This is a genomic window from Sphingobium sp. MI1205 (assembly GCF_001563285.1).
Classification (GTDB): Bacteria; Pseudomonadota; Alphaproteobacteria; order Sphingomonadales; family Sphingomonadaceae; genus Sphingobium.
In genome coordinates this window covers 3251396-3307029 of the sequence record NZ_CP005188.1, presented here as the reverse complement: position 1 = coordinate 3307029, position 55634 = coordinate 3251396, and the positions used below count along the sequence as shown (strand labels likewise).

57 protein-coding genes and 3 pseudogenes (1 of these 60 cut by a window edge) are annotated in these 55634 nt (G+C 62.4%); 22 read left to right on the top strand and 38 right to left on the bottom strand.

The window, feature by feature from the left end:
• The 3 genes in view from K663_RS16370 to K663_RS16360 are tightly spaced (at most 38 nt apart) and all read left to right on the top strand, a layout consistent with a single transcriptional unit that may run on beyond the window.
• A protein-coding gene (locus tag K663_RS16370; RefSeq protein WP_083535942.1) for a TonB-dependent receptor crosses the window boundary here: on the top strand, nt 1-299 show its final stretch. It extends 2119 nt beyond the left edge of the window; 299 of the gene's 2418 nt are visible here — the last part of the coding sequence; its start codon lies beyond the left edge, outside the window; its stop codon occupies nt 297-299.
• Nucleotides 300-317: 18 nt separating this feature from the next.
• Complete coding sequence (locus tag K663_RS16365) at nt 318-872, top strand: VOC family protein (protein ID WP_062119913.1); 555 nt, start codon at nt 318-320, stop codon at nt 870-872.
• A gap of 38 nt (nt 873-910) precedes the next feature.
• A complete protein-coding gene (locus K663_RS16360; RefSeq protein WP_062119910.1) occupies nt 911-1465 on the top strand; it encodes a VOC family protein in 555 nt (184 codons plus the stop codon).
• 10 nt (nt 1466-1475) lie between these two features.
• Here the strand turns inward: K663_RS16360 and K663_RS16355 are convergent, their stop codons facing one another.
• Nucleotides 1476-2381, bottom strand: a complete 906-nt coding sequence (locus K663_RS16355; RefSeq protein WP_158511202.1) for a LysR family transcriptional regulator — start codon at nt 2379-2381, stop codon at nt 1476-1478.
• 200 nt (nt 2382-2581) lie between these two features.
• Between K663_RS16355 and K663_RS16350 the strand changes: the two genes are divergently transcribed.
• The 5 genes and pseudogenes from K663_RS16350 to K663_RS23395 all read left to right on the top strand — a co-directional run bounded on the left by K663_RS16350 (nt 2582) and on the right by K663_RS23395 (nt 4463).
• Nucleotides 2582-2899, top strand: coding sequence for a LysR family transcriptional regulator (locus tag K663_RS16350; protein ID WP_062119905.1), 318 nt, complete (start codon nt 2582-2584; stop codon nt 2897-2899).
• Nucleotides 2896-3438 (top strand): VOC family protein, encoded by a 543-nt coding sequence (locus K663_RS16345; RefSeq protein ID WP_062119902.1) that lies wholly within the window; start codon nt 2896-2898, stop codon nt 3436-3438. Before K663_RS16350 ends, K663_RS16345 begins: the two co-directional genes overlap by 4 nt.
• Before the next feature lie 53 nt (nt 3439-3491).
• Nucleotides 3492-3902 carry a nuclear transport factor 2 family protein gene (locus K663_RS16340; RefSeq protein WP_062119899.1) on the top strand — a complete coding sequence of 137 codons (411 nt, stop codon included), beginning with the start codon at nt 3492-3494 and terminating at the stop codon, nt 3900-3902.
• A gap of 204 nt (nt 3903-4106) precedes the next feature.
• Nucleotides 4107-4232: pseudogene (locus K663_RS24925) on the top strand (TrbI/VirB10 family protein); the annotation flags it as partial.
• Between the two features lie 15 nt (nt 4233-4247).
• The gene (locus K663_RS23395) at nt 4248-4463 is read left to right on the top strand and encodes a DUF2274 domain-containing protein (RefSeq protein ID WP_083535940.1); all 216 of its coding nucleotides are present in this window, start codon (nt 4248-4250) and stop codon (nt 4461-4463) included.
• A gap of 274 nt (nt 4464-4737) precedes the next feature.
• Here K663_RS23395 and K663_RS16330 read toward each other — a convergent pair whose 3' ends face one another.
• On the bottom strand, nt 4738-5202 hold the full coding sequence (locus K663_RS16330; protein ID WP_083535939.1) for a tyrosine-type recombinase/integrase: 465 nt from the start codon (nt 5200-5202) through the stop codon (nt 4738-4740).
• 313 nt (nt 5203-5515) lie between these two features.
• Nucleotides 5516-8059 carry an HD domain-containing protein gene (locus tag K663_RS16325; RefSeq protein ID WP_062119893.1) on the bottom strand — a complete coding sequence of 848 codons (2544 nt, stop codon included), beginning with the start codon at nt 8057-8059 and terminating at the stop codon, nt 5516-5518.
• Nucleotides 8060-8305: 246 nt separating this feature from the next.
• Here K663_RS16325 and K663_RS16320 point away from each other — a divergent pair, with 246 nt between their 5' ends.
• A complete protein-coding gene (locus tag K663_RS16320) occupies nt 8306-9415 on the top strand; it encodes a Fic family protein (protein ID WP_062121112.1) in 1110 nt (369 codons plus the stop codon).
• A gap of 85 nt (nt 9416-9500) precedes the next feature.
• Nucleotides 9501-12158: an AAA family ATPase gene (locus K663_RS16315; protein WP_062119890.1), complete on the top strand. Its 2658-nt coding sequence runs from the start codon at nt 9501-9503 to the stop codon at nt 12156-12158.
• An 88-nt stretch (nt 12159-12246) separates the two neighbouring features.
• On the opposite strand, the gene K663_RS16310 is transcribed toward K663_RS16315, so the two are convergent.
• The 8 genes from K663_RS16310 to K663_RS16275 all read right to left on the bottom strand — a co-directional run bounded on the left by K663_RS16310 (nt 12247) and on the right by K663_RS16275 (nt 19301).
• Nucleotides 12247-13437 (bottom strand): Wadjet anti-phage system protein JetD domain-containing protein, encoded by a 1191-nt coding sequence (locus K663_RS16310; RefSeq protein WP_062119887.1) that lies wholly within the window; start codon nt 13435-13437, stop codon nt 12247-12249.
• Nucleotides 13434-14360: an SbcC/MukB-like Walker B domain-containing protein gene (locus tag K663_RS16305; protein ID WP_062119884.1), complete on the bottom strand. Its 927-nt coding sequence runs from the start codon at nt 14358-14360 to the stop codon at nt 13434-13436. The genes K663_RS16310 and K663_RS16305 overlap by 4 nt, the downstream gene beginning before the upstream one ends.
• A gap of 277 nt (nt 14361-14637) precedes the next feature.
• Nucleotides 14638-16656 carry a relaxase/mobilization nuclease RlxS gene (gene rlxS / locus K663_RS16300; protein WP_201026649.1) on the bottom strand — a complete coding sequence of 673 codons (2019 nt, stop codon included), beginning with the start codon at nt 16654-16656 and terminating at the stop codon, nt 14638-14640.
• 197 nt (nt 16657-16853) lie between these two features.
• Nucleotides 16854-17213, bottom strand: a complete 360-nt coding sequence (locus tag K663_RS16295; RefSeq protein ID WP_235589467.1) for a hypothetical protein — start codon at nt 17211-17213, stop codon at nt 16854-16856.
• A 232-nt stretch (nt 17214-17445) separates the two neighbouring features.
• Nucleotides 17446-18051 carry a lytic transglycosylase domain-containing protein gene (locus K663_RS16290; RefSeq protein ID WP_062119879.1) on the bottom strand — a complete coding sequence of 202 codons (606 nt, stop codon included), beginning with the start codon at nt 18049-18051 and terminating at the stop codon, nt 17446-17448.
• A complete protein-coding gene (locus K663_RS16285; protein ID WP_062119876.1) occupies nt 18039-18620 on the bottom strand; it encodes a S26 family signal peptidase in 582 nt (193 codons plus the stop codon). The genes K663_RS16290 and K663_RS16285 overlap by 13 nt, the downstream gene beginning before the upstream one ends.
• Nucleotides 18617-18847 (bottom strand): helix-turn-helix domain-containing protein, encoded by a 231-nt coding sequence (locus K663_RS16280; RefSeq protein ID WP_062119873.1) that lies wholly within the window; start codon nt 18845-18847, stop codon nt 18617-18619. The genes K663_RS16285 and K663_RS16280 overlap by 4 nt, the downstream gene beginning before the upstream one ends.
• A gap of 154 nt (nt 18848-19001) precedes the next feature.
• Nucleotides 19002-19301, bottom strand: a complete 300-nt coding sequence (locus K663_RS16275; RefSeq protein ID WP_062121105.1) for a DUF736 domain-containing protein — start codon at nt 19299-19301, stop codon at nt 19002-19004.
• Nucleotides 19302-19683: 382 nt separating this feature from the next.
• On the opposite strand from K663_RS16275, the gene K663_RS16265 reads away from it, so the two are divergent.
• Nucleotides 19684-19899: a hypothetical protein gene (locus tag K663_RS16265; protein ID WP_062119866.1), complete on the top strand. Its 216-nt coding sequence runs from the start codon at nt 19684-19686 to the stop codon at nt 19897-19899.
• Between the two features lie 40 nt (nt 19900-19939).
• Here K663_RS16265 and K663_RS24685 read toward each other — a convergent pair whose 3' ends face one another.
• The 4 genes from K663_RS24685 to K663_RS16245 form a co-directional block, all read right to left on the bottom strand.
• On the bottom strand, nt 19940-20542 hold the full coding sequence (locus K663_RS24685) for a hypothetical protein (RefSeq protein WP_201026648.1): 603 nt from the start codon (nt 20540-20542) through the stop codon (nt 19940-19942).
• Nucleotides 20460-22232 (bottom strand): ParB/RepB/Spo0J family partition protein, encoded by a 1773-nt coding sequence (locus K663_RS16255; RefSeq protein WP_062121100.1) that lies wholly within the window; start codon nt 22230-22232, stop codon nt 20460-20462. The genes K663_RS24685 and K663_RS16255 overlap by 83 nt, the downstream gene beginning before the upstream one ends.
• 100 nt (nt 22233-22332) lie before the next feature.
• Entirely contained in the window at nt 22333-22746 is a 414-nt protein-coding gene (locus tag K663_RS16250; protein ID WP_062119863.1) for a DUF2958 domain-containing protein, read from the bottom strand.
• On the bottom strand, nt 22743-23006 hold the full coding sequence (locus K663_RS16245; protein WP_062119860.1) for a zincin-like metallopeptidase domain-containing protein: 264 nt from the start codon (nt 23004-23006) through the stop codon (nt 22743-22745). Before K663_RS16245 ends, K663_RS16250 begins: the two co-directional genes overlap by 4 nt.
• A 111-nt stretch (nt 23007-23117) precedes the next feature.
• On the opposite strand from K663_RS16245, the gene K663_RS23930 reads away from it, so the two are divergent.
• Nucleotides 23118-23342 carry a hypothetical protein gene (locus K663_RS23930; protein WP_062118092.1) on the top strand — a complete coding sequence of 75 codons (225 nt, stop codon included), beginning with the start codon at nt 23118-23120 and terminating at the stop codon, nt 23340-23342.
• Here the strand turns inward: K663_RS23930 and K663_RS16235 are convergent.
• The 7 genes and pseudogenes from K663_RS16235 to K663_RS16210 form a co-directional block, all read right to left on the bottom strand.
• The gene (locus K663_RS16235; protein WP_020818728.1) at nt 23333-24196 is read right to left on the bottom strand and encodes an ArdC family protein; all 864 of its coding nucleotides are present in this window, start codon (nt 24194-24196) and stop codon (nt 23333-23335) included. The genes K663_RS23930 and K663_RS16235 overlap by 10 nt on opposite strands.
• 169 nt (nt 24197-24365) lie before the next feature.
• Entirely contained in the window at nt 24366-26528 is a 2163-nt protein-coding gene (locus K663_RS16230; protein ID WP_020818727.1) for an integrase, read from the bottom strand.
• Entirely contained in the window at nt 26525-28312 is a 1788-nt protein-coding gene (locus K663_RS16225; RefSeq protein ID WP_020818726.1) for a hypothetical protein, read from the bottom strand. Before K663_RS16225 ends, K663_RS16230 begins: the two co-directional genes overlap by 4 nt.
• Entirely contained in the window at nt 28309-29658 is a 1350-nt protein-coding gene (locus K663_RS16220) for a tyrosine-type recombinase/integrase (RefSeq protein ID WP_020818725.1), read from the bottom strand. The genes K663_RS16225 and K663_RS16220 overlap by 4 nt, the downstream gene beginning before the upstream one ends.
• Before the next feature lie 155 nt (nt 29659-29813).
• Nucleotides 29814-29939: pseudogene (locus tag K663_RS23385) on the bottom strand (zincin-like metallopeptidase domain-containing protein); the annotation flags it as partial.
• Between the two features lie 153 nt (nt 29940-30092).
• Nucleotides 30093-30527 (bottom strand): hypothetical protein, encoded by a 435-nt coding sequence (locus K663_RS16215; protein ID WP_020818720.1) that lies wholly within the window; start codon nt 30525-30527, stop codon nt 30093-30095.
• A 4-nt stretch (nt 30528-30531) separates the two neighbouring features.
• On the bottom strand, nt 30532-31176 hold the full coding sequence (locus tag K663_RS16210; protein WP_021222981.1) for a hypothetical protein: 645 nt from the start codon (nt 31174-31176) through the stop codon (nt 30532-30534).
• Nucleotides 31177-31275: 99 nt separating this feature from the next.
• On the opposite strand from K663_RS16210, the gene K663_RS16205 reads away from it, so the two are divergent.
• From K663_RS16205 to K663_RS16195, 3 genes are read left to right on the top strand one after another with little or no spacing between them, the layout of a single operon-like run.
• Nucleotides 31276-32493, top strand: a complete 1218-nt coding sequence (locus K663_RS16205) for a tyrosine-type recombinase/integrase (RefSeq protein ID WP_020818722.1) — start codon at nt 31276-31278, stop codon at nt 32491-32493.
• On the top strand, nt 32490-33431 hold the full coding sequence (locus tag K663_RS16200) for a tyrosine-type recombinase/integrase (protein WP_020818723.1): 942 nt from the start codon (nt 32490-32492) through the stop codon (nt 33429-33431). The genes K663_RS16205 and K663_RS16200 overlap by 4 nt, the downstream gene beginning before the upstream one ends.
• Nucleotides 33428-34420: a tyrosine-type recombinase/integrase gene (locus K663_RS16195; protein ID WP_020818724.1), complete on the top strand. Its 993-nt coding sequence runs from the start codon at nt 33428-33430 to the stop codon at nt 34418-34420. Before K663_RS16200 ends, K663_RS16195 begins: the two co-directional genes overlap by 4 nt.
• 81 nt (nt 34421-34501) lie before the next feature.
• Here K663_RS16195 and K663_RS16190 read toward each other — a convergent pair.
• Nucleotides 34502-35176 (bottom strand): annotated as a pseudogene (locus K663_RS16190) (ArdC family protein); the annotation flags it as partial.
• A 623-nt stretch (nt 35177-35799) separates the two neighbouring features.
• On the opposite strand from K663_RS16190, the gene K663_RS16180 reads away from it, so the two are divergent.
• Entirely contained in the window at nt 35800-36105 is a 306-nt protein-coding gene (locus tag K663_RS16180; protein ID WP_235589466.1) for a helix-turn-helix domain-containing protein, read from the top strand.
• 39 nt (nt 36106-36144) lie between these two features.
• On the opposite strand, the gene K663_RS25280 is transcribed toward K663_RS16180, so the two are convergent.
• The 5 genes from K663_RS25280 to K663_RS16160 all read right to left on the bottom strand — a co-directional run bounded on the left by K663_RS25280 (nt 36145) and on the right by K663_RS16160 (nt 39089).
• A complete protein-coding gene (locus K663_RS25280) occupies nt 36145-36417 on the bottom strand; it encodes a DNA -binding domain-containing protein (protein WP_443019010.1) in 273 nt (90 codons plus the stop codon).
• Between the two features lie 274 nt (nt 36418-36691).
• A complete protein-coding gene (locus K663_RS24390) occupies nt 36692-36877 on the bottom strand; it encodes a transcriptional regulator domain-containing protein (protein WP_062119851.1) in 186 nt (61 codons plus the stop codon).
• Between the two features lies 1 nt (nt 36878).
• A complete protein-coding gene (locus tag K663_RS16170; protein WP_062119848.1) occupies nt 36879-37742 on the bottom strand; it encodes a phytanoyl-CoA dioxygenase family protein in 864 nt (287 codons plus the stop codon).
• Nucleotides 37739-38344: an acyl-homoserine-lactone synthase gene (locus tag K663_RS16165; protein WP_062119845.1), complete on the bottom strand. Its 606-nt coding sequence runs from the start codon at nt 38342-38344 to the stop codon at nt 37739-37741. The genes K663_RS16170 and K663_RS16165 overlap by 4 nt, the downstream gene beginning before the upstream one ends.
• A 67-nt stretch (nt 38345-38411) precedes the next feature.
• Nucleotides 38412-39089, bottom strand: coding sequence for a LuxR family transcriptional regulator (locus K663_RS16160; protein WP_235589465.1), 678 nt, complete (start codon nt 39087-39089; stop codon nt 38412-38414).
• Here K663_RS16160 and K663_RS25095 point away from each other — a divergent pair.
• Entirely contained in the window at nt 39088-39222 is a 135-nt protein-coding gene (locus tag K663_RS25095; RefSeq protein ID WP_256382160.1) for a hypothetical protein, read from the top strand. The genes K663_RS16160 and K663_RS25095 overlap by 2 nt on opposite strands.
• Before the next feature lie 92 nt (nt 39223-39314).
• On the opposite strand, the gene K663_RS16155 is transcribed toward K663_RS25095, so the two are convergent.
• The 3 genes from K663_RS16155 to K663_RS16145 all read right to left on the bottom strand — a co-directional run bounded on the left by K663_RS16155 (nt 39315) and on the right by K663_RS16145 (nt 42105).
• A complete protein-coding gene (locus K663_RS16155; protein WP_062119842.1) occupies nt 39315-39917 on the bottom strand; it encodes a VOC family protein in 603 nt (200 codons plus the stop codon).
• Between the two features lie 128 nt (nt 39918-40045).
• The gene (locus K663_RS16150) at nt 40046-41263 is read right to left on the bottom strand and encodes an amidohydrolase family protein (protein WP_062119840.1); all 1218 of its coding nucleotides are present in this window, start codon (nt 41261-41263) and stop codon (nt 40046-40048) included.
• A gap of 101 nt (nt 41264-41364) precedes the next feature.
• Entirely contained in the window at nt 41365-42105 is a 741-nt protein-coding gene (locus tag K663_RS16145; protein ID WP_062119837.1) for an SDR family NAD(P)-dependent oxidoreductase, read from the bottom strand.
• Nucleotides 42106-42366: 261 nt separating this feature from the next.
• Here K663_RS16145 and K663_RS16140 point away from each other — a divergent pair, with 261 nt between their 5' ends.
• Nucleotides 42367-43047 (top strand): TetR/AcrR family transcriptional regulator, encoded by a 681-nt coding sequence (locus K663_RS16140; protein ID WP_062119833.1) that lies wholly within the window; start codon nt 42367-42369, stop codon nt 43045-43047.
• Between the two features lie 148 nt (nt 43048-43195).
• Here K663_RS16140 and K663_RS16135 read toward each other — a convergent pair whose 3' ends face one another.
• Nucleotides 43196-44479: a pyruvate dehydrogenase complex dihydrolipoamide acetyltransferase gene (locus K663_RS16135; RefSeq protein WP_062121094.1), complete on the bottom strand. Its 1284-nt coding sequence runs from the start codon at nt 44477-44479 to the stop codon at nt 43196-43198.
• A gap of 2 nt (nt 44480-44481) precedes the next feature.
• Nucleotides 44482-46824 carry a transketolase gene (locus tag K663_RS16130; RefSeq protein WP_062121090.1) on the bottom strand — a complete coding sequence of 781 codons (2343 nt, stop codon included), beginning with the start codon at nt 46822-46824 and terminating at the stop codon, nt 44482-44484.
• 143 nt (nt 46825-46967) lie between these two features.
• On the opposite strand from K663_RS16130, the gene K663_RS16125 reads away from it, so the two are divergent.
• The 4 genes from K663_RS16125 (at nt 46968) to K663_RS16110 (ending at nt 52760) form a co-directional block, all read left to right on the top strand.
• A complete protein-coding gene (locus K663_RS16125) occupies nt 46968-48173 on the top strand; it encodes an acetyl-CoA C-acetyltransferase (protein ID WP_062119831.1) in 1206 nt (401 codons plus the stop codon).
• Between the two features lies 1 nt (nt 48174).
• The gene (locus tag K663_RS16120) at nt 48175-50313 is read left to right on the top strand and encodes a 3-hydroxyacyl-CoA dehydrogenase NAD-binding domain-containing protein (protein WP_062119828.1); all 2139 of its coding nucleotides are present in this window, start codon (nt 48175-48177) and stop codon (nt 50311-50313) included.
• Nucleotides 50310-51467 carry an acyl-CoA dehydrogenase family protein gene (locus K663_RS16115; protein WP_062119825.1) on the top strand — a complete coding sequence of 386 codons (1158 nt, stop codon included), beginning with the start codon at nt 50310-50312 and terminating at the stop codon, nt 51465-51467. The genes K663_RS16120 and K663_RS16115 overlap by 4 nt, the downstream gene beginning before the upstream one ends.
• Before the next feature lie 141 nt (nt 51468-51608).
• Nucleotides 51609-52760 carry a CaiB/BaiF CoA transferase family protein gene (locus K663_RS16110; RefSeq protein ID WP_062119816.1) on the top strand — a complete coding sequence of 384 codons (1152 nt, stop codon included), beginning with the start codon at nt 51609-51611 and terminating at the stop codon, nt 52758-52760.
• 7 nt (nt 52761-52767) lie between these two features.
• Here K663_RS16110 and K663_RS16105 read toward each other — a convergent pair whose 3' ends face one another.
• The 5 genes from K663_RS16105 to K663_RS16085 all read right to left on the bottom strand — a co-directional run bounded on the left by K663_RS16105 (nt 52768) and on the right by K663_RS16085 (nt 55618).
• Nucleotides 52768-53508 carry an SDR family NAD(P)-dependent oxidoreductase gene (locus tag K663_RS16105; RefSeq protein WP_062119814.1) on the bottom strand — a complete coding sequence of 247 codons (741 nt, stop codon included), beginning with the start codon at nt 53506-53508 and terminating at the stop codon, nt 52768-52770.
• A gap of 151 nt (nt 53509-53659) precedes the next feature.
• The gene (locus K663_RS16100; protein ID WP_083535932.1) at nt 53660-54241 is read right to left on the bottom strand and encodes an SDR family NAD(P)-dependent oxidoreductase; all 582 of its coding nucleotides are present in this window, start codon (nt 54239-54241) and stop codon (nt 53660-53662) included.
• The gene (locus K663_RS25045) at nt 54216-54416 is read right to left on the bottom strand and encodes an SDR family NAD(P)-dependent oxidoreductase (protein WP_062119807.1); all 201 of its coding nucleotides are present in this window, start codon (nt 54414-54416) and stop codon (nt 54216-54218) included. The genes K663_RS16100 and K663_RS25045 overlap by 26 nt, the downstream gene beginning before the upstream one ends.
• A 63-nt stretch (nt 54417-54479) precedes the next feature.
• Entirely contained in the window at nt 54480-55223 is a 744-nt protein-coding gene (locus tag K663_RS16090; RefSeq protein ID WP_062119804.1) for an SDR family NAD(P)-dependent oxidoreductase, read from the bottom strand.
• Nucleotides 55220-55618 (bottom strand): nuclear transport factor 2 family protein, encoded by a 399-nt coding sequence (locus K663_RS16085; RefSeq protein WP_062119801.1) that lies wholly within the window; start codon nt 55616-55618, stop codon nt 55220-55222. The genes K663_RS16090 and K663_RS16085 overlap by 4 nt, the downstream gene beginning before the upstream one ends.
• Nucleotides 55619-55634: the final 16 nt, after the last annotated feature.

Here is a 55634-nt window from a genome sequence, read left to right as displayed (position 1 = left end):
CGCGTGCGCAATATAGTGTGCCGCTGGGCGAAGCCGGCGACATGCAGTTCAGCGCCATCGGCAACTACCGCAGCAAGGCTTATTTCGACGCGGCCAATCTTTTCGTGGATCGTTCCCGGTTCCTGCTAAGCGCGAAGGTCACCTGGACATCCATGGATGATCATTATTATGTTAGCGTCTACGGCGAGAATCTTACTGACAAGAAATATGATCTCCAGGTGACGACCGTGCCGAACGGCGGCTGGCGCACTCCCGCCGCGCCGCGAAAGATATTCGTGCAGGCGGGCGTGAAGTTCTAGATTCCAGGAGGCCCTGATATGTCGCTGGTTCGATACCCGATTATTCAATATGCCTACGTGGTGAATGATGTGGAGGCGGCGTGCCTCCGATGGGCTGACATGTTTGGGGCGGGTCCGTTCCTGATCGTGCCGAACTTCCGTGGTTTGAACGGCAGATATCGCGGTCAGCCGGCGGGCGATATCGTCACTCATGCGCTCGGGCAGTGCGGCGCGGTGAACATTCAGTTCACTCAGCAGCATAACGACGCCCCCTCCGTCTGGCGGGATATGTATCCCAAGGGTAGTCAGGGGCTTCATCACGTGATGTTGATGCCTGATGACATCGAGAGCGAGAGGCAACGTTTCGAGGAGGCGGGCTGCGTCATCGGCGCCGAGTTCGACGACCCGCTTAAGGTCGGAGAGGACGGTCAGCCTATCACCGCGCGGGTCTACTATATCGACGCGCGTCCGCTGATTGGATGCTTCGTTGAACTGTTCGAGGGGAGCGATCTCATCCGCGGAACATTGGAGACGCTGGCTCGACTCAATCACGACCCGGTAGAACGCAGTCGCCTCTTCCGCGATGCGCTCTAGAGGGCTGGGAGCCGCGTGGAAAAGAAAGAGGAGCGACCATGAACCTGATCCGCCATCCCATCCTGCAATACGGCTACGTCGTGAATGACATCGAGACCGCCTGTCGCCACTGGATCGCAATGTTCGGTGCTGGACCGTTCTTCCACATACCCTATTATACTGGCCTCAACACCCGCTATCGCGGCAAGCCGGCGCACGACGTGGTCAGCCATGCGCTCGGGCAGGCTGGGCCGGCGCAGGTCCAATTCACTCAACAACACAATGACGCTCCCTCTATCTGGCGCGACATGTATCCCAACGGAGGTCAGGGGCTGCACCATATCATGATCATGGTGGAAGATTTTGAAGGCGAGCAGCAGCGCTTTATTAATGCCGGTTGCTCGATAGGTGAGGAATTCGATACGCCGATGCCCGAAGGCCATCCGTTTCCCTTTGCCCGCACCGTCTACCTGGATGCACGCGCGCTGATCGGCTGCTTCGTTGAAATCTATGAAGAGAATCCGGTCGTTCGCAAGGAAGTGGAAGATCTCAAGGCCTTGCACGAAAGCTGGGATGGTGTGACCGATCCCATACGGACGATCCATGTCGGCTGACCGACGGGCGTCAGCCGATGATGTCGGCGGTGCGCTGCTTGAGGAGATCAAGCAGGCGACGCAGCACAGGATCGATCTGGCCGGGCGGTACGGGGCACAGCGCGCGCACATACCAGGGCGTCGGCGCATAGTCTTCGAGCAGCCGGGTGAGTTGCCCCGATGCGATATGCTCGCGGATGACATATTCCGGATATATCAGGATGCCGAGGCCGGCCGCCGCCGCCCCCCGCAGGGCATGTGGAAAGTTGGCGCGTACCATACCCTTCACCCAAACCGACTCGCGGCCGTTCGGCCCGTCGAAGCGCCAGCGGTCGCCCCGCGTGTCAAGCGGGCTGATCAGGCAGTTATGGCTCTTGAGGTCCTGCGGCGATCGAGGAATGCCGTGGCGCGCGAGATAAGCCGGCGCCGCCACGATCACTCGCGGTACTTTGCCCAGCACGAAGGTAATCTCCTGCGTGTCCGCGAGCGTTTCGGCGATGCGGATGGAGGCGTGCAGCCCCTCCTTGACGAGATTCGACGCGCCGTCATCATGGACGATCGAGATCTCGAAATCTTCATTCCCGCACGCCAGCTCGGCGATGACCGGCGCCAACACCTGCTCGGCGAAGATCGGCGGCACGCCGATCGACAAGCGGGACTTTCGGCACGACCGAAGTTCGTTCCGGCACTCGAACAGCGCGTTGATTCGCTCGATAACCACCGGCGCCAGTTCGGCGAGCAGGTCGCCTGCCCGGGTCGGTTTCACCGATCGGCTGCGACGGTCGATAAGCGCCACGCCCAGTCCCCGCTCGACGCGCGAGAACTGCATCGTTACGCTGGACGGTGCCTTCGCGAGCTTGCGCGCGGCGATCGAGAAGCTGCCTGCCTTGATGACCTCACAAGTTACCTCGATGTCGGTGAGGGAAATCGGACCCATGTCCGCAGGGATGCACCCGCCCGACATCTTTGTCCATCTTTTCAAACACCGAAGTTGACGTTCCCAATTTCCTTTTTCGGCGCCGATATTGTGGGAGCAGGGTGCAACATCAGGCAAACAATCGGCCGGGAGCGGCAGGATGACGGTGCGCTTCATGTCTCGCTTCAAAAGCAAGGGCGATCTCTCTGCGGAAACGCTGTATGATCGATCGCCTCGCCATGTTGCGAACCTTCGTAGTGATCGCGCGCAGCCCGACGATGACGCATGCGGCGTCCGTTCTCGGCCTGTCCAAGGCCAGCGTCACGCGGCATCTCGCGGCACTGGAAGCGGAACTCGGGCTGCTCCTGCTGATCCGGAACAACCGCTACATCAAGCTGTCGGAACCTGGACAGGCCCTGCTGCGCAAGGCGGAGGCAGTGTTGGAGGAATTTGATACAGTGCAGGACAGGGTCAGGGCGCAATCCGTCTCCGCATACGTTCCCCCGGCCCGTACCCGGGCGGACGAGCCGCTATCATGATTGTGCCTCCTGCCTTGCTGCCCGTCCGCCAAATCGCCTACTTCTGTCAGGATGCGGCCGCCGCAGCGCAGCGCCACGCGGCGCTGTTCGGATCCGGACCTTATTTCCTAGCCGAGCATATTCCGCTCAGCTTATGTCTTTACCGGGGAGAGCCGGGCCGTCTCGATCACACATCGGCCTACGGACAGTGGGGCGATGTGATGCTCGAGTTCGTGGAGCAGACTGGCGACGATCCCTCCGTCTTTCTTGACATGTACCCGGATCGTTCCGGCGGCATCCATCATGTTGCGCTGATCGTCGACAATCTTCGCCACGAAATGGCGCGCTACGAACAGGCCGGTTTCCCCGTCGGCCTGTACGCGGAGGTCGGGGGCGTCGGTTTCGCGATGATGGACGCCGTCGGGGACTATGGTCATTTCCTCGAATTATACGAACCCTCGCCGAGCCTGAACGGGATTTACGATATGGTGCGGCAAGCCTCGATCGGATTCGACGGCACGGACCCGATCCGCCCCATGCCGCCCTATCGGACAGACTGAACCGAACCCCGTCCAGCCGCGGGCCCCTTTCCCAGCCCAGAGGAGTATCTGACATGCCGTTCACAGGTCCGATTGAGGATCGCATCGCCATCCGCGAATTGCTCGAAAGCTATGCCTCCGCCGTGTGCGAGGCGGATTCCGCAGCATGGGGCGCCACGTGGGCCGAGGAGGGCGTCTGGACGCTGCCCGACTACACCGGCATCGGCCGGGTAGAGGGACGCGATGCGATCGTCACCAAATGGATCGAGGTGATGAAGGATGTTCCCGGCACGGTGTTCGTCGCTACACCGGGTAGCATTGAGATCGACGGTGATCGCGCGCAGGTGCGTTCCTACACATCCGAGGTGTTCGACTATGAAGGCGCCACGCTACGGCATCGCGGCCGCTACGAGGATGTGGTCGTGAAGCGCGACGGCGGGTGGCTATTCCAGAGCCGCACCTTCAGCCACCTTCATCGACAATAGGCGAAGCGCCCTCCGGTACTGACGGCATTTGCTGCGTCGGCCGAATTAAATGATATTCCTCGCCTGCGGTCATTTCGGTCGACGCTGGCAGTTAAAGCTGAAAAGCGTATCGCTAGGCGGTTCAAAATGTCCGGATCTCGTCGGAGCAGGACACCCGCCAACACTCTGGACGCTGCCCGCCCCAGTTGGACGTCACAGGACGATGGGCAGAAGATCACCCAACGCAATCTCGACATCCAACCGACGATTACGATCCGTCCCGGTGCGCCGGTCCGGGTTCTCGTGACAAGGGATTTGATCCTTGCGCCGTGGCGTGGAAAGGCAAGTTGACATGGCCGATCTCAGATTGGGAAACGTCCCGACCGGACACCAGTCAGGCTGGCAATCACGATCACGCCTGATCTCCAGGCCGCGCTTCAGGCCTATGCGGCGATCTACGCCCAGAATTATGGCGTAGAAGAGCCGATCGCCGGGCTCGTGCCGGCCATGTTGGCGGCGTTCCTTGAGGCGGATCGCGGCTTCGCTCGCGCCCGCGACGCCAGAAGCCGAGATGCGCGATGATCGATCACATCGTCGAACGAGAGCTCGAATCCGCTGACGGTCCGCGTGGCAACCGCAGTGCGGATCACCGACCTCAGCCGTTCGCGCATCTACGAACTGATCTAGTCGGGCGATCTCGAAACCATCAAGGTCGGACGTGCGACACTGATCCAGTATCGAAGCCTGAAAGGGGCTGAGGCGAAATTGACGCTCTCTCGGTTTGCACCGTCCGTTCATGGGTCGTTGGCAGGACGGCTTCGGCATAATCGATCTTGGTATGGCATGGACGGACCTATTACCCGATTCGTAAGCGAACGCTTGTAGTGGTGATCTTTGCGATCGGCCGGTTGTCGATCTTCGGATAGGCCTTGTCGAGGAGCCAGCGGATCTTGCTCAGCGTGATCTCGGCCATGTCTTCGCGCTCGTTCTTGGCGATCCATTCCTGTGCGACCGTCTTGAACGTGTCGTTCTCCTCCACGCGCGCCTTCGCCAAGGCGACTTTCTGTTCATGCGAGGGATCGAGGCCAGCGGCGATCAGCCGGCGCGCCTCGTCTCGTCGGACACGCGCGTCGGCCGGGCTGACGTCCGGCCATGCGCCGAAGGCGAGCGTGCGATGTTTCTCGAGATAGCGATAATTGAGGCGCCAGAGCTTTGCCCCGTTGGTCCGGAGAAGAAGATAGAGACCACCGCCATCGGACAGCTTATAGTCGCGGTCCTGTGGTTTGGCGTTGGCTACGGTCGTGGCGAAGAGGGTGCTCATGGAGGTATCGTCCTTGCAAAAGGACGGAGAACGATACCCTTGGATATACCCCCATTGTTCCCGATTGGTGCCGTATCCGCCCGGATTTGACCGGACGGTGATAGCACAGAAAGCGCCGGATTTCAGCCATTTTCGGGACGTCCTCGGACGTCCCCGGAAGAACAAATGGTGCCCAGAAGAGAACCGGTAGGTCCGACCTAAGCACTTCGAATGAAACAGCAAACTTCAACGGTCCGTTCGCCGACACCAACAATAACACCAACATCGCTGCTGACAAGGGCTGCATCGTGATCGAGCATGCGCAGCGGGAGCGCTAGTCTGCTTCCTCGTCATCGTCAGGGCGGGAATAGACTGTCACCGATCGGTAGATATCCGTCCCGTTGGATTCGCCGACCGAGACCGTGTCATCATCACTCTCGGCTTCGCCCCAGACTTGCTCGACAAGAGCCTCGATTACCCGGAGAGGGGTCTCGCCGCGCCCTTGTGTCACCGCCACGATCCAGTCCGTGCTCTGCACCCGCGTGTAGCGGCCGTTGACCGTCTGCGCGATCTTACTGTGGGCCTTGAACGAAGATTCAAATTCCCGTTTCGTCACTTCGTCATCGTCGTCATGGCTGATCGCGCCTTCGTGAAGGACAAGCCGATCGGCCGACTCGAGCGCCTCCGCGAACCGAGACGAACTCATCCATTCGTCTTGGTAGTAGATGATCGGCAGATCGGCGACGTCACCACCACAGGCTAGGACGATCGCGGCGGCCTTGGCCTTTTCCTCATCAGGCACCTCCGCATCGCAGAGGGCAATCGCCTGATCCGATGCCCAAGCGGCTAGCACCGGCGCCGGCACGATAGGCGTTGCCGCATTGCGCGAAGCAGTCGTTTCGACGCCAACCAATATCCCGGCGATCAAGCCGATCTTACCCGCCGCAAGCCCATCGACAGTGAGGAGCCCGGACGAATACCATTCGCTCGCGGCATCGATACGCGCCCGGCCATAGAGTTTGCCGTCCGCGTCGCGAAGCGCGGCGAGCTCTGCCCAAGACTGCACGTTGGACGAAATGTCCTCGTCACCGTTGATGCGGCCGAGCAGGGTCGCCGTATCGATGTCGATCCAGTCCCCGGCCTTGATCGCGCCAACCGGTTGGTCGTCCTCGAACACCGAGATCGTCACATCACACGCCGGCGCGATCGCGGCGATCACATCCTTGATTTTGAGAATCGTGCCTTCGTCAAACCCCTTCTCGTGAAGGAGTCCGTCAGGCTCGGTCGGATCAGGGCGCAGCAGAACTTCGACACGTGTTCCGCCGTCGAGCGGTACGTCCTTTGGATCGGCGTCGCGAAGGTTAGGCCTTGAGCCCAGGCCATTGCGAAATTCGAGCAACTTCGCCGATTGTATTTCCCGATCGAAACGGCGTGTGGTGACCCGCACCTGATCGCCGAGCATGAACACCGAGAAGAAGCCAATGCCGTACTTTCCGCGGGCGCTCATGCCGGCAGACGCGAGGCCGGGAAATTCCTGGATCGCGAGCGACGATCGCCAAAAGGAATTGCCGAAATCGATCAAGGGACCAGTCAGCACGAGCGGCGACATGCCGACGCCATTGTCCTCGAAGCAGAGCCAATAGTCGTCACCGCGCTTTTGGAGGATGACGCGCAGCTCGCCCCAATCAGGCCGATTTTGCAGCCGTCGGCGCGCGGTGATCGCGTCGAGTCCATTTTGGATCAATTCGCGAACGGGCGCGGCAAGCCCCGTGCCATAGAGCTTGCTGCCGCCGAGCGTCGATACGATCTTCTGGACGTCGGTGACACGGATGGTGGTATCGACCGGCATCCAGCCGACAGTCTCAATGGTCCGTGCTAGATCGCTCGGCGTGTGTGCGCCATCGACCCGTCGGACGGCTAGCGGCTGGCGCTGACGGTCCCGCAAAACCCTATCGACGTCGCGAAGTTCGCGATCGACCATTTGTAACGCATCGAATGCGGTCCACCAGGCCTCCGTAAGGCTGACGTCGAAAGGCGGTTGGGCTGTGTAAACCAGGGCATCGCCGTGAACATAGGGCGTCGCCATGCGCTCCTGGAATTTCCAGTGATCGGCCGAGATGCCTTCCGGTTGCGTAAGTGCGAACTCGAAGGCCGGCGCGCGTCGCTGGTCGAGGTGCATTGCGTCGGCAACCCGCAAAAGACACGCGACCTTCAAGAGATCGACCGTACAATTGGTGACATTGGGTAGGCCTCCCAGCGTGCCGGATAGATCCTGATCGACCTTTGCGATCGACCACCAGTGGCTGAAGGCGATTTTGCCGATCTTGGGTCCGTAGAAGTTGCGGATCTGTTGGTCTTCGATGAGGAACATCGGCTGTTGATGCGGTCCAAGCCAGGATATCATCGGCAGATGCTCAGCCTGCTTGGCATGGAGCAGTCGAAGGGCATCGGCGGTTGCCCGCTTTTCGGCCTCGGCCGCGCCGCTGGCGTCGTCGGGCGCGACCGATGTCATGTAGCGGGCGTGAAGATCGCGCCACTCGGTCTGCTGCTTCAGCTCCTCAAGTCCGCCTGGAAAAGCAGCCAGCGTCATTGCAGCGTCGTGGAGCAGGACAGCGCCGCCAAAGACAAAAGCTTCTGCCGGATTGAGGTCGACGCTCTTGCCGCACGCGATCGATCCCATCTCCCATAGCGCGTCGAGATGGCTGACATTGTGGACCGTCATATGCGGCAGGTCGGTCGCGATTTTCGCCACAAGCGCAGCAGCACGTTCCCGCATGGCTTCGTAGCATTTGGCGAGGCGCAACTGCTCGTCCGCTGTCGCGTCGTCGCGGGCTTCCTCGAACGCCGCTTTCCACAAGGGTGTTTGTTTGAAGGCCATGAGAATGTTTGAACATCAGCTTCGGTTTTCGGCAATGCAAATACGGTAAGAGCGGCTCGACTTGCGAATATTTCGGTTTGGCCTTGGGCATATGCCCCGCTGGCGCAGCCGCGCGACGCCGCGCGCCGTCTGGCAGCCGCGAAGCAGTGCGGCGAATAGGGCCGCCATTCTCCGCATGGCGTGCGGCGATTATCCGTTGCGATGCGGCAAATAATGTCTATATTCGCCGCAAAGGATGCGGCGAATATGGTTTATATCTACGAACGACCTGAATGGCCGACATTTCGTTGGAACACCGACGCGCTCGCCACCAAGCTGGCTTCGGTCCGTCATCGCCAAGGTCTGCTACTCGGGCGCATGAGCGCTCTCGGCTTCGAATCGCGCAGCGAAGCCGTGCTCGCGACTCTGACCGAAACGGTCCTCAAGTCCAGTGAGATCGAAGGGGAACATCTCGACAAGAACCAGGTCCGCTCTTCGATCGCCCGGAGACTGGGAATGGATATCGCCGGGCTGGTGTCGGCTGACCGGCATGTCGAAGGCGTCGTTGAGATGATGCTCGACGCCACGCAAAATTACGCAACACCGCTGACCGCCGATCGCCTGTTCGCTTGGCACGCCGCGATGTTCCCGACCGGTCGAAGCGGCATGTCCGCCATCACCGTCGGCGCATGGCGCACCGACGAGAACGGCCCGATGCAGGTTGTTTCAGGACCAGTGGGACGCGAGAAGGTCCATTTCCAGGCGACGCCGGCACCGCAGGTCGATGCAGAGATGACAGCGTTCCTCGACTGGTTCGAGACGCCGCACGACATCGACCCGGTCATCATGGCCGGAATCGCTCACTTATGGTTCGTGACGATCCATCCCTTCGAGGACGGTAACGGCCGCATCGCGCGCGCGATCGCCGATCTGGCCCTGGCGCGCTCGGAGGCGAGCGCGCAGCGCTTCTACAGTATGTCGAGCCAGATACGCGCCGAGCGAAACGCCTATTATGACCAGCTGGAGCGTGCCCAGAAGGCCGATCTCGACATTACAAGCTGGTTGGACTGGTTTCTCGCCTGCCTCGGCCGCGCCTTCGAGGGGGCGGAGCGCGAACTCGCGTCGGTCCTCGCCAAAGCGCAATATTGGGATCGCCATCGTGCGACGCCCATCAACGATCGTCAGCGCGAAATGGTCAACCGGCTGCTCAATGGCTTTGTCGGCAAGCTCAACACGTCGAAATGGGCAAAGATCACAGACACCTCGCCTGACACGGCACTTCGCGATATTCAGGACCTGATTGAAAAAGGCATGTTGGTGCGCGACGAGGGCGGCGGGCGAAGCACCAGCTATTCGCTGAACAATATCCGCCAGTAAGGGGCTCGCGCTCGCGGCGTCGGCCGACATCTATGATATTTGGCATTGCACCGGGGGCACCGGATTGTCCTAGTGGAGGATCAGCGTGGGGAAGCTGCAAGACTGGGTCGCGGAGCAAGAGCGCTGGATAGGCGACGCGCTGCATCGCGCCGCCATCTCCGGCGTCGCAACGGCGGAAGACGCCGAGGCCGTCGCGATTCGCGTCCAGGCCGCCAAGGGCATCGTCACGGCAGGTAAACCCGAATGCCTCGCCTTCGATGAAGGCTGTCTTGTGATCGCCGGCGACGCCGTCGAGACGTCCTTGCTGTGCTCGATCGGTCCGCTCGACCATGTCGATCGGCTCGCTTCGGGTCAGGAGCTCAAATTTGCGCTCGACGGCCTGACCATCATCTTCGGGGAAAACGGATCGGGAAAAAGCGGCTATGCCCGTGCTGCGCGTCGGCTCTGCACGTCCCGAGTTCCGATCATGCTTCAAGGCAATGTCTTCGCGCCGGCCAGCGAAGGGCCGCCGGAGGTCAGTTTTTCCGTCAAGACGGGTGACGCCGACCCGGTATCGCATCACTGGGTCGAAGGGTCGGATTTGCCCGGCGCGTGTACGCAGATGACCTTCCTCGATACGGCCAATGCCAGGCTTTATGTCGAGGACAAGACCGAGATCCTCTTTCTGCCGCCCGAGGTGCGGTGTCTCACGATCCTGGGCCAGCTCTACGGTCTTGCAGCCGAACGCTGCCAAAGCGTTTCTGACCAACTGACCGCCACGCATGGCGGCGCGATTGCCGTCCAGTTCGGGCAGACGACAACCGCGGGCGCGCTGGTCGGGATGTTGACCACGGCGACGCCGCTCGCTCGGCTCCCCACGGCTGAGCAATTGCGCGAGGCTGCTCGGTGGGATGAGGATGCTGCTGCCCGGCTCGCGGAGGTACGCCGCCAGATCGCATCCGGACCTGCCGCACAGGCGCGAACCTTGCGACGGCTCGGCGACGCAGCGACGACGATCGTCAACAAGGAAATCGCGACCATTGTCCCGCTCGGCCGGCCCCAGTTCGACCGCGACGCGGAATTGCTTCAGGCACTCGGTCGCGCCCGCGCCGCGGCGGAGGCCTTTGCGGCCGAGCAAGTCGGCCGCTTTCCGATTGCAGCGACGGGCAGCGAGACCTGGCACACGCTCTTTCAGCTTGCCCGGCAATTCGCCGTTGAGGCCGATATCGTGCCCGAAGACGGTGCGTTCGAAGTCGGCGATCCCTGTATGCTGTGCCAGCGTCCGCTGGACGAAGTTGCTCGCGACCGCATGAATGCATTCGATGCCTATGTCGCCGGCGAGGCGGCCGCCGCGCTCGACTTGGCCAGGGGCGAGGTCGAGGGCCGTGTGGCCTTGCTGCGCGGCCTGGACATCGACACCGATGATCAGGTGCGCCAGGCGCTTGCCGAACATCGCGACCACGACGACGCACTCCGAGCGATCGCCGACAATGCGGCAGCGGCCAGCCAAGCGCTGCGCCAGCACCGTGACGCCCTGATTGCGCACCTTGAGGGCGGTCCTGCCGTGACTGATCTGCCGGTGATCGCGCCGATCTTCACGCTGCAGCAGGCGGCCGAAAACTTGGCGGCGCGCGCCGACGCGCTCGAACAGGGTGCTGGCGTGGATCAGGCGGCGATCGCGCTGGAGCTAGAATTGCGGGATCGCGAGGCGCTCGCTGGTTGCCTTGATCTCATGGTTGCTCGGCGCGACGGTCTTGCCGACCGGCATCGCTATCTGGCCTGCGTTGCGGCACTCAATACGCGCCCGATCTCGCTGCTCGCATCGTCGTTGCGCGGCGAGCTTGTCACGCCGGAGCTCAGCGGACGCATTCAGCGGGAAATCTTGTCGCTGGGGATCGAGCATGTGCCACTACGCTTCACGGAGCAAAGCGCATCGGGCAAAAGCTTCTTTGAAATGGCGCTCGACAGTGCGAGCAAGGTCAAGAAATCGACCGTGCTCAGCGAAGGCGAGCAGCGCGCGCTCGCGATCGCCTGTTTTCTCGCCGATGCCCATGTCAGCGAAAGCAAAGGCGCGATCATCGTCGATGATCCGGTGACCAGCCTCGACCATCAGCGCATTCGCCGCGTCGCCAACCGCTTCGTCGCCGAGGCTGCGCGTGGCCGGCAGGTGATCATCTTCACCCACAATCTGCTCTTTTACCAAGAGGTGCTTCGCGCCTGCGCCGATCGCGAACCGCAGGTGCCCGCTCTTCCGTGCCTGATCCAGCAATCGAACAACGGGTTCGGACTGGTGTCGGTCGACGACCAACCGTGGATCGCGAAGAAAGTGAAGGAGCGCGAACGCGCGCTCGATGCGCAGCTCAAGGCTATTCCCGATAGTCTGGCGCCCGACAGCGACGAGCTTAGAAAGCTCGCCAAGCAATTCTATTCGGACCTGCGTGAGACTTGGGAGCGGGCCGTCGAAGAGGTAGTTCTCGGCGGCGTGGTTGAGCGGTTCGGCACCGACGTCAAAACGCAAAGCCTCAAGCTGGTGGAGATCGACGATCAAGACTATCGGATCATTTATTTCGCCATGAAACGCGCCTCCGAGCGATCCGGTCATGATCAGCCCGCTGCCAAGCAGATCGACGCGCCGGATAAAAAACAGATGGAGTCGGATCTGATGGAATTGCGAGGTTTCATTGCAACTCATCGGAAGAAGGCTCAGGTGGTCAGCGAACGACGCAAAGACTTGGAGCAAGCTCCGAAGGCCATCGTAGCCTAAACAGGCTCAACCCTGAACGGTGCGCGTGGACGGTCGAAGCGGGCTTCAAAGAGCGAAAGCTCACGCAGCGTGTCAAGGCTATCGCCGATCAGACGGGGCGCCGCGGAGACAAGCTCTCCTGTTCAAGCGCCAAATCCGAGGTCATGAGGGCGTCCCAAAGGTCCCGAACCGCACTTTCGGGCGGCGGCGCATCGGCAGCGCGAAGCTGCCTGTCCCTTGCCACGCCCTGGTCATATAGTATCGCCAGATCCATGAGGTGCGGGAGCAGCGTCAATCCGTGCTTCGCGATCGCCCGTTCAAGATGCCGAAAGATACGAACGCCGCCGCCGTCCAGATCACCCCAATGGAATAATGGCGCCCTTGCCTCGTCGGCGAGTCTGACGATCTGTCGCAGGTGACCGCGAGACGGAAAGCCGCCCGTATAGATGACGAGCCCTGAGCAATCGCAATTGATCTCACGGACATGCCGAACGAAGGATGTGTAATTCTCGATGGTCAGCACATAGTCGACCTGAGTAGTCAGGCCGAGTTGATCCCCCTGTTCGGGCGGCACTCCGTAGAAGCGCAGCGGCGGCAGCGGACAGCCTGCGATGGCGATCGGGCCACTGACGACCAGTGGCTGCGGGGTCCGCAGCACGCCAAATGTCGCAAGCCAGTCTTCCGGAGCCAGAGCATCCGGGGAGACTTGGTCGGGATAAAGCCGCTCGAACAGCCTGGGCACGGCCGAGACCCAGCGCTCGAGCGCCTTGCTGTCAGCCCCGGCCAGCCTGGAGAAGGTGCGATAGTCTACAGGCGTAACGCCGCCGTCCCCGGCGCGAGCCGCGAGCGCACGCGCGAGGTCGAGCGATGCCGCAAGACCCGCGACGTCCTCGGGCGCGAGCCCGAACCGTCCAACACCCCGCGACCAGGCTTGCGCGACGTCATCAAGGATCGCGTGTGCGGTGTCGGGAAGATCCGACCGCGCCCGCGCTTCGCGGAGTGCTATGCCTGCACGCTCGCTCGCCGGCGCGCGCGCGACATGCGCATAAAGAACCGCCGGCTCGGCGAGCCGGACGTGCCCCAGAACGAGGGCGCCCTCAATCCGCTTGCGCTGGACGAAGATGCCGCCCGCTGCCTCGACGGCGAGCAGAGACCGGGTGAAGCGGTCGCGTGCCTCGACGCTCGTAAAGGCATCCTCATCGATATAGGCCAGCAGGCGCTCGGCGTTCGGATTGGCTTCGTGCCGATTGAGCAGATCGTGGATCAGCCTATCAATATCACCGAACTTTCGGCGGCTCATTCAGCGGCGTCCGATGTCGGCGCATCGAGCAGCGCGGCCAGCGATGCGTCACTCAGATGTTGCGGATTGGCTTCTCGCATCCTGGTGCGGGCATGGGCTTTGATCCGCACAACCTCGGCGCTGGCGGAATCACCGTGGCGGAACACATCGATGACCGTGTCGAGGTTCTCATAAACGACCGAACGCTTCTCGGTCGGCGCGGCGATCAGCACCTGCAGCCCGATATCATCATAGAATTGAAGCAGGGTGCGTTGGTTGGGACCGTCCATCTTGCTGAACGCTTCATCGAATACGGCAAGACCGAGCCCGAGGTCATTCGGCTCATATTGACGGCGCGCACCATGGTATATGCTCGACAGCGCCGCTCCGATTACGACATAGAAGGGGACTTGCCGCTCGGCCCCGCTCGCCGTTCCCTTGCGTTTGTCGAAGCTCATTTGGCGACCTTTGGCGACATCTTCCATGCGCAGGTCGAAGGTGTAGTAGTTGCGGTAATCCTGATAGGCGGTGAAATCGAGCGCCTCATCGCCGAGCAACCGTTCGATCTGTGCCAGCGCGCGGGCATGCTCATCGTCGCGCGGCTCAGCTCTGCCGAACAGCGCGTCGAACAGCTGCTCGTCATTCTCGCTATCGCGAGCCAGCCGATGGAGCGCCGCAAACTCCTCCTTGGGCCGGGCATGAAGCGTATAGATTTCGCCGTGCAATGGGCGTGCCTTGAGCGCGCGGGTCAGTGTCTCCAGTTCTGTTTTCAGGTCATTGAACCGGGCATTGAGCTCATGAATAAACGACGTCCGGAACAGGACACCGATCCGATCCGCGGCTTCGTCGGCTTGACGGCGATACTGAATCAGCTCGTTTTCTTCGAGCGCCTGGACATTAGCTTCAAGCCAGGGCTTCACTTCGGAAACGATCGATCCCTGCACCGCGACCGGCGCGGTGCTGTCAAAACTTGCCCGATAATGCCCGAGCGCTTCCCGAATCTCGCCCTCACGCGCACGGTAGGCGTGTGTGCTCCATGACCGATCGCATTGCCGACGCTCACTCCCTCATGGCCTCGCGGATCAGCTGGACCAAGGCGCGGCACTGCACCAAACTATCGAGTAAAGTCCAAAGAGGAGCAAGACTGCTGTTCGATGATTTCGGAGGCGTTGACAGGCCGCGCGGTGACTGAAGACAAGGCACTGATTTGCGGTGTCGCTCTCAACTGACCATCGGGCCTGAACGACCCCGCCCGAACTGCCAGTTGATACCGTCGGAACGCATGATACCCGACGCCGTCTTGCCGATGTTGCGATCGAGCACGTCGCGCCATGGGACCAACGTGAAATCCCGCGACCGTTCGACCAGGGCATAGCTGCCGCTCTCGATGTCGACGCGCCGGGCAATGACACCCTCGATGCGTTCGCCGACCAGGGCCGGCTCGAACCGCTTGTCGAGCTGTCCGGAAAGCCGGTCTCCAATACCCTCAAGCTCGCGCTGCCGGAGGTTCTCGAGCGCGCCAGCACGCAGCCGGAAATCCTGCCGCTCGCCGTCGGCCAATTGCTGCTCGATGAGCCACTGGCGCCGGGCTGCCAGGGCAGTCCGCACTTCGCGCCCGAAACCGACATCGCGTATCGCGCCGGACGTGCCCGACGCCAGCTCGCGGTCGAGCCAGGTCGGCGCCTCGATCGCGACCAGGTCGCCGACGGGCCGTGGCGACAGGATCGACAGCGCCACCGGCCGGTCGCGCTGCTGCTGCTTGGCGAAATTCTCCGCCCGGGCGAGATGGTCGTGCGGGATGGACCAGCTCCCGTCAGCCATGCGCTCCGGTCCGGCGCCCGCGCGCCGCATCGCTTCGAGCCGTCGCACATGGCTGGTCGCGAACGCCTCGCTCGCGTGGCTGTCATGGCGCAAATGCAGGTCGACCGAGTAGCGCCCGCCGTTGGCGCGGGCGATCGCATCGATCGTGCGATCCGCCTGGCTTGATTCCGCTTTGGTCGGCTCGATCCGGATGGTCGCATTCTCGGGCACCGAGGCGGTCGCGCTGCCCCTTCCGATATCGACATAGTGGACGCGGCCGTCGACGCCGTCGACCATGACATAATGCCGATCGCGATGTTCGTCGGAGAAGCCCCGCTGGATCAGCCGGCCGACAATGGGTTCACGCAACGCGGTGGTGACGACCTGCTCGATCCCGGCGCGGTCGAGCCGGCGAGCGGTCAGCTCGCGTTGCATGAGGCGGATGATGTCGCCGCGCTCGCCCATTCGACGGAGCGTATCCTCCAGTCCGTCGGCGAGCCGATATCGGCCGCCGCCGATATCTTCGGCCAGGTCCATCGCCTTGAGCTTGCGCAGCCGGCCGGCCGCGATCGATTGCTGGAAGGGATCGTTGTCCGCCGGCGAAACCTCGCGCGCGCCGTCCATCCGGCGTAGCAGGCGACGATCGATCGCGGTCAGCCGTTCCTGGTCGACATCGTGGCGCAGGCGCGCCTCAATCTCGTGGTCGGTGCGCGGCCCGAGATCCAGTGTCACCAGCTCGGACGCGCGCTCGCGAAGCCCGTGCGCAATATACTCGCGCGCGATGATGAGATTGTCGCCCCGGTCGTCGACGCCGCGCAGGACGATATGGGTGTGCGGTCGCTCGGTGTTGAAGTGGTCGACGGCGACCCAGTCGAGCCTGGTGCCGAGGTCCTGTTCGACCTGCGACATGAAGCGACGGACATAGGGTTTGAGATCCGGATATTCGGCGCCGTCCTCGGCCGAAACGATGAAGCGGAACTGGTGCCGGTCGCCGGCGGTCCACTTGAGGAAATCATCGCCGTCCGCCCGGTCGGTTTCAGGACCGTACAGCTCGCCCTGCAGACCCTCGCGCGTGACCCCGTCACGCTGGATATAGCGCATGTGTGCGCGGGCGACCTGACCGGCCTTGCCCTGGAGCCGGATGAGGCTCGCCTTGACCACCGCGCGGCGCCCGCGAAACCCGGCGAGCCGGTCGCGGCTCGACAGCAGGCGACCCATGCTCGCGCCGCGCCCGATCCGGCTGCCGTCGAAGCGCCGCGAGCGGACCCCGGTCTTGCTGCCAGCGAGCCGCGCCGCGACGAGGATGCGGCCGCCATATTTGACGACACGCTTACCGTCCTTGCCGCGCTTCCTGCCCAGCTTCGGTGTGAAGTCGTCGTCAGGCATGGCAATGCCCGTGAGTCTCGCGAATCCGAGCAGAAAATGGCGGATTTCCGCCATTTCCAAGCAGAATGTCTCGCGGCGGCGATCGCCTGTCTCGCGAAAAAAGGATGTGCAGACAGAGACTTATGCAGTGTCGCGAGACACTGCCTTTATCTTGTTTCCCCTCTCTTCCCTCCTCCTCACCCTCTCGGCTCAAAAAAGGGGGAGAGACGACGCCGTGCCGACGCCGTCTCTCCCCGCGAAATCCGCAGTGATCAGTGCGCATGGAGCATCGCATCTCGCGCCTTGGCCAGCGACCTGAACTGGCGGCATCCCATCATCCCGTGAGCCTGCCCATCGCCATCCACGATCATGGTGGCGCAGAACCAGCGACCGTCCAGGCGGCCGTAGATCGCTATCCGGTCGAGCTCTAGGTCATCGTCGTCGATGCTCTTGTAGAACCCGATCCAACGCTCCTCGATCCGCGCATCCCAGAGGAAATCAGTCTCCTCCGCCTCCACGAAACGATGCGCCAATGCTTCGCCCGCGCCCTGTCCGAACTCGATCTCCAGCCCCGCCACCAGCATCGCCATGATGTGATCCGACGCCGTTCCGATGCTCTGATATATACCCATGATGACCTCCAACGCTTGCGTTCTCACCATCGAGAACGGCGTCCGAGGGACGGGTGGCGGGGCGGCTGTCAGGGCCGCGGAGCGAAGCGCAGCGCCGCGAAGCGGACGTGGGGGGAACCGATTTTCGAAGAAAATTGGGGGGTACCCGCGGGCCTTGATAGCCGTTCCGCCAGCCGTCATGCTGGGTCTATCGAGACGAGCCTTCACCCTCTCGATTGCGCGCGACATCGCCTCAAAGGCCTTCACGACGCACCACGAACAGCGAAGGCGGTTGGTTCGGTGGTGGCGTGCCTGGCTCTACGGCTGGGCGACGCCGGACCACGAACAGCATCTCGCGAACAGGCTTGACGGGAGCATTTTGCGATGCTGGAGCACCGCGACCGACCGTGCCGAGATAGGCAATTGTCTCGCCGGGAAGCGGTCGGCCGGTGGCGAGGTGCTCGGCGTAGCGGCCCGGCCCCGCATTGTAGGCCGCGAACAGCCCCGGATAGCCGAAGCGGTCGTACATCATCCGCAAATAGCAGGTGCCCGCGAGAATATTGTCACGGGGATTGTCAGGATCGGAGCCGAGGCCCAGCGAGCGGCGCAAATAATCCCACGTCGTCGGCATCAGTTGCATGAGCCCCATCGCGCCCGCATGGCTGCGGATAGGACGGCCGTTTAGTGTCGTCCGTCCATTGCTCTCTGCGCTCATGACGCGCTCGATCCAACCGGCCGGGATGCCGCAGCGGCTGGACGCTTCCGTAATGAACGGGCGCCAACTGCTGACCGTCTCTGCCTCTGCGGGGAGCGCCATGCCCATCGCAAGCAGCGCGGCGACGAGTTTCAGCGACGCCACAGCAGGCGCGCCTTGCCAACCACATCCTGCCCCTCGGTCGGGCCGAAATATCGCCCATCGAACGATGCCGGATTGTCCATGAGCAGGAAGAGTTGGCGCCCGCGCAGGATCGTGCAGCCGCTCCACATCGGCATCGGTCGACCTTCCGCATCAGCCGTGCGGCGCTCGGCGATCCAGCGCCCGTTGACGAATATCTCCTGGCCGAGCGCGCAGACTTCGTCACCGGCATAGGCGGCGACACGCTTCACCAAGGGCACGTTGAGCGGCACGTAGCGGCGGATCGCGGCAAGCTGGCGGTAGCGCGGCGGAACGCGCGCAATGACCATCTCGCCGGGTTCGACCCAGGCGCCGGGCGTCACCGAGTAAAGGCCGATCGGTGCGCTGGCCGAGGCATTCCACACCAGCCGGGGCGCGGGCGGAAGCGTGATCGTCAGGCCCAGTGCGCCGATCACGAAACCAACGGCGAAGATGCGCCGGTCGATCCGCTGGCGACGGACCTTGTCGGCGCGCAGGGCATCGCCCCAAGTGAGCAGCGGTGCGTCGTCGGCGCGGGTGCGGCGCCGTCTCATCGTCCGAGTTCCCGCGCTGAATGTTCGTCCGACCAAGTGTCAAGATCATCGATATGATACTGGACATAGCGGCTGTGGCGCCGGAAAATCGGTCCCTTACCATCGCGGCGCAGGCGTTTCAGGAGCCTGCTCGACAGCTTGAGATAGGCCGCGGCCTGGTCGGTATTGAGGAAGGGCGATCCGCGTTTGGCGCGATTAGCCCGGGCGATGTCGTCGTCGCTATCCATGGGTGCCAGTGTCCTGTGGGGCTGATCGCAACCGTGCGATCGCGGCACCGGGGATGCCGTGTGGAACACCCGCTGATCAGTGTCGAAAACAGCGAACCCACTTTCGACACCCCCAGGGGAAAGCCCCGCGCCCGTCGGACGCGAGGCTTATCGATCAGCGGGACCAGATGAGCTTGTGCTCGCCCTCGTCGCCCTGCGTGAGGGTCGCGTAGATGGGTGCCGGGAAGGACGGATCGTCGAGCTTGAGGCTCAAATATTCGGCGCCGGTCTCGCGCGCCGCCTTGGTCCAGCCCGCGCCGAACTCGACGCCGCCGGCGCTGACGCGGTGGTCCGGAGCCTTGTCGTTGTCGCGTTCGACGGGTCGGATGCTGGCCTTGACGCGAAGCGTCAGGGTGCGGATTTCGCCGGTGTAGATGCCGTTTTCGCCGCGGATGAAGCTGCCGATCTGTGCCATGATAACCTCCATTCGATGGATCGATGCCGCCCCATGCGGCCTCGATGCGGTTGTCAGGCCGCGAGCCGGACGCCGCGCACCGACAGGCCGAAGCGGAGCGGAGGACGGCCCGAGCCGGGCTTCTTGTTTCGCGAGGAAGGCGCGGGCACCGCGCCGGGGAAGAAGGTCGGCGAAGCTGTTGCGCGGCAAAGGAAGGCTTGCGGCAAACCGCGATCGATCAAGGCCGCCGGGGTCGCACCAGCCGGAGAGGAGTTGGGTCAGTCAGCCGGATCGGCGCACTTGCGGTGGCAATTCAGCGTCTAATTCCCGCACGGCTATGCGCCCAAGATGTTTCGTTGGCCTTCGACGCGACGCAGGCTAGACCCTTGGCAAAGGGGAAGCGATGACAGTTCTGGATCAGGTTCGCGGATTGATCGAAAGGCTGTCGCCGGAGCCGATCTGCGACGACTGCATCAGCGAGCGGCTCGGCCTTTCGGTTCGCCAGCATGCCAACCACAAGACGCGAGAACTTGCGGGCACACGCGGTTTCGAGCGCCGGAAAGACAATTGCTCGATCTGCGACAGCGAGAAGAAGGTGATTCGTTTCCGCGAGAAGTGACCGGAGAAGCGCGGCGTCTGACGGATGTTCCCCCTGCGCCCTAATCCTTCCACTCTTTCCGCCGCGCCGGCAATCGCGTCTGGGCCGTCCTGAGTTTCGGTTTCGATCCGCGATTACCGCGGATGACCGGCGATCCATTCCTGTCCCAGACCCGGATGCTGTCCCGGACGATATTGCGGTAGTTCTGCAAGGAATCCCAGGCCCAGTCGAATGCGACCGTGTCCGACGCGAAGACCCACTTTTGCGCGCCGAGGGCCAGAAAATTGTACCAGACTCCGCCGATATTGAGAGCGTGGCCGTGTAGTGCGCCGGTATTGCCGCCTTTGCTTGGCGGTCGGCTCGGTTCGCGAAGCGTCGCCCTATAATCGGCGATGGCGGTCCGCTCGACCGTCTGGTGCTCTGCTTGTGAAGTCTCTTCGATCTCGGACATCATCGACATGTAGAAAGCGACGAGCGACATCGCCATCATAAAGCCGCGCGCCGCCGCCGGAACGGCGGCGGCGCGCGGCCGATTTTTCAGGGTCTCGAAGGCGGGCGGCGTTGCCGCCGCCCGCAGAAAATCACGCCGCCTCGGCGAACGGCTCGTTACTTTCCTCCGGCCCCGATGCGGCGATCTGATCGCGTGCGGCAGCGACTTTCGCATGGGAGGCGGCTGTCCCAACGCCGCCTCGAGCGGTGTAGGCGCTTGGCGGGAACTGCATCCAACGCGGCACCCAGCGCTCGACCTTGGCCCGCCCGTCAGCGCCTTCCAGATGGTCGGCGATGATACGCTTCAAGGTCTTGGACTTCTCCTTCGCGTTGGCGGTGGCGACCGTCGCGCCCGCCACCTCGGCCACCAGATGGCCCAGCACCTCGCGATCCCGAATGAGATCGAACAGCGCTTCGTCGCCCTGCCACCAATCCGACATCGCCACGCCGATCTCGCCGCCCGCTGCCTCCACGGCGGCACTGCCAGCGGCCATCGTCTCGCCGATCACGACCGCGATGACGTCCAGCAGCAGCGTGTCGGGCAGGTCCATGAGACGCAGGAAGACGCCCGCCACCCCATAGTCGTCGCCATTGCCGCCGGACACAGTCGGTTCCTCGGCGGAGAAGCCCAGCAGCGCGAGAACGGCCCGGCGCTGCTCGTCGAACACCGCCTCGGCTCGGCAATTCTCGATGCTCTCGCGCACGGCATCGTTGCGCGTGGACTGCGGGTCGGGTCGCACGGTCCAGAGGGGAGAACCGACGATGGCGTGGGCGACCATCAGCCGCAAGGCAACGTCCGGACGCACAAGCATGGCGGCGCGGACAGCGGCATGGCGATGGAGATCGACATAGGTCTGCAAGGTCGAGGTCAGTTCGGGGCGCTTGGGTTTCTCGCCTTGCGCCGTCTCACCGCGCTCGGCGCGGCGGGCCTCGGTGCGGGTCACATAACCCTCGTGGAACGTCACCTCGCCGGTGCCGCGCACGTCGATATAGACGCGCCCGCCTTTGCGCTTGCCCGCCTTCTCATATTCCCACGAATGGAAATGCTCGGACGGCGGCACGACCACCACATCGCTCCAGCCTTCCTCGATATACGCCGTGTGCCGCGCTTCGATGGCGGCATTCTGCGCGGTCCAGAAAGCATCGGCGTCGGCAAAATAGCGGTCGTCGCCGAACAGATCGGCAATGGTCGCGCCCGCATAGGTGCCGAGGTCGAACAGCGCGACCTTGGCCGCGATCGACTGCCCGCCGAACAGCCAAGCCTTCAATTGATGGCCGGTCGGCACATAGGCGTCGGGATCGTCGAACAGCGCCAGCCAAGCCTTCTGCTGGCTCTTGCTGGCAAGGGTCAGGTGGCGGACGGTGGTGCGGTCGATCTTCTCGGCGCGGTAGAGGTCGCGAATGCGCGGGAGAAGATTGCCGAGCGCAAGGACTCGCCGGATCGTGGGTTCGGGCAGGCCGAAGGTAGCGGCGATGTCGTCGACTTCGCGGCCTTCCTTGACCAGCCGGACGAAGGTTTCCCACTGGGTCACCTCGTCGGGATCGAGACGCGCGAGGTTTTCGATCAGCGAAGCTTCGAGGGCAGCGGCATCGTCGCCTGCCTCCATGATCGCGGCGGGAACGCGGGCCAGTTCTGGGTCCGCGCCCTCTTCGGCGAGCACGAGACGCGCGGCGTGGACGCGCCTGCGACCCGCGACAAGCTCGAACCGGGCCTCGGCCTCGGCGGGCCTGACGATGACGGGAACGATGATGCCGCGCTTGCGGACGGTGGGCAGGATGTCGGTCACGTCGGGGGCCTTGCGACCGTGGCGCATGTTGACCTTGCTGTCATCGATATTGCCAATGGCGATGAAGTCGAGTTTCATGGGACTACTCCTTGTGAGTGCCGGTCCGTCGCTCTTTCCGGGATGGCGGATCGGCTTTCCGATTGGCGGCGAAGCGCGCCGCCCGCGCATCATCCCGCCATCAACCGGGCGGAATTTCAGGGTCCGCGCCGGTCGCGGCGCCTCGGCGCAGGAGGGTTTCGGCCCAGAGGATCGATCCGGCCCGGCGCGACCATTCGGTCCAGATAGAAAGAGCGTGCGGCGTCTCGAACCCGATGTCGCGTTCGATTCCGAGGCCGAATGGAAGCCGGACGGAGGCGATCTCGGACAAGCTGAACGAGCCAAGCTCGGGACAGCCGAAACCGAGGTCGGCCAGCCCGAACAACCTGTCGCGATCCTCGTCGAGTTCGGTCGCCAGCCATGTCGCTGCGCCAACGGGATTGAACAGTTTCACCAAGGGTACGGGATCGAATGGCTCGCCGCGCTGCTCGCAGACGTACCGTGTGATCGCATGGGCGCGTAGGCCTGTGTGCAATTGGGGTGTGAGGAGGATCATGCCGCGACCCTCCTTTCAGCCTGCGCTTCCTGCGCCTCGCGGTGCCGGGCAAGCAGCCATTCGGCGGCCTTGCTGGCGGCGCTCGCCGCACGGAAGATCGCGCGGTTGTCTTCGCGGAGCACTTCCAGCCACGCGCCCAGGTAGTCGGCATGGCGGACAGTGGGAACGATGCCGAGCGCAGCGCAGAGGAAGGCGGATCCCATCTCGGCGACATATCCTGACAGTCCAGCGAAAAATGGCGGTTGAAAGGTGAAAACCATCGGTGCCTCCTGCACTGCCTAAAAACCCCATGGCTCCCCCGAGGCGGGGGTGGGCGGCGAGAACGACCGGAGAGGCCCGCGCAAGCGGGGGGCCGCACCCGGAGGGGCGAAATGCAATGGAGCAGCGCGGCGAAGCCGGGCTTGCGGCGCGCCGTGGCGGGCCTAGCAGGGAGCGCCGACCAGACCCGCATCGAGGGAGGCCCAGAAATCAGCGCCGCCGCGCCAGCGGCGTCCGCTGGTGAGCGGGCGAAGCCCGCGCATCGCCGTGCGCGACGAAGCGGCCGAGCCCGCGAGGGATCGGCCGCTCGGCTTTGGTCGCTGCTGGATCATGGCTGACGGGCGTGCATCCAGTCGGCCGCTGCCTGCGCCTTGCTCGCCGCGGTGAAGATCGCGCGGGGCTCGTCCTTGAGCAGTTGCAGCCAGGAGGCGATATAGGCCGCGTGATCGGGTCGCGGTTCGTGCGCGATCCCAAGATCGGCGAGCAGGAACGATGCGGTCAGTTCGGCGGTCGCTTCCTCCATGGCGAGCGCGTGCCTGGTCCACTTGGCGCTGAAATCCCGGTCGAGCCGGTGAGCTGCGCCACTGGCATGAGCCGCCTCGTGAATATGGGTGGCGTAGAAGCCGTGGGCATCGTGGAAGGCGCTGAAATCCGGCATGTGGATGCGGTCTTCGGCGATGTGATAATAGGCGCTGGCCGAGCCGTAGACGGTATCGATGCCGAGGGCGGCGATGAAGGCTTCGGCGGCGGCGAGGCGTTCGCTCTCGGGCAGGTCCGGCCCCGGTTCGGGCGCATAGCCATCGACCTGATCGGCGTTGAACAGGCTGAACGCCTTGGCGAAAAGCCGGCGGTGGTCGTCATCGTCGCCGGCGTCGTCATCCTTCGCGCGAAACTCCTTCCAGAGGACGCCGAGGCTGGCCTGCTCGCCCTTGCGGACCTGCGCGCCGAGCGTCTGCCACTGGCGATAGGTGCCCCAGACGCCGCTCGCATAGCCGCTGCCATAGGCGGCTGCCCAGAGCGAGACCGTATTTATGCCGCGATAGGGCTTGCCGCTGGCGACGTTCGTCGGGCGGGTGACGTCGGCGCCAGAATGATGCCATGGCATGCGCCAGGTGCCGGTGCCGGCTTCGATGGCGTCGACGATCGCTTGCGTGACGCGAGCATAGACGTCGACACGTGGTGAGGCTGACATGATCTGTTCTCCGTTCTCGCGCCGGGGACCATCCCCGGCGGCGGAGGCCCGTTCGCGCCGGGCACAGGGGGGCTCGCGCACCCGTCAGGGCCGCAGCGAAGCGAAGGACGGCGAAGCCGTTGCGCGGGCGCGCCGACCGGCGCAGGACTCCGCCAACAGCCGGGGTGGTCTACGGCGTGGGAGGATCGATCCCGGCAATCACCGCGGTCAGGCGATCAAGCTCGCGCTGGAGAGCCTGACGCTGAAGATCGGAGATGCGCCGTTCGCGTAGATGCGCCCTGGCATCGGCCGCCGCGCGTTCCCAGGCCGGCCTGTGGCGGGCGGTGATGCAGGCGTTGGGACAGCGGGTCGGCTCGCACAGGGCGGTGAGCGGCTGCGCGGGATCAGGGGTCGTCACGCGCTTGAGGCAGAGCGCGGTCGCGGGATCAAAGAAGCAATCCGCGAGCGGGCCGACATGGAAGGTGCGCGCGACGCTGGCGAGCATGACGCGCAGGCGGGCGCGATCGGCGATCATGGCGGGCAAAGGCCCTTGTCTGACGGCGGCATCGTCGAGCGTCCGCGCGATGCGCGGTCCCGCTGGGCCGCCGAGCGATGCGCCGCCCTGACGGCGGTCGAAATAGTCCAGCAGATCGTCAATCTGACCGAGCCGGCGCTGCGCTTCGACCTCGGCGCGAAACCCCGATGCGCTGGTCCCGGCATAGCCCTCGAAAGCGGCGACCGAGGCGTGCTTGTACTGGATCATGCCGGCGATGGTGCCGAACGGGCGGTTGGCGATGTGCCACGCGATCGTGCGCCGGAACTGCCGTGTCGTGATGCGCCACGGCTTGCCGTCGGGACCGCGCGGGATGACCGGCATATCGGGGTTGCCGAAGGCGGTGTTGAGGTGGTCGCGGAAGGCGTTGAGCTGGCGGACCACCTCGCTCGACAGATGCGTCTTGGAGACGGCGCTCGCGCGCAGTACCGGCCAGAGCGTATCGCTGCCGCTGGCGCGCGCCGGTCCTGCCGACAGGCGTTCGAGCACCGTGATCGCATCGGCGACCGGCTCGATCGTCACCCAGCTCGCCACTTCGTCCACCGCCGCCCGGCGCTTGTAGATGGTCGATCGGATGCGATGCCGTTCGATCAGGCCGTCCTCGCTGCGCGCGATAGAGACACACCCGCGCCGCATCGCCTGCACCTCGCAGTCGCGCATGCCGGTCAGATAGGCGCACACGATATAAGCGGCGGCCTGGAGCATCCGTTCCTCGTGTGCGAGAGTCTTCGCGTCGAAGCGCTCGCGCCATGGCCGACCGCTATCGGGATCGATCGAGATCGGCGTGTCCATGCCGCCGACCTCCACCCCCAGCTCGGCCGCCACTGCATCGATCAGCCTCGCTTCGCCGCCGGTCAGCATGAGATGTGCGTGCGGTTCCGCCTGCACGTCGATCCCGACATGGAGATGTAAGAGATGGGCGTTGATCGGTGGGGTCACGCTGCCGGTGTTGGGGTCGACGCGCAGCTTGCCGTTATGAGCGGTGGCCCAGATCGGTGCGCCGCGCCCCTCGCGGCGTCGGCGATCGAAATAGGCCTTCAGGCGGGTGCGGCGACGTTGCCGGCGATCAGGGTCCGAGAGGCCGGCGTCGGCGGTGACAAGGCGATCCCGGCGCGCTTCGAGCCGATCAAGCTCGCGGCGGGCGGCGAGAATATCGTCAGCGAAGACGGTGACGTAGCGCAACGACCAGGCGAGCAGCGCGGCGATGACCTCTTCCGGGAACCGTGGGGTGCGGTTCTCCCGGACATGGCGGTAGCCCGCAACGCGGGCGGGCGCCTGTCCGGCCCAGGGCTCGAATACAAGGCCTCCGTCAGCGAGGTGGTCACGATAGTAATAGAGATCGGAGACCACTTCGAGGAGGTGACCGACGATGACGGGTCGTCGGGCAGGATCGTCACGGAGATGACGGGCATAGGCATCGACCAATGGCTGATCGATACGGGAAACGTCGAGCCGTCCGAGCCGCTCACGGGCGAAGGCGAAGAACCGGCGGGCACGGTTGAATGCCTGGCGGATGCAGGCGGGCGGTAACTTCGTCCGATAGCCGGGGAGATCGGCGTTGAGGCGGGCGTAGAGATAGGCGCGCATCGCCGCCTGGACATCGGCATGTTCGAGCACGTCGAAATGCACGGTGACGTGGCAGCGCCGGGCGTTCTCGCGGAATACGGCGGGACCGAGATCCCAGCTCGCGTCGCCGACGCGCGACAGATCTTCGCGGGCGTGACCGGCCTTGAGCGGCGCGCTCGCCAGCACGGCGCGATCGTCGAAGGCGGGCGCCTGGACATGGGCTGGCATGGTCATGTGCGTGCCTCCGGCGGCAGATAAAGCCGTTCGCCTTCCATCTGCCGGCGCGCATCGGCGATGACGGCATCGGAGAATGCCGGCAGGACCTGGGCGGTGATGCGGGCATGGACGCGGCCGAACTTGGCCGCCCAATCGTTCGCGGGCAGGCTCAGCCTCTGCTCTTCGACGAATGCGAGGAAAGCGAGGATCGCGGGGAGCTTGCGCGCGGTGATGACGGCGTTGGGACAATCGAGGCAACCCCAGAAGGGCTGCGCGCAGGGTGATCCGGCATCGGCGAAGGGACTGCTATGGAAGCCCGCGCAGGCGGCGAGCCAGACATCCTGTTCGCCGTCGAGCAACGGACCGACGGTATCGGGCGGCATCAGCGGCGCGGCCTGATCGGGCGATTGGCGCAACGCCTTCTCGGCGGTGGGCGGCAGCACGGTCGGCGTCGCGGTGGCGACCGCTTCGCGAAAGGCGTCAGCGAGGGTCTTCTCGTGCAGGGACCGAAGCGACGGCAGATCGGCATAGTGGCGCCCCGCAACCTCGCGCGAATGACCGACTGCGAAGCGGGCCATGTGCCCCTCAGTCTTCGTGTACCACAGCGCCTTGTGGGTCTTGCGGAGCCGGGAGAGCAGCAGGTGGAGCGGCTTGCCGTCGTCATCGACAATAGCATGCTGTGCTATCCAGGCAGCGATCCGCTCCTTCGGATGAGCGATACCCGCCCGCAGGCCGCCAACGTTGTGATAAACCCAAAGACGATCATCGGTCAGATGCTCGCGGGCTGGCGCGGTGACGTCGATCAGGCGACGGATGAGGCCGCCAGGCGTGCCACCACCGCCGTCGCGGACGCGCATGCTCTTGTGCTCGGCGCCGCGGGCGCGGCGCTTGAGATAGCGCAGTTCCACCGTGCCGGCATGGGGGTTGGTGAGACAATCCACGGTCAGCGCCTTCAGGCACTCGGGCTCGAGCCCGGTATCGAGCGTGAGCAGCACGAGCAGCGCCGGCAGATCGCGCGCAAGCAGGTGATGGCGGCCATGCAGATCGTCGATGAGCGTGCTGATCGGCAATCCGCGTCGCATGCGCATGAAATAGAGGCTCTTCAGCGCGGGCTGGTCTGCGACGATAAAGCCCTGCCGCGCGATGATCGCTTCGACCTCGGCGCGCACGCTGGCGATGACCGGGTCGCCCTCATCGGTGCGGTCGTCGGCACCGAGACGGCGGAACATCGCTTCGACGTCGGTCCTCGCGGCGTCGCGCAACGCGCGGGCAACGAAGGGGCTATAAGCATCGCGCGGGGTCGAGCGGCCCGCCGACGTGGCCAGTGTGTAGCGCAGCCGCTCATGCAGGTCAGGCGCGATCCGATCGGGCCGGTCTGCCTCGATCGCGCGCAATGTGTTGACGATCTTGCCGACCGTTATGTGCCGGTGGATCGCGCCCATCCCGCGGCGGTCGAGCGCGGAGGCGAACCCATCGATATGGGCTGCGCGCAGGTCGCCGACGCCAGCCACGTTCAGCGCTTCGTCGCCAAGCCAGGCGAAGAACAGGCGGTAGGCATTTACATACTGCTTGATGACGCTCGCCGCACCGATCGGTCCTCCGAGCGCGGCCGACCGTCGCAATGCGCCAGCAAAGGCGATGGCGAGCGGACGAGGATCGAGTGCGGCCATATCGATCAGGACCGTCCCGCCATGCCGCGCCTCGATGGTGAACTTGAGGCCGAGCACGGGATCAGGCTGCACGGGCTCCGGCGTGATCGGCACGAAGGCGACGGGCCGGCCCTTGCGGGGACGACCGCTCATGCGCCCTGCGGTCCCGGCAGCAGCGCAAGCAGCTCCTCGACCGCCGCATCCACCGTATCGGCGCGGGTCGCAATATGGTCGAGGTAGATATAGGTGGTGGTGAGGCTCGCGTGGCCGAGCAGGCGTTGCACCTGTTGCAGCGGGTCCCCGAGGATCAGCCGGTAGCTCTCCATCGGCCCCGCCGGCAATGCCGCTTCGCGCAGTCGCTGCTGGATCAGCAAGGCAAGCATATGGACTGCGAACGTGTGGCGAAGCTGGTGCGGGTTGATCGACAGCGGGAAGCCGTTCTCCGCGCACCGGTTGCCAGCACGGGTGAAGATCACCTCCCACGAGTTGGGCCGAACAGGCTGCCCGACCTCGGTCAGCCACAGCGCCGCCGGCTCGCGGGGCGGTCCATCCTCGTCGCAGAGGATCAGGCGGCATCGTTCCTCCGGGGTGCAGATATCGCGCATGCGGTCGAGACCGGCGCGGGTGACAGGGATCGGTCGTTCGAGCTTGGTCGCGCCGTCTCGCGCGGCGAACTTGGCGACGCCCGCGGCGCGCTCGACGGCGACGTAGGCGGCAATCTGACGAAGCAGCCGACGCGGGAGCAGGACGCTGCGTCCCCGGTCGCCCTTGGTCAGCGGTGGCGGGAGAGGCAGCCAAAGTTGTTGTGCATCGCTGTCCTCGCGGTCGATCGCCGCGAGCTCGGCGGCGAGTAGACCCGACGCCTCTTCGAGGCGCAGGCCGGTGGTGACGAGAAGATCGGCGAACAGCGCGTTGCGCAGCCCGTTCCGGTCGCGCGCGCCGGGGCGCTCGGTGCCGTCAGGGGTAAGGCCGCGCAGGCCGACCTCGCGGAAAATGCGGTAGTCGTCCATCGTGACGAACCGCACATCCGATCGCCTGGCAACACGTTCATAAGCGTCATTGCGCGCCGCGATCATGCCGCGACGGCCACCATGCGCCGGTCGCCACACGGCGCGGCGGCTGAACGGCGCGTCAGTGATCAGCCCGTGCTGCTCACCCCATCGGTAAAGGCGATCGAGACTGGCGACGGCACGGTTCCAGCTTGCGGCCGTTATCCGGTGATCGGCCTCGTCGCGGCGTCGCTCACGATGATAGGCGTCGACATCGTCGCGGGTCGCAGCCCACACGGTCTTGCCGCAGGCATCGAGAAAGCGAAGCCAGACTACGACATCATAGGCATAGGCGCGCAGCGAATGGCGCGAGCGGACGCCCGACAACGGCAGGTCGAGAAAGAAGCGATCCAGATCGGGATCATAGAGCGCGTCGCCGCGCAGGATCAGCGGCACATGCGCATCGAGGCCCCTGGCCTCGCGGCGCTCGCAAACAGTAATGATCGACACCGGCGCGAAGCCCTCCCCCGGACCCCCACCCGGAAGCTGACCTTCACACCGTTGCGCACTATGGCCTGGCAGCAATCAGGCTGGCCTCCGCCAGCTCTTGGGTCAGCGCTACGGCCAGCCTGATTACTGCCTACCGTGGGCGTCCATCGCCGACCTTACTGCAAAGTTGCGAGCGGCGCAGACTGTCCAGATAAGGCGACCAGTTCCTCGCGGGCATAGTCCTTGCTGCCGAATGCGTTCCTGAGGTCGCGCCCCAGCCGCTTGGGATGGCCGGTGGCGTGCCCTTTATGCCGATATCGGCATAAGGTTCATAATGCCGTAACCCGGATTATGCCGCATGGCATCGTAGGATCTCGTGTTTCCGCGATTTGGTGACGTGCCGCTTCGGCATATTCCTGGTGCCTGGGAGGTAATCCGCTGGAATGTGGGAACGTTCAGCGCAACTGACGCGGTTCGCTCACTTCTTCCGCATCCTGCGTGGCTTCGTGCACTTCTTCTCTGATGATCTTCTGCGTGATTTCATCCAGATGCGAGGTCAGGGCTTGGCTCAGTTCCTCGAACTCTGGCCATAGCGTCATCCGAACGAAACTCGCTGGCGCGCGAACAATCACCGTCTGACGATGCATGCGCGCATAGCGAAATGGCTTGATGCCATAGCGGCGGCACAGAGCGATGAAGAGCTGTCGTGACCAGGGGTCAGAAATTGAAAACTTGAACTCCTCGGCACGTTCTTGTTTGCTGGCCGTTGCGAACTGGCGGCGAATGCGTTCCGCAGCGGCACCTGCGGCGGCTTGCTCGCCGGCGGTCGTGGCGCCGGCATAGAGAGCTTCGATCTTGCGCAGCTTCTCGCGGAGACGTTCCTCGGACATTGGATCAATGCACCGTCGGCTTCTCGGTGAGAATGCCTTCAAGCATCTGTCGCCGTGCACGAGTGCAAGCCAGCACAGTCTCGTGGATTTCGGTCTCCATGATTTTGGTCAGTTCGCGCAGGTGCTTGAATGTCGTGTCAAGCTGGGTGCGATCATCCGCATTGGGGTCACGTTCCACGAGTTCGCAGATACCGCCCATCATCGCACGGAGCTCGGCAAGTTGGCCGATCGCGCCATGAGCACGTTCGGGTAGATCGATGATATCATGACCGTTGAACAGACCTTCGATGAAGCCATCCAGTTCCTCAAGACGGATCAGCCCGTAGTGTCCGAGATTTGCAGCAGTTGGGTCCATCGACACACGTGTCAGCCTGAATGGCTGACTACGCTTCTGGTGCCGGGTCAGCCCATTCCAAAGGCCGTCGATCAGAGCACCAATCAATTCGTTGGCTTCGTCCACGCTGTCGAACACGGGCAACTCACCGCCCCATAAATCCTGAATCATCTGCAAGGGCGAGGCCGATAGCTCCGGGGTTGCGATATTGCCCAGAAGCCGGGTGCGCACTTCGTGGAATGGCACCGGGCAGTCGTACTTCTCGATCAACGCCTTTACGGCTGCATCACCCAAAACCTTGGTCTTCTGCTTCATGCCCACTCCGCATATCTGAAACCAACACAACTGATAATCTTGCAGTCAGGGCGACGACAAGGCCCGGATCGCGCTCCAACCCTATGGAGCACGAAAACCATGACGATAATCACCAAAACCTGCATTGAGCCGTACATCGACAGCTTCATGCGCTGCTTTGCCGAGGCGAACTACAAACACGCCACGATCAAAGAATACCGAAATCTGATCCGCAGATTTGGACTGGCAATGGATGAGGCTGGCATTGCACCATCGGCATTGACGCCCGATCTTGCGGAAAAGCTGGGTCGGGCAGCAGAGCCGCAGAGAACAGGAACGATCCGCCTTTACAGCCTGGGGCGCAAATTCGCTGCGCACCTGATCGAGATATGCGTTGCCAAGCCGGTTGCACCGACTCCCGCTGAGGTCGCCCGCGCCGAACTGCTGGCCGACTTCGAAACCTATCTCACCAAACAGCGCGGCCTCAGTCCGCGCAGCATCCACCATACGCTCCGCTTTGCCAACCGCTTCATGGACCACCGCTTTGGTGCGGACATGTTCGACCTGACCAGTTTACGACCCGTTGACGCCGTCGGGTTCGTTCAACACTTGCTGTCGCGGGGGCGGCCATACCGAGACAAGAGTGCAGTGACGCATCTGCGCACGTTCTTCCAGTACCTGTTCGCACGAGGCGTCACCGCGACCAACCTTGCCCTAAGCGTGCCCAAAGCAGCGATGGCTCGCGACAAGCGCCTTCCCCGACATCTGTCGCCCGAAGGCGTCGAAGCCGTGCTTGACTGGGTTCGCCGAAATCCCCGGCACGGCGTTCGCGATTATGCGATGCTCCTGATCATGGCACGGCTTGGGCTTCGCGCGCCGGAAATCACCAGGATCGAACTCGACGATATCGACTGGCGTTCAGGCGAACTGACTGTGCGCGGCAAAGGCAAAGTGCATGACCGTGTGCCCATCACCGCCGAGGTCGGTGAAGCCCTAAGCCGGTATCTGAGGGAGGAGCGCGGACCGACTGACTGCCGGACCCTGTTCGTCACCCAGCGCGCTCCGCATCGACCATTCAAGGATAGCCAGATCGTCAACGCTATCATCAAGGATGCGCTCGATGCGACCGGTCAGAAGCCCGCTACGCCCTATGTGGGATCGCATGTTCTACGCCACAGCCTTGCCACGCAACTCATAAATCGTGGCGCTTCACTCGACGAGGTCGGCGACATGCTGCGCCACCGGTCGCGCGGTTCCACCATGATCTACGCCCGGCTTGAGATCGAAGGCTTGCGATCCATTGCCCAGCCCTGGCCCGTCGCGGGAGGTGCACAATGAGCCTCGCCAGCCAGCTTGACCGCTATCTCGCCGTTCGCCGTAGCCTCGGCTATGATCTCAGGACTTCCGAACGGGTGCTACGCCGCTTTATCCGCTTTGCCGACGATGCGGGTGCGCAGCATATCGACGCTGACCTGTTCCTGCGCTGGGACGCAAGTCAGCCTGCTGCCGGGTCGTCCACCCGGTCCGCTCGGCTCGGTATGGTACGGTTGTTCGCTCTTTGGTTGAGCAGTGTCGACTTGGCGCATGAAGCGCCGCCGCGCGGGTTGTTGCCGGATCGCACAATCCGCAAACGGCCATACATCTACAGCAAAGTCGAAATCGGTGACATTATCGCAGCCGCCAGCGAACTGCCTTCCACCTACGGAATGCGGGGGCTGACGTGTTCGACATTCTTCGGCCTCATCGCGGTAACGGGGCTCAGGATCAGCGAAGCGCTGGCGCTCGACACGAGCGACCTCGATGTTGCAACCGGTGTGCTGAGTGTCAGGCACGGAAAGCTGGGAAAGGAGCGCCTGCTGCCACTCGACCCGACTGTCGTAGACCGGTTGATCACCTACACCACAGAACGTAATCGGCTGCTTGGTCGAGCATCCACCCCCCTCTTTGTCAGATGTAATGGGGACCGGCTCAGCGAATGGTCGGCACGAGCCAGCTTCGCACGAGTAAGTCGAGCGATCGGGTTGCGGGAATACTCACGGTTCAAGCGGCACGGCAAAGGACCACGCATACACGACCTTCGCCACACCTTCGCAGTTCGCACCATGATCGACTGGTATCGTATGGGCAAGGATCCGGCGCGGGAGATGATCAGGCTGACGACCTGGCTTGGCCATGCCAGCCCCGACCATACGTTCTGGTACATTGAGGCGGTGCCCGAACTGCTCGAGCTGGCGATGGCACGCGCCACGCGCATTGGTTGGGAGGCGCAGCGATGACCTCCATGACTTTGCCAGCGCTGATCCAACGCTTCTTCACCGACAGACTGTGCGTCCAGATGGAAGCAAGCCATCATACCATCGCGAGCTATCGCGACACGTTCCGCCTGTTGCTGCGCTATGCCGGTTCGCGCCTTGGCAAACGACCAGTCGCTATCACGGTCGAAGATATCGACGTCGATCTGGTTGCCGACTTTCTGGTCCACACCGAAACAGCACGGGGCAACTGTGCACGTAGCCGTAACACCAGGCTCGCGGCGATCCGTTCGTTCTTCCGCTATGTGGCGATGGCCGATCCAACATGGATGCTGAACTGCCAGCGCATCCTTGCCATGCCTAACAAACGCTATGTTAAGCGCGCGGTCACGTTCCTGACCGCAGACGAAATCGCGGCACTGCTGGCCGTGCCGGATCGCTCGACATGGGCCGGAAAGCGCGATCACGCCTTGTTGCTGCTCGCGCTGCAAACGGGCCTCAGGGCATCAGAGCTGATCAGCTTGCGATACCGGGATGTTGTGCTCGGCACCGGCGCCCACGTCCGATGCGTAGGAAAGGGACGAAAAGAACGGTCCACACCGATCAGGCGGGAAACCGCCAAGATCCTGAAGGTATGGATTGGGGAGCATGGCAACAGCGATCGACCACTGTTCCCGTCGATCCGTGGCGAACGGCTAAGCCGCGATGCGCTCGAACATTTGGTACGCAAGCATTGCCTGGCGGCAGCGCGCACCTGTCCGAGCATCGGCGCAAAGCGGGTCACGCCGCATACCTTGCGCCACAGCACCGCGATGGACTTGCTCCACCATGGTGTCGATCAGGCCGTGATCGCACTGTGGCTGGGTCATGAATCGGTCGAGACCACGCAGGTCTACATCCACGCCGACATGCGCTTAAAGGAAAAGGCACTGGCGCGCGTCGCTGCTCCGGACGTGCCGACAGGTCGGTTCAAACCCGACGATCAGCTCCTCGCGTTCCTCGAAGGGCTCTGATTATGCCGAGGTGCCGCATGGCGGATGGCCGAAAAACAAGTCCTAGCCAACGCCATGCGGCATAATCAGGGTTACGGCATTATGGGTCAGTTCATGCAGGCAGGTCCGATAATAGTTGACCTGCTCGAAGAAGGCGGGCTGCGGCGGCACCTGCACGAAGTCGGGGGCCGGCGCGTAGAATGCCTTGTCGCCGCCAATGCGGAACTCGACGCCTGATGCAGCGATCACCTCTTCGGCCAGCGGCACGATTTCGCGCTCGGGAAGCGGGGCGGGATCGGATGCGAGGCCGGGCCGCAACCCTTCGCACTGCGCGACATTGAAGACGGTGAAGCGTTTGAGGAACGGCACCGCCTTGGCGTCGCCGCCCTCGCGCGCTGCGCGCTCCTTCTCGGCTTCGGGGGTGAAGCGGTCGGCATAAACAACGGTTTGCCCGCGTTCGCCCTTGCGGACGCATCCGCCCGCTTCCTGCGCCTGCCGGAAGGTCAGCCACGATTGCGAGGAAAAGCCCCGCTCGATCACCGCGCCCCAGAGGATCAGAACATTGACGCCAGAATAGGCGCGGCCGGTCAGCGCATTGCGCGGCAGGCCGGGGCCGGTGCCCCCGCTCCGTCCCCAAGGCTGGACCCACGGGAAGCGTCCCGCCTCAAGTTCCGAAACGATCCGCGCGGTCACCTCGTCATAGAGGCTCGCGCGGTTCTCCTGCGGCTGGTCCGAACCACGCTTGCGGCGGGCGTTGCGGCTCGATGATCTGGGCATGGCCTATCCTCCTCGCCACCCCAAAAAAGGCACAAAGCCTCCCCGCGAAGGCGGGGGTGGGCGGCGAGACGCGACCAAGAGGCCCGGCTCGAGCGGACCAGGACACCGAAGGGCGGAACGGCAGTGGAGCACCCCGAAGGGGTTGGCCTGGACCGTGACGGGCCTAGCGGGGAGCGCCGCCCACACCCGCCGCAACGGGAGAGGCAAAAGCAACGCCGCCGCGCATTACGCGCGGCGTCCGCATCCACGCCAGCGATCGTGACCGAACGGCCGAGACCCGGACGGGGCTCGGGGGCGAGCTGTCAGGCGAGCCCTAGAGCGCGGTCGCGCCGTGGCGCGAGGCGCCAACCGTCCACACGAAATTTGTCAAGATCCGAAAGCGTCGCACGCCTCATGCAAGCCTTCGCCGACGATCCAGCGTGCCCGATCAAGATGTGATCGCCAGCAATGCTCTATGTCGCCATGGTTGGGATCCAAGCCCATCAGGGAGATGGCAGTCTCGCGCCAATGCTCTCCTGCGGTGTCAGCATCCAGCAATGCTGCATAAAGCGAGAGCAGTCGCCTGTCATAAGACGTTGGCTGTCCGTTCGGCGCGACATTCCGAAGCACAAGGATTCCTATATGTGTTGTATAGTCATCAATTTGAAGAGATTACACCATGGCTAAAATACACGCAAGACGGCTCAACGGAAGGTATGTCGAGCCGCCAAACATTGGCCCATAACTTGCGCCTTCTTCGGGCAGCGAAGGGGCTATCCCAGGAGGCTTTGGCAGATGGGGCAATGGTGGATCGAACGTACATTAGCGCGCTGGAGCGTCAGAAATATAGCGTGTCCATCGATCGGCTTGATGAAATCGCCAAGACGCTCGGCGTCGAAACCTACGTCCTTTTGATGAAGGATTTACCGCCAGAGGCCTTGAAGGCCTGAGGCCCAATCCCTGTCTTGAGACGTTGGAAGGTTGATAGCCTAGACCCGACGATAAAAAATTCCCAGAGGCCCCGATTCCAAGAGCGCCCCGGCAAGATCGACGATGCGTCGCGTCGATGATTTTGCGCACTCACCGTCGCCCGGCCAATCCCGATATCCCAGTATTTGTGTCCCAATTACGCGCAAACTTGCGCCAGCGGCGAGTGCATCACTAGCCCGGAGCGCCAAGGCTAGGCGCCTCAGTCTCACATCTCGCCGCGGAGGCAGCGGGATCCCGCGAAGCAGCCGGTCCAGTTGGCGGAGCGCTAACATCTGGTGTTCCAGGCCGGCATGCAGATCAACTATTGGTTCCACGCAGACAGGGCCGCCGAGGTCGCCTTCCACGACATCGATCCGCAGGGGGTCGTGTTCGGTTTGAATGCATAGATGGGTTGCGGCACCGACGACGACGCGAACGTGATGATCAGCAATGCCGAAGGTCAGCGGATCGCGATCCCGCGCCGGTTGGCACCGCACCCGCAGCACGCACGGGTCCACGGCCGCCGACCATACCGGCGTCGCCTCGGTGCATGAGCGCGCCGGATTCTCAGCGAAAGTGCAACCCCCACCGCGCGACGAACGCGCCATCGGCCGCTGACTTGCCCGGAGCGATCTCGGAATAGGCTGCTCGGTAGGCGGGATCGCGCCGCAGCACCTCCCAAGCGAGGCCGCTGCGCCCATGCGGTTCGATCGCCGCATAGGCGCCGGGGTCTTCCCAGTTTACCATCGCCATGTCAGTCACCAGCACGCTGGGCCGCGACGAAAGCGGCAGCGAGTTCGGCCTGATCCGAACGCAAGGCGTCGATCGCAGGCAGATGGTCGGGCACGTCGTTGCCAAGTAGAATAGAAGGGCATTGCCCCTCGACATTGCCTAGGTTCGGCCGATGCTGCGCGTAGCCGACGAGTGCGGAGAGGGCCGGTGAGAAGGTCCGCGCGATGGCGGGCGGATAGACCAGCCATTGCAGCTCGAAGGGTTTCAGCCAGCCAAGACAGTAGCTCACAACGATGCCGCGCCGGGGCGCAATGCCGGTGTTGCCGCCGCCGCCGTGAAGGGTCGAGCCAAGGAACAGCAAGGCATCGCCCGGCATGACGTGGGGCACGATGGCATCGGCCTCCGGCAATTCGACCGCATCGGGATCAAGATGGCTGCCGGGCCATAGCCGCGTGCCACCATTTTCCCGGGTAAACGGCACGAGCGGCCACATCACGTTGACCAGATATTCGAGGGTGCCTTTAGGCCCGGCCCACATATCCTGATCGCGATGAGGCAGCTGCGGCAGGGCACCGGGATGGATCTCGATCGCCTGCGTCAGGTTGAGCGCGATCCCCTCGCACCAGGGCGACAGCATGCGCTCGACCACGGCAAGGATATGCGAGTGCAGGACCAGGTCGGCCGCTCCCGGCGCGCGAGCGAGCAATGCACCGAATCTCTTGGTGTGGGCACCGTAGAAGTCACCTTGACACAGGGGCGTTTCTGCAAAACGAGATGCCAGCGAGTCTTCGATCGCAGCGATCGCCGCCGGATCAATCGCGCGCTCGATGACGCAATAGCCATCGCGGGCCAGGCGGGTCGCGTCGCGGTCGGGCCGCGCGCTCACGCCGCCGCTACCCGGTTGTCGCCGACATAGGTGCCCGACCAGCGCAGGCGATCGGGTGTGTCGTCACGGACATGGGCCGCAAAAGCGCCGACGAGACCGCTTTCGACCCGGACCGCTGGCCCGAGCGGCTCGGCGGCCCAGCCCATGGCGAGCACCTCCTTGCGGAAGGCATCGGGCAGGACGCCGGTGAGCCTTTCGATGCCGCGCGCCAAAGCGAAATCAACCATGGTGGAAATCAGTCCGTTGCGCAGCTCGCGGCGACGCTGCGCACCGTGACGCTGGGGCAGACATAGCCGGGTGGATTCCCAGGTCGTCGGGCCGGTGGGTACGCCGCCCGGGCAAAGGTGCGGGAACAGCTCGCCAAGCATATGCGGTCGCGTCGACGGCATCAGCCGGAGCGATGCCTCATGCGCGCCATCGGCATCGGCGGCAATCAGATAGACCGTGTGCGCCGTATCGAACTGGTCGATCTCGAATCGGCCCTCGACGACGGGCACATCCCATCCGAACAGATCGACGAAGAGCCGTTTCCGGTCGGCGAACATGGTTTCGAGGAGACGCCGGTTGGTCGGCTCAAGGTGATTTTCGATGATGCGGATCATGTGCGTGCTCCCAATTGCGAACATGCGGAAAGGAAGCAGTAAGGTCGGCCTGATACAGGCCGAGCAATTACTCGGGTTGACTCGGGTCGAGTTCCTCAAGCCCGATCTCGCCGGCGAACACCGCACTGAGCGCCAAGGTGGTCCGGCGGTGGACGCCAAACAGTTCGCGGGCCTCGGTCATGTAGCCATCGACGGTGCGCGGAGCCAACGCAAGCGCCCTCGCGATCTCCTTGTTAGACAGACCATGCCCGGCGAGGATCACGCAATCGCGCGGGCGCGGATGCAGATGGGGTGGTCGTGCGGGCGCTCGCTGGCCGAGCATGAGTCGGCGTGCGGCCTGGAAGGCGAAAATGCCGATCATTTGAGCAGGGCCAAGAAGGCGAGCGGCCCGCCCCGGCGAGCGGATTCCCGCGAACGTGCAGGAGCCGAGGCAGTCTCCCAACAGAGGACTGGGGACGGTAATTCCTTCGTTCAACCCTTCGCGCAAGCCTTGCGCAAGGCAAAGACGGTCATGACGATCAAGCGCAATAATCTTGTCGATCTCGGACCATAGAAAGGCCCCATCGGCAAAGCGGCAGGCGCGAATGACTGGATCACGACGGAAGCGTCCCTCGCTGATGATCCTCGTCGCAACCGCCTCGGGATATTTTTTGATATCGACTTTGCCGTGCGGAGAACCGCGCAGATCGGTATGATGAATGAGGGCATAGTGACGAAAGCCAAGTTCGGCGGTGACAGCTTCCATGAGCCTGGCCAGCTCCTGTTCTGTCGCCGCTGCCCGGGCGGCGCGGATGAATGCGTCCGCCATTGCCGCACTGGAAGACAGCCGCGACCGCCGTCTGTCCGCGGGCATCGTCGACAACCTCCTGCCGATTTAGATTCGGCCGCAGTCTTCGTCCTATGTGTCCCCGAGAACTTAACTAATCCGACCGACGTGCCCGTCGAGCGCATCGCTGCCGCCCCGTAGATCTTACGCCGATGCCCCGTCGGCATTCGGCTCGCGCGCGCCAACGGTCCCCGAACTCAGCAGCTTTTCAGGTGCTTCCCCGGCACGCAAGCGCGTCACCAGCCAGTCCGGATCGATTTCCACACCGAGTGGATTTTCGGCGAACGCGGGTGACCGAAAATATGCATGAGCCTCGTCGCGGGTCTCAAAATTATCAACCTGGAGTTCAACCTGGTTTCCATCCGGATCCTTGTAATAGAAGGATGTGGTCATTCCATGATCGATTTTGAAATACGGAACGATTCCCAGTTCCTTCAGGCGAACGTAGGTTTCCAATAGATCAACGATATTTCGATAAGAAAACGCTACGTGATCGATGCCTGAAACATTCGGATTCGGATCTTCAAGGCCCGGTATTTCACCCACCGCAATTCGATGATGCTCAGCATCGAAGTATAGAAATGCCAGATTTCCGTTGTCGAAAACGGCATCGGCCTCAAACACCGTTTTATACCATTCGACCACTTCAGAAACATTGCGACTTCTGATGACGAAATGCGCCAACCTAGTGGGAACAATCCGTGAAGTCGATTTGTTCTGAACCGGCTGATCAGCCAGATTTTGCATCAAGATCTCCAAGGGTATGCGAGACTACCGCGTTCTTGGCAGCTCTATGCGGTGCTACTAATTCTTGAGCGAGATCGGCTCGGCGGTCCGATCCGATCATCACGTTAGCGCAATGCGCCAGCCATCACTCAATCTGGAAACAGAAACTCTCCGTTCTTCACGAAAAACTTCTCGACAACGTCATTGCCGAATTTTTCGACCTTTTTGTACATCGCGTTGATCATATCGGGGCCACCCTCCACATGGGGGTAATCCGTCGCAAAGCAGATCACGTCTTCAAGGCCATATCGCTCGATGTAACTACCGATATCTTCGAAAGAGAATACCGATACCTTGACGTTACTTTTGATATAGCTTGACGGCAGTTCTGCGAGCGCATCATGCCGTTTTCCGAATGCGCCCAGGTTTCTGTACCAAAGGTCCATCGTTTCCATCATCGGACCAACCCAATAAGCGCCGACCTCGATCACGCCCACCCGCAGATTGGGGTGTCGTACGAAAACGCCGCCGAGCACCATCGTCTGCAGAAAATTCTGCGCGGCCAGATGCATATTGCTCAGATACCAGGGATCCGTACTAAATTCCGCCAGCGTTCGATAGCCTTCGAACGACGGTGCGTCGCGCCATCCCTTGAGAGATTCAAGCAACTTGCCTTCGGTGCCCAGGTGGAGAGTAACAACACAATCGCGCTCTTCCATCAGGGTCCAGAATGGCTCCAGATCAGGGTGCGCCGGCGACTTTCCGCCTGGCAAAGCGCCAGCGGGCAGCCAGATCGCGCGAATTCCTGCGTCAACCAAGGCATGCGCGCCACTCATCAGTTCGTCGATCGTTTCACTGATGAGAGGCGGGACGGGGCGAATGCGATCCGACTTTTTTGCTTCGTCCACCATCCATGCATTGTAGCATTTTAGCCAGGCTTTAGCCTTGCCTGCACGATCTCCAGTGATAGCACTCAGTAGATTGGGGTCATACTTGTCATGCATCAGCAGCGTGACGGCCCAAATCCCGACACTGGTCGGAAACATCAGCTGTCGGTTGACGCCTATGGCATCCATAACCTCCAGTCGCCGAGCCATGTCCACCGCACCCGGAGCCTTGGTCCCCTTGACGTTCATGATAGTGTCGGTGATTTCGATCACATCGCCGGCATAATCGGGCACATTGGACGAATTTTTGTCTTCTTTGTCCGTAACGCTGCTGGCGATCCAGGCATCAGCCAGTTCGCTCACACCGGTCCCGAAATATTCGACCCACTGCTGCGCAGGGATCATTTCGTGACTGTCCACGTCCACGATCCTTCCGGCTAGCGCCTGCAAAGCCGGGGGAAGCGCTATTGCGTCAACCATCTTCAATCCTCTCGTTTTTTGAATCACAAGCAAGTCTCGCATCAGTCAAATAACTTTGCAAATGAAAAGTTATGGTGGCGAGTGATGCATCGTCGTGCCGTTCAAACTAACGATAATCCGCCGTCCACAGGCAGAGCCACGCCTGTGATATAACTGGCCTGATCGCTAATAAGCCACGCCACGGCTGCAGCTATGTCATCCGGCTGGCCCAAGCGTCGGAAAGGGATTGCATCGATCATGCCCGTTGCCGGACCGCCCGCAGCGTTGCTTGCCAGCATCGGCGTGTCGGTAACGCCAGGGCAAATGGCATTGACCCTGATGCCTTCCGCTGCGACTTCCAGCGCTGCGGTGGTCGTCAGTCCGATCACTCCGTGTTTGGAGGCCGCATATGCTCCGGCGCGAGGCACCGGACGAATGCCCGCTGTCGAGGCAATGTTGACGATGGCGCCGCCCTTGCCCGCTGCGATCATGGCTTCCGCAGCCGCACGATAGAACAGGAAGTAGCCCTTCAAATTGACAGCGATTGTCCTGTCAAAGTCCGCCGCAGACAGTTCGTGCAACGGCTGTGGCGGATGCACGATACCCGCCACGTTCACCAGGAAATCGACCTTGCCAGTTTCCTGCAGGCAGCGCGCGACGAGTTCTGTGGCTGCCTGATCATCGTCGACATCGCCTAAGACCGAGACAATTGGGTGCGAGCCAGATTCCTCAGTCAGTTTCTGAAGGGCGGAAGCGTCCCGGTCGAACGCATAGACCGTGGCGCCATCTCTAAGAAGTTGGAGGGCAACCGCCCTTCCTATGCCTTTCGCTGCGCCAGTGACGATCCCGACCTTACCGTTCATTTCCGCTCCATCTCGTAGCTTCAATCATTTTGTCATATGACAAGCTATACGCGAAATGGCGAGTCAATATGTCTCGCTGAACAGCCGTTTTCCGGGCCATTAGCGCTGCGTATCGCCTAGCTGGTTGCGCTGTCACGGGATATGGTGTCAGAGTGGCGCGCGTTCGAAGGTGGTCCGAAGCAATCGCAGACACACTCAGCGATTGAGAATCGGCCCTTTCGAAGCCTTACGTGCTTAACTTGGAAGTCTGGATTGCTAGAAATGCCGATAACCGCAAGCAAACCTTCCGACGATCGACAGCCTGCACTTACAACACCAAAAGCAAAAAAGCCCGCGCACAAGCGGCGTCCCAAGGAAGTGATGGCGCGCATCATGGAGGCTGCGACCAGCAGCTTTACTCGCGACGGTTTCAAGGGCGCTCGCATGCGCTCCATTGCGGCCGATGCGGGCATCACCATCCAGCTGCTGACTTATCATGCGAAAAGTAAGGAGCGGCTCTGGGAACTGGTCATGGAGCACATGCTCACGAAGTATGAGACGTTCCGGGGTGAAACCAAAGCCTTGCCGAGCGATGCCAGCGCTGCGGATCGTCTCAGGCACGTAATCGCCGACATCGTGCGCTACAGCGCCAGCGAGCCGGCACTTCACAGGATCATGACATCGGAGGCCGTCCAACCCTCACCCCGCCTGTCATGGCTGAGCGAGAAATTTACCCGGCCCGCTTATGACGAATTCGTGTCTCTAGCGGCGCAGGCGCAGCGTGAGGGTGCCATCCGACGCGATATTGAACCGGCGCGGTTGCGCTTTGCCGTGGTGGCAATGGCATCCGTGCCATTTTCGGTCCCGGCGGAATATGAGTATTTCACCGGGAAAAGTCCTTTTTCTTACGGTGAAATTGAGCAGACCATCGACCTTATTATTCACATGGTGTTTGAAGATTAGCGTGGGATTTCTGAGTGCCTGCAAATGCGCGGGCGCATCCGAGGCAAAAGCATGGCAAGATAATGCGCAGACTGCCCGTCCTGCGCCTGCAAGGAATGAACAGAGCGACGGGCACCCCATCCATTCCTTGTCATGAGCGAACAGTCGATCAGCCCAGAATAAGCATTGGCTGCTCGACATAGCCACGGAAGGCCTTCATGAACCGGGCCGCAATCGCGCCGTCGATCGCGCGATGATCGAAGCTGGCGGTCGCCGCCATGATCGTGGCAAGACCGATCTCGCCATTCACCTTCCATGGCATCTCAACGCCGGCACCTACGCCGAGGATCACCGCCTGCGGCGGATTGATGACGGGAAACATCTCATCGATGCCGAACATGCCGAGGTTGGAAATCGAGGCGGTGCCGCCTTGATAGTCCTCCGGCACCAGCTTTCCGTCACGCGCCTTCTGCGCCAGCGCTTTGCTTTGCGTAGCAATGGCCGAAAGAGAGAGCGCACCGGCGTCTTTTATGACCGGTGTGACCAGGCCGCCATCGATGGCGACCGCCATGGATATGTCGACGCGATCAAAGCGATGAAGTTCTTCGCCACCGAACTGCACGTTGGCTTCTGGCACATCGGTCAAGGCGAGTGCCATCGCTTTGACGAGCATGTCGTTGACGCTGAGTTTTATGCCGCGACCGACAAGACTTTCGTTGAGTTCACCGCGTAGTTTCAGCAGTGCCTCAAGATTGCATCGCGCCGTGAGATAGAAGTGCGGAACGGTCTGCTTGCTTTCCGTCAGACGCCGCGCGATCGCCTTGCGCATGGAACTAAGCTTGACGGTTTCGACCGGAACGCCAGCAGGCGGCGGTGTGGTCGCAACCGCCAGGCGTGCTGACGGAGGCGGATCGCCGGCTGGACCAGCCACACGATGGATGCCGAGATCGGCGCGAACGATCCTGCCATGTGGTCCCGATCCTTGAATGCCTGAAAGATCGATCCCCTTGGTTTCGGCAATGCGCAATGCGAGCGGGCTCACCCTGATCCGTTCGGCGGGCGAAATACGAAAGCGTGTGTCGCTGACCTTGGTGCCGGGGCTGGAAGGCGGCGGGACCGGTTCGGCAGCACGGTCGGAGCTAATCGTGATCGATTCTGGCTTGTCAGCGGCCTTTGGAGCGTCCGTGATTGCCGGCCTGGATTCGTGCGTGCTCCCGTCAGCCATCAACGCGATGACAGTGCCAACAGCGACATCGTCGGTTCCTGCCGCCACCACCAGCTGAGCGATTCGTCCGTCCTCGACCGCTTCGAACTCCATTGTCGCCTTGTCGGTCTCGATTTCGGCCAGCAGGTCGCCGGACCTGACGGTGTCACCTTCGGCCACCAGCCATTTTGCAAGCGTGCCTTTCTCCATTGTCGGCGAGAGCGCCGGCATCTTTAGCTCGATGGCCATGTTCATTTCCCCAGAATGAGTTCGGCGACAGCGTCGATGATGGCTTCGCTGTCGAGCCGATATGTCCGATAAAGGTCGGGTAGATCTCCCGTCTGTCCAAACCGGTCCGTGCCGAGCGGACTCACGCGCATCCCGGTAACTCCGCCGAGCCATGACAGCGCTCCCGGCGATCCATCGAGCACAGTGACGAGGCCGGCGCCGGGTCCCAGCAGCGACAGAAGTGTTTCGGCATGGCACGGCTCGGGTGCCTCGCCGTTCCAGCGGGCCGCGCACCGGGCCGACCAGCCACGATGCAGCAGATCCGGCGATGTTATGTTGAGCAGCCCAAGGCCGGGAATGTCCACGACAAGTTCGTTCCAGGCCGCCAGAGCCTCTGGCGCGACGACGCCGGTAAAAACGATCGCGGCTTCGGCGCCAGGCGATGGTTTGCGTAGCCAATACCCGCCCTTGAGTGCATCGGGTTCCCAGTTATCATCTTCGCGTTCGATTTGCGGAATGGATCGGGTGGACAGGCGCAGATAGACGGAATTGCCGTCTGGCCGCTGCATGTAATCAAAGGCCCAGCGCATCATCACAGTCAGTTCGTCAGCATAGGCTGGCTCGAAATAGGTGAGATTGGGTTGGCCCATACCGATCAGCGGGGTGTTGATCGATTGATGCGCGCCACCTTCGGCTGCCAAGGTAATGCCGGAGGGCGTGCCGATCAGCAGGAAGCGCGCGTCCTGATAACAGCCATAGTTGAGCGCATCAAGGCCGCGTGAAATGAACGGGTCATAGACCGTTCCGACGGGTAGTAGCCGCGTTCCGAAATGCGGCGCGGCCAACCCAAGCGAGGCAAGCATGATGAAGAAGTTATTCTCCGCAATGCCCAGCTCGATATGTTGGCCAGCCGCGTGCTGCGCCCATTTTTGCGCCGATGGAATCTTGGCCTTGTGGAATACGTCCGCCAGTTCCTGCCGCCGGAACAGCCCACGCTGATTGACGAAAGCGCCAAGGTTGGTCGTTTGTGTGACATCGGGCGCTGTGGTGACGATACGGTCGGCCAGTTCCTCGCCCGATTTGGCGAGATCGAGGAGAATGCGCCCGAATGCCGCCTGGGTCGATTGCTCGGTGCCTTCAGGTACGGGGAGGCGTGCCGGCACGGTAACCGCGGGAGCATGTGGTTCCTTTTGCACCCGCGCGATAGCGCTCGCTTTGATGAAGGCCTGCAACTGCGCCGCGACATTGTCGCCCAGTCCGCCCCAAGGCTCCCATTCCTCGCCTTCCTGAACGCCAAGGCTCACCCGAAACTGGTCCATCTGGGCCGGGTTCATCATCCCCGAATGATTGTCCTTGTGGCCCGCGAGCGGCAGGCCGTGCCCCTTGACGGTGTAGGCGATGAACAGGGTGGGCTTGTCGTCGTTCGCGCCGTCAAACGCGTCGATCAAGCTCTCGACGCAATGACCGCCGAGATTGGTCATCAGCCGCGCCAGCGCCTCGTCATCGAAACTTTCGATCAGTTTTTCGACATGGGGCCTGTCGCCGATTTCAGCCATCAGCCGCTCGCGCCAGGCGCCGCCGCCCTGATAGGTGAGCGCGGCGTATTCAGCGTTCGGGCAGTTGTCGATCCAGTCCTCCAGCGCCTTGCCGCCGGGCCGTTTGAATGCGGCCTTTTGTAGCTTGCCGTTCTTGAGCGTGACGACCCGCCAGCCGCAGGTTTCGAAGATGTCGTCGAAGCGGCGGAACATGCGGTCGGCCGTGGTCGCATCCAGCGACTGACGGTTATAATCGACAATCCACCAGCAGTTGCGAAGATCGTGCTTATAGCCTTCGATAAGGCATTCGTAGATGTTTCCCTCATCCAGCTCGGCATCGCCCATCAGGGCGATCATCCGCCCGGCGTCTTCCTCACGAACCTGGCCATGTGCGATCAGATAGTCCTGCACGAGCGATGTAAAGGCTGTGACAGCCACGCCGAGGCCGACCGAGCCGGTCGAAAAATCGACCGGGATGCTGTCCTTGGTCCGGCTGGGATAGCTTTGCACACCACCTAAACCACGGAACTGCTGCATCCTGTCGAGCGACTGGTTTCCGAGCAGATAGTGAATGGCGTGCAGCACGGGACCGGCGTGCGGTTTGACCGCGACCTTGTCCTGCGGCCGCAGCGCATGGAAGTAGAGCGCCGCCATGATCGCCGTCATCGACGCGCAGCTCGCCTGATGACCGCCTACTTTCAATCCATCGCGCTTGGGCCGGATATGGTTTGCGTTGTGGATCATCCAGGATGACAGCCACAGAAGGCGCGTATCGAGTTGCTCCAGCGCGCCAATCTGGTGCTGGCGGTCGGCCGTTAGGGTCGTAGCCACAATAATCCCCTCAGAAATGCGGTCTTCAAAGGCATGAGGGACCAACGGGAAACCAATTGGCAGCATCATTCCCTTGACGAAGCCACGCTCGTAATGGCAATGACATAACTGTTCAAATGAAAAGTTATTTGCCGGGGAGAGCCATGCCTGACGCCTTCATCTATGACCATGTGCGAACGCCCCGCGGGCGCGGACGGCCGGACGGTTCCTTGCGGGAGATCACAGCCGTTGAACTGGCGGCGACCCCTCTGCGCGCGCTAGCCGAACGAAACGGACTCGACACCGCGCTCATCGACGACGTTGTCTATGGCTGCGCGCAGCCGGTAGGTGAGCAGGGAAGCAACATCTCACGGGCCGCAGTGCTCGCCGCTAATTGGGATGAGCGAGTCGCCGGTCAGCAAGTCCATCGCTTTTGCGCGTCTGCGCTCGAAGCGGTTAACAACGCGGCCGCTCAAGTTATGACCGGCGCCGCGTGGGCGGCGGTAGGTGGTGGCGTCGAGTGCATGTCACGCACTTACATTGGCGCGGACACGGGTGCCTGGACCGGCGATCCATGGCGCAGCTATCACAATTACTTTACGCCGCAGGGCATCGGCGCGGACCTGATCGCTACGCTGGATGGCTTCACCCGTGAGGACGTCGATGCCTATGCCCTGGAGAGCCAGCGGCGATCCGCCGAATCGCAGCGTTCGGGAGCATTCGACCGCGCGATCGTGCCGGTGAAAGACGTGATCGGCCAGGTCGTGCTTGATCGGGACGAGTATCTTCGTCCGAATACGACGATGGATTCTCTGTCGGGATTGAAGCCGGCCTTCACGGACCTGGGGGCGCTGGCGTTCGACGCGGTCGCCCTGCAGCGCTATCCTCAGGTTGAGGCAATCGATCATGTCCACACCGGCGGCAATTCGTCCGGGATTGTGGATGGCGCTGCGGCAGTATTGGTGGGGAACCGCGAGTTCGGCGTTGCAGCCGATCTCAAACCGAGAGCCCGGATCAGGGCGTTTACGAACATCGGTTCCGAACCGACGATCATGCTGACCGCTCCGGCGGATGTCACCCGCAAGCTGTTGACCCGCACCGGCATGACGACCGCTGACATCGATCTCTTCGAAATCAACGAAGCCTTTGCCAGCGTGGTGTTGCGCTTCATGAAGTATCTCGACCTCGATCCGTCCACGGTGAACGTCGCCGGTGGCGCCATCGCGCTGGGCCACCCGCTCGGAGCGACCGGCGCGATGATCCTCGGCACGGTGCTCGACGAACTCGAACGCCGTGATCTCAACACCGCGCTCATCACCCTGTGCGCCGGAAACGGGCTGGGTACCGCGACCATCATCGAACGGATCTGACATGGCGAAATATCTGACGACCGAGCGCGCCAATGGCGTGCTGACCATTACGCTGGATGCGCCTGATGCGCCCGTCAACACGGTATCGCCGCCGTGGGTCGACGAGATGGTGGCCACGTTTGAGGCCGCGCGGGATGATGCCGAGATCACGGGGATCATTCTGACATCGGCCAAGGTCGGCTTCATGGCCGGGGCCGATCTAAAATACATTCTGCGCGAGGGCGTCACTATGACGCCGCAACAGGCCTTTGCGATGAGCGAGAAGGCCAGCGCGATGCACCGCCTGATCGAGACGTGCGGCAAGCCGGTCGTTGCGGCGATCAACGGTTTCGCGCTTGGTGGCGGTTACGAACTGGCGCTCGCCTGCACCTATCGTATCGTCGCCGATGATGCCGAGGCAGTGGTCGGCTTGCCCGAGGTTAACGTCGGCCTGTTGCCGGGATCGGGCGGAACCCAGCGCCTGCCCCGGATGATCGGTGTACCGCAAGCGAGCGAAGTGTTGCTCGAAGGGCGCAGCTACGCGCCGCAGGAGGCCTTGAAAAAGGGGCTTGTCGATCAGGTCGAGTCTGCGCCCAACCTGCTCGACGCGGCTCGCACCTGGCTTGCCGAAGCGCCCGACCCTATGCGCCCCTGGGATCGCAAGGGCTTCGCAATCCCTGAATCGGATGGCCTGCTCAAACAAAGCACCGCCACCTATTTCTCGATCGCCGCAGCGAAGCTTCGCGCCAAATACGGGGCCAACTATCCCGCGCCAATCGCAATTCTGGCTTGCATTTTCGAAGGGGTGCAGGTTCCGTTCGACAAAGGTCTTGTCGTCGAAGGACGCTATTTCGCGAGCCTGCTGACCAACCCGGTGGCGCGCAACATCATCCGCACGACGTTCGTGAACAAGGGCCTGGCCGAAAAAGGCGCGCGGCGACCGGCAGACGTGCCCGCATCGACCGTGCGCAAGGTTGGAATACTTGGTGCCGGCATGATGGGCGCGGGCATCGCCCATGTCGCAGCAAAGGTCGACATCGAGGTCGTGCTGCTCGATACGACCGTGGCCGCTGCGGAAAAGGGCAAGGCTTATTCCGTTCGCCTTCTCGACAAGCAGATCGCTTCCGGAAAAACGACTAAGGAAAAAGCGGACGCGCTTCTGAAGCGGATCCAGCCGACGGACGACTATGCCGATTTGGCGGGCGTCGATCTCGTCGTCGAGGCCGTCTTCGAGGATACCGCGATCAAGGCCGACGTCACGCGCAAGGCACAGGCAGTAATAGGTCCGGATACGCTGTTCGCTTCCAATACGTCGACCTTGCCGATCAGCCAGCTAGCCGAGGCCTTCGACCGTCCGGAGGATTTCATCGGTCTCCATTTCTTCTCGCCCGTCGATCGCATGGCGCTGGTGGAAGTTATCATGGGGAAACGCACACGGCCAGAGACGCTGGCGCGCGCGCTCGACTTCGTCGCGCAGATTCGCAAGACCCCTATCGTCGTCAACGACAGCCGGGGATTCTACACGAGCCGTGTATTCCAGACATTCATTCACGAAGGGATGGAATTGCTGCGCGAAGGTGTGGCACCCGCTCTGATCGAGAATTGCGCAAGGCAGGCGGGCATGCCTGTCGGGCCGCTGGCCGTGATCGACGAGACAACGATCGAACTGCCACTCAAGATCGTACGCCAGTCGGAGAGCGAAGATCCCGCCTATCAACGGCCGAAGTCGGCCGAGGTCATGGAGAAGATGGTCGATGTGCTGAAACGGCCGGGCCGGAAAGGCGGCGGCGGCTTCTACGAATATCTCGAAGGTGGCAAAAAACGGCTGTGGTCGGGCCTCGCCAAGGAATTTCCAGTCGCGACAGATCAGCCCGAACCGGAAGAGGTGAAGAAGCGCATTCTTTACATCCAGGCACTGGAGACCGCGCGCTGCCTGGAGGAGAATGTGCTTACGCACCCTGCCGATGCAGATCTGGGCGCGGTGCTCGGTTGGGGCTTCCCGAGTTGGGCGGGCGGTACGTTGTCGCTGGTCGAGACGGTGGGTGCCCCTGCTTTCGTTATTGAATGCGACAGGCTGGCCCAGCTTTATGGCCCGCGCTTTGCACCAACCCAAGGGCTGCGTCGCATGGCGGAGACCGGGGAAGGCTTTGACTGGTCATGAAACGAATCGGCTTCGAACTGGAACATGAGCAGTTCCGAGATAGCGTGCGCCGCTTCATGACCAGCGAAGTGGCACCGCACGCGGAGGCGTGGCGCGCCGCCGGGCAGGTCGACCGAGCGATATATCGCAAGGCAGGCGAAGCCGGGCTAATCTGCACATGGGCTGACCAGCGCTGGGGCGGCGCGGGGATCGATGATTTCCGCTTCGAGCAGATCATCATCGAAGAGAATATGCGCCACGGCGATATCGGCTTCTATATAAACCTGCACAGCAATCTCGTCGCGCCCTATATCGCAAAACTCGGCTCCGAAGAGCAGACTGCGCGCTGGATGCCGGGGATCGTTTCGGGTGAGACGATCTTGGCCGTGGCGATGACCGAACCATCGACCGGCAGCGATCTTGCTGGAATGCGGACCAGCGCCGTGCGTAACGGTGACGGTTGGCTACTCAACGGCGCCAAGACCTATATCTCTAACGGGATACTGTCCGACCTGATTGTTGTGGCGGCGCGTACCGATCCAATCAAGCCGCATGGCATTTCGCTCTTTGTCGTCGAACGTGGAATGGAGGGGTTCGAACGCGGCCGCAAGCTGGAGAAGATGGGGCTGAAGAGTCAGGACACCGCTGAACTGTTTTTCAACGATGTCGCGCTCCCCGAAGCAAATCTGCTGGGGGAGCCGGACAGGGGCTTCCAATACCTCTCGCGCTTTCTCGCGCAGGAACGGCTCGTTGCCGCAATCGGCTTCATGGCCACCGCTCAGACTGCTTTCGACCTAACGCTCGACTATGTGAAGGAGCGGCGTGCGTTCGGCCGCCCCATCGGCGCATTCCAAAACACACGCTTCGTACTCGCTGGCCTGCGCGCGGAGCTCGACATGGCGCAGACTTATGTTGACCAGTTGGTAGGGTTGCTCAACGCCGGCGAACTTAACGCGGATGACGCTTCCGCTGCCAAACTCGTGACCAGCGAACTGGAAGCACGGGTGATGGACGCTTGCGTGCAACTTCACGGCGGCGCGGGCTATATGGACGAATATAGGATCAGCCGCATGTATACCGACGCGAGGATCAGCCGCATATTTGCCGGCACGTCCGAGATCATGAAAGAAATCATCGGGCGGAGTCTGGGTCTCGACGAACGCAAAATGAACTGAACCGGTGCGGACCGGTCCTCGCTCAGTCGATAGTCGCTGGTCGGTCCGCAGAACAGAATAGCTAGTTCGGGGACGATAACCGGTCGACCCGCGGTCACCGCACGCGTTGGTTCCGAGCTACACACGCAATGGGAGAAGGTTATGGGACCACTGGCAGGCGTCCATGTCGTCGAGTTCGCGGGTGTCGGGCCAGGGCCGATGGCGGGCATGCTTTTGGCGGATCTGGGTGCGACGATCATCCGCATCGATCGGCTGGAACCAAGTAATCTCGGCGTTCCCTTCGATACGCGTTTCGACATCCATGCCCGTGGACGGCGGTCTATCGCGCTCGATCTGTCGAAACAGCAGAGCAGCGAGGTCGTGTTCCGCCTGCTGGAGCGGGCCGATATCCTGATCGAAGGCTTCCGGCCGGGCGTGATGGAACGCCTGGGATACGGCCCTGACGAAGTGCTCGCGCGGCACCCGCGGATCATTTACGGACGCGTGACCGGCTATGGGCAGACAGGCCCTATGGCCAGGGTGGCGGGGCATGACCTCAATTACATCTCTTTATCTGGCGCGCTTGAGGCAATCGGCCCTAAGGGCGGCAAGCCGCTTCCGCCGCTCAATCTCGTCGGCGACTATGCTGCGGGATCGCTCTATCTGGTGACGGGGGTGCTGGCGGCGCTGGTGGAACGGGCCAGTTCTGGGCAGGGCCAAGTCGTGGATGCCGCGATCGTGGATGGCGCGGTTTCGCTGATGTCGGTCTTTTACGGCCTCCGCGCCGCAGGTGCCTGGGGACTGGAGCGCGGTGACAACTATCTCGACGGTGGCGCGCCTTTTTACGACACGTATGAAACCATAGACAACCGGTTCATGGCCGTTGCAACGATCGAGCCAAAGTTTTTCCGTCAGTTGGGCGAGAAGATCGGGCTGGCCCCCGATCTGGTCGCCAGCCAACTAGACAGGTCGCGCTGGCCGGAGATTCGCGCGGCCATGACTTCGATATTCAAATCGCGGACGCAGGACGAATGGAGCGACCTGCTGGCAAACAGCGATTGTTGCGTCACGCCCGTTCTGACAATGGATGAGGCGCGCGACCATCACCACCTTCGCAGCCGGAAACTTTTTGACGAGATCGGCGGCGTGTCACAGCCCGTGACCTGCCCGCGTTTCAGTCGCAGCAGCAGCAGCCCGGGGGCCATCCCCATAGTGGGTGGCGACACGTTCGACATTCTTGACGACCTGGGGTTCGATGATGGCCAGATTGCCTGTTTTCGTGACGCAGGCGCTATCGCTGACGATATGAGATGAAAGAAAACTATGTCAGGGCGAGGCCGCCATCAACCGGCAGGATGGCACCCGTCACATAGCTCGCTTCTGGACCCAGCAACCACAATGCCGCATCGGCGATGGCGGTTGCGTTGCCTACCTTTCCCAGTGGGATGCGCTGTTCCGCCACGGCCACGATGTTGGCGTTCGTGTTTCGCCTGTACATCGGTGTATCGATGATCCCCGGACAGATCGCATTGACCCTGATGCCGTGCGCCGCGACTTCCAGCGCGGCCGTCACCGTCAGGCCGACGATGCCATGTTTGGAGGCCGAATAGATGCCGGCGGTCGGCCAGGGACGTATTCCAGCGGTCGAGGCGATGTTCACGATCGAGCCTGATTGCGCCTGCTCGATCAGATGAGCGGCGACTGCCTTATACATAAGGAAGCCGCCTTTGAGATTGACCGCAAGCACCTGGTCGAAGTCAGGCTCGGAAGCTTCGTGCAGCAGACTGATTTGTCCTGGCACGCCCGCGGCGTTGACCAGAAAGTCCAGGCGCCCCGCCTCGTCCAGGCAGCGGGTGACAGAAACCGGAGCAGTGGCTGGGTCCGAGATGTCGGCCACCTGTACCAAAAGGCGGGGAGAGCGGTGCTTTTCCGCGAAGGCGGCGACCGCCTCGGAGTTGATGTCGAGGGCGAGGACCGTTGCGCCCTCTTTCAAGAGCCGAAGCGTGATCGCCTCACCCATTCCACTGACGCCGCCCGTCACGATTGCAACCTTGCCGTGCATATACTCTCCTGTTTCAAACAGTATTTTCACAAGGCTATCGGGCACCTTTGAAATCGGGGGCAGACCAGGCAGACCCCGCCGTCGACTGGCAGGACCACGCCGGTCACATAGCTCGCGGTTCGTGCCCGCTTGTGCCCGAAATGCACTCCGTTCATTTGGCCGACATGCCTCCATCCGCGATCACGACTGATCCGGTCATCCCCGACGCCCAATCGGACAGGAGAAAACAGGTGGGACTTGCGATTTCGTCTGGCCGAAGGAAGCGCTTGATCGGGATAGTGTTTTCGATACTTGAAGCGACTTCCGGGGCATCCTCTTTCAGATGTTCGATAGCCGAGGTGGCGGTGTAGCCAGGCTCCAATGCATTGACGCGAACACCGTGTTCGGCCCATTCCACCCCGAGAACAGCCGCCATGTGCGAGAGCGCTACCTTGGAAGCGCTGTAGGCCAGGTGCGGGCCGACCGAAGTTCGTGCTGCGATCGATGAAATGAGGACGACGCTTCCGCCCCGTTCGAGCATCGGCTGCCCAAACGCCCTTACACAGAGAAATGCGCCGTTGAGATTGACGTCAATGACCCGTCGCCACTCCTCCTCATTGTGCGCGATTGAAGGCGAGAAGAACGCATATGCCGCGTTGACGACGAGGCCATGAACGGGTCCGATCTCCGCTTCGATGGCATTGCTCGTCGCAACGACGCTGGCGGAGTCACTGACGTCCATTGCGTAGAACATCACGCGGGCTGCGGTCGCTGCGGTCAAGAGCGTTGGCGGCGGCTTTTCCTTTTTCCACGTCGCGCCCCGTCAGCACCACGATACCGCCGGCAAGCGCCAACCTTTCCGCTATGGCCAGGGCAATGCCGCCATAGCCACCGGTGATCACGTGCACCCTCCCTTTCAACCCATCCATTGGAGTTCCTCTGCGCCGTAATGTTGTCGTCGGTTCTCGTTCATCGCGCTCCGTCGAAACCTGCTAGGTTGCGGTCAGCCCTCCATCTGCAAGATAGCCTCCACCGGTACAGAAAGAGGCCGCGTCCGATGCCAGGAACAGGCAGAGTTCTGCGATCTCCTCAGCTTGGCCCAGTCGCCCGAGCGGCATCGATTTGGCGACTTCCTCGAAACCGGAACGAACCGGCTCGGGGGCGCTCTGCGTCATCGGCGTCTCGATCATGCCGGGGTGGACCGAATTGACGCGGATATTGAATCGGCCGAGGTCGAGTGCAGCCGCCTTGGTCATGCCCGCCACCGCGAACTTCGACGCGACATAGGCAAAGGTGTTTGGCGCTCCGACCAATCCGGCAGCCGAGGACATGTTGACGATGGCGCCACCGCCGGCCTTGAGCATGGACGGGCAAACGAGGTGCATGCCCAGATATGTTCCGACCTGGTTCACTTCGATGACGCGGCGGTAGGCCATTTCGCTGCAATCCTGAACGGCGGTGCTGTCGCCGACGATACCGGCATTGTTGACGAGAATGGACACGGGGCCGCACCTGGCCTCCGCTTCGGCGATTATTCGCAGCCAGTCCGACCGGCTGGTCACATCATGCTCGAGAAAAACTGTCGCGCCAGTTTCCTTACCCAGCCCGGCATCGGAAGGTTCGGCAATATCGGTGCAAATGACGAACGCACCCTCCCGCGCGAACAGTCGCGCCGTCGCCGCGCCGATGCCCGAAGCGCCACCGGTGACGATGGCAACTTTTCCCCTAAGTCTCATCGCGTTGCCGAACCGGTCAGGTCGTAGGTCCGGCGAAGATGATCGGTGTCGCTATACTCGCGAATGCGCCGGATCTTGCCCTCATCGACCTCAAAGACGATGTGATAGTGGTTGTTGTAAATCCGCCCATTCGTCAGTTCCAGGTGTCCTACGGCCTCAACCGCGACGAAATTGCCCTCGGCGATCATATGCGTCGGTGTAATCCGGAACTCGCCGGCCGCATCTCTCGTCAGAATGGTGTAGAGCTTTGTGATGCCTTCATGGTCGAGGAGACCGCAGCCTTCCATATCCCCGGCGACGAAAAAGGTCACATCGTCGTGGAGCAAATCGAACTTGCCGGCACCAGCGGCTGAAAAGAAGCGTTCGACCAGAGCTTTATTGTCAGACAGGGACATGCGCCTCTCCCATATT

Excerpts from the sequence above, each read along its gene's own strand:
- K663_RS16345 (WP_062119902.1), top strand. The coding sequence starts at position 2,896 with ATGATTGTGCCTCCTGCCTTGCTGCCCGTCCGCCAAATCGCCTACTTC.
- K663_RS16195 (WP_020818724.1), top strand. The coding sequence starts at position 33,428 with ATGACCTCCATGACTTTGCCAGCGCTGATCCAACGCTTCTTCACCGAC.
- K663_RS16255 (WP_062121100.1), bottom strand. The coding sequence starts at position 22,232 with ATGAAACTCGACTTCATCGCCATTGGCAATATCGATGACAGCAAGGTC.
- K663_RS16135 (WP_062121094.1), bottom strand. The coding sequence starts at position 44,479 with ATGGCCATCGAGCTAAAGATGCCGGCGCTCTCGCCGACAATGGAGAAA.
- K663_RS16245 (WP_062119860.1), bottom strand. The coding sequence starts at position 23,006 with ATGGTTTTCACCTTTCAACCGCCATTTTTCGCTGGACTGTCAGGATAT.
- K663_RS16330 (WP_083535939.1), bottom strand. The coding sequence starts at position 5,202 with ATGAGCACCCTCTTCGCCACGACCGTAGCCAACGCCAAACCACAGGAC.
- K663_RS16295 (WP_235589467.1), bottom strand. The coding sequence starts at position 17,213 with ATGGGTATATATCAGAGCATCGGAACGGCGTCGGATCACATCATGGCG.
- K663_RS16225 (WP_020818726.1), bottom strand. The coding sequence starts at position 28,312 with ATGAGCGGTCGTCCCCGCAAGGGCCGGCCCGTCGCCTTCGTGCCGATC.
- K663_RS16090 (WP_062119804.1), bottom strand. The coding sequence starts at position 55,223 with ATGAGACTTAGGGGAAAAGTTGCCATCGTCACCGGTGGCGCTTCGGGC.
- rlxS (WP_201026649.1), bottom strand. The coding sequence starts at position 16,656 with ATGGCGGAAATCCGCCATTTTCTGCTCGGATTCGCGAGACTCACGGGC.
- K663_RS16120 (WP_062119828.1), top strand. The coding sequence starts at position 48,175 with ATGGCGAAATATCTGACGACCGAGCGCGCCAATGGCGTGCTGACCATT.
- K663_RS16205 (WP_020818722.1), top strand. The coding sequence starts at position 31,276 with ATGACGATAATCACCAAAACCTGCATTGAGCCGTACATCGACAGCTTC.
- K663_RS16230 (WP_020818727.1), bottom strand. The coding sequence starts at position 26,528 with ATGACCATGCCAGCCCATGTCCAGGCGCCCGCCTTCGACGATCGCGCC.
- K663_RS16115 (WP_062119825.1), top strand. The coding sequence starts at position 50,310 with ATGAAACGAATCGGCTTCGAACTGGAACATGAGCAGTTCCGAGATAGC.
- K663_RS16105 (WP_062119814.1), bottom strand. The coding sequence starts at position 53,508 with ATGCACGGCAAGGTTGCAATCGTGACGGGCGGCGTCAGTGGAATGGGT.
- K663_RS25280 (WP_443019010.1), bottom strand. The coding sequence starts at position 36,417 with ATGTTAGCGCTCCGCCAACTGGACCGGCTGCTTCGCGGGATCCCGCTG.
- K663_RS16285 (WP_062119876.1), bottom strand. The coding sequence starts at position 18,620 with ATGAGACGGCGCCGCACCCGCGCCGACGACGCACCGCTGCTCACTTGG.
- K663_RS16310 (WP_062119887.1), bottom strand. The coding sequence starts at position 13,437 with ATGAGCCGCCGAAAGTTCGGTGATATTGATAGGCTGATCCACGATCTG.
- K663_RS16215 (WP_020818720.1), bottom strand. The coding sequence starts at position 30,527 with ATGTCCGAGGAACGTCTCCGCGAGAAGCTGCGCAAGATCGAAGCTCTC.
- K663_RS24390 (WP_062119851.1), bottom strand. The coding sequence starts at position 36,877 with ATGGCGATGGTAAACTGGGAAGACCCCGGCGCCTATGCGGCGATCGAA.
- K663_RS16085 (WP_062119801.1), bottom strand. The coding sequence starts at position 55,618 with ATGTCCCTGTCTGACAATAAAGCTCTGGTCGAACGCTTCTTTTCAGCC.
- K663_RS16145 (WP_062119837.1), bottom strand. The coding sequence starts at position 42,105 with ATGAACGGTAAGGTCGGGATCGTCACTGGCGCAGCGAAAGGCATAGGA.
- K663_RS16165 (WP_062119845.1), bottom strand. The coding sequence starts at position 38,344 with ATGATCCGCATCATCGAAAATCACCTTGAGCCGACCAACCGGCGTCTC.
- K663_RS16275 (WP_062121105.1), bottom strand. The coding sequence starts at position 19,301 with ATGGCACAGATCGGCAGCTTCATCCGCGGCGAAAACGGCATCTACACC.
- K663_RS16250 (WP_062119863.1), bottom strand. The coding sequence starts at position 22,746 with ATGATCCTCCTCACACCCCAATTGCACACAGGCCTACGCGCCCATGCG.
- K663_RS23930 (WP_062118092.1), top strand. The coding sequence starts at position 23,118 with ATGCAATGGAGCAGCGCGGCGAAGCCGGGCTTGCGGCGCGCCGTGGCG.
- K663_RS16125 (WP_062119831.1), top strand. The coding sequence starts at position 46,968 with ATGCCTGACGCCTTCATCTATGACCATGTGCGAACGCCCCGCGGGCGC.
- K663_RS16280 (WP_062119873.1), bottom strand. The coding sequence starts at position 18,847 with ATGGATAGCGACGACGACATCGCCCGGGCTAATCGCGCCAAACGCGGA.
- K663_RS24685 (WP_201026648.1), bottom strand. The coding sequence starts at position 20,542 with ATGCGAAAGTCGCTGCCGCACGCGATCAGATCGCCGCATCGGGGCCGG.
- K663_RS16235 (WP_020818728.1), bottom strand. The coding sequence starts at position 24,196 with ATGTCAGCCTCACCACGTGTCGACGTCTATGCTCGCGTCACGCAAGCG.
- K663_RS16155 (WP_062119842.1), bottom strand. The coding sequence starts at position 39,917 with ATGCAAAATCTGGCTGATCAGCCGGTTCAGAACAAATCGACTTCACGG.
- K663_RS16320 (WP_062121112.1), top strand. The coding sequence starts at position 8,306 with ATGGTTTATATCTACGAACGACCTGAATGGCCGACATTTCGTTGGAAC.
- K663_RS16350 (WP_062119905.1), top strand. The coding sequence starts at position 2,582 with ATGATCGATCGCCTCGCCATGTTGCGAACCTTCGTAGTGATCGCGCGC.
- K663_RS16160 (WP_235589465.1), bottom strand. The coding sequence starts at position 39,089 with ATGGAAGCTGTCACCGCCGAACTTGGCTTTCGTCACTATGCCCTCATT.
- K663_RS16110 (WP_062119816.1), top strand. The coding sequence starts at position 51,609 with ATGGGACCACTGGCAGGCGTCCATGTCGTCGAGTTCGCGGGTGTCGGG.
- K663_RS16325 (WP_062119893.1), bottom strand. The coding sequence starts at position 8,059 with ATGGCCTTCAAACAAACACCCTTGTGGAAAGCGGCGTTCGAGGAAGCC.
- K663_RS16210 (WP_021222981.1), bottom strand. The coding sequence starts at position 31,176 with ATGAAGCAGAAGACCAAGGTTTTGGGTGATGCAGCCGTAAAGGCGTTG.
- K663_RS16100 (WP_083535932.1), bottom strand. The coding sequence starts at position 54,241 with ATGTTCTACGCAATGGACGTCAGTGACTCCGCCAGCGTCGTTGCGACG.
- K663_RS25045 (WP_062119807.1), bottom strand. The coding sequence starts at position 54,416 with ATGGATGGGTTGAAAGGGAGGGTGCACGTGATCACCGGTGGCTATGGC.
- K663_RS16360 (WP_062119910.1), top strand. The coding sequence starts at position 911 with ATGAACCTGATCCGCCATCCCATCCTGCAATACGGCTACGTCGTGAAT.
- K663_RS16200 (WP_020818723.1), top strand. The coding sequence starts at position 32,490 with ATGAGCCTCGCCAGCCAGCTTGACCGCTATCTCGCCGTTCGCCGTAGC.
- K663_RS25095 (WP_256382160.1), top strand. The coding sequence starts at position 39,088 with ATGAGCCTGGCCAGCTCCTGTTCTGTCGCCGCTGCCCGGGCGGCGCGG.
- K663_RS16365 (WP_062119913.1), top strand. The coding sequence starts at position 318 with ATGTCGCTGGTTCGATACCCGATTATTCAATATGCCTACGTGGTGAAT.
- K663_RS16265 (WP_062119866.1), top strand. The coding sequence starts at position 19,684 with ATGACAGTTCTGGATCAGGTTCGCGGATTGATCGAAAGGCTGTCGCCG.
- K663_RS16150 (WP_062119840.1), bottom strand. The coding sequence starts at position 41,263 with ATGGTTGACGCAATAGCGCTTCCCCCGGCTTTGCAGGCGCTAGCCGGA.
- K663_RS16340 (WP_062119899.1), top strand. The coding sequence starts at position 3,492 with ATGCCGTTCACAGGTCCGATTGAGGATCGCATCGCCATCCGCGAATTG.
- K663_RS16140 (WP_062119833.1), top strand. The coding sequence starts at position 42,367 with ATGCCGATAACCGCAAGCAAACCTTCCGACGATCGACAGCCTGCACTT.
- K663_RS16355 (WP_158511202.1), bottom strand. The coding sequence starts at position 2,381 with ATGGGTCCGATTTCCCTCACCGACATCGAGGTAACTTGTGAGGTCATC.